The organism is Streptomyces sp. RLA131 (assembly GCF_056270125.1).
Map to the genome: position 1 here is coordinate 901,206 of NZ_JBWDOQ010000002.1, position 54,803 is coordinate 956,008.

A 54,803-nucleotide genomic window follows, 5' to 3' on the forward strand; every position below is an offset into this window, starting at 1 on the left:
TTCCCGGTACGCCGCTGGGGGCGCCAGCGCGACGCCCTCGCGGACGCCTTCGCGGCCGAGGCCGACTACGCGCGCCGGCTCCGGCACGACCCGGTCGCGTCCTTCGACCCGGAACCGCTGATGACGGCCCGCAGCGCGGCCACCGTCACCCCCCGCCAGGCCCGCCGCCGCCCGCCGGGGCTGGCCGGCAAGCGGGTGCTGGCCGAGCGGATCCGCCCGGTGCTGGCCTCGCTGGCCGACCCCGAGATCGGCGCCGCCGCGGAGGGCCCCGAGCGGGACCGGGCCCGGGAGCTGCTCGGCGCGGCCGCCGCCGTGCTGGACGCGGTGGCCCACGCGGTGCGCAGGGGCGTTCCGGTCCGGGTCCCCGAGCAGGCCCGGGCGGTCCTCATCGACGAGCCTCCCCCGGAGGAGCTGACCGGCGCCGCCCGGCGGGCCGCGGTACGCCTGACCGGGCTGCTCGGCCAGGCCGTGGACTCCGTGGACGATCCGCCCGGCCGTGACACCACCGGCGCCGGGTACCTGCCCCGGCCCACCCTCCCCGCCCTGGTGCCGGTGGCCGTGCGGGCGGCCCGCGGCGAACTGCGGTGGGACTCCGCCGTGTTCCGGCACGCCCTGCGGCTGGCCGTCGTGGCCCCGGTCGGCTACGCCCTGGGCGCGGCGCTGCCGCTCGGCCACGGCTACTGGGTTCCGATGGCCTCGGTCCTGATCATGCGGCCCGACTTCTCACAGACCTTCGCCCGGGGCGTCGCCCGCTTCGGCGGCACCCTGGTGGGCGTCACCGTCGCCACCGGCGTGATGCGGCTGGCCACCCCGGCCGCGTACGCCTGCGGCGCCCTGGCGGTGGCGGCGGCCGGGACGACGTACCTCCTGCTGCGCACCAGCTACGCGATCTCCCAGGCGGGGGTCTCGGCGTACGTGGTCTTCCTGCTCGGCATGGGCGGCTCCCGGTGGCAGCAGACGGTGCCCGAGCGGGTGCTGCTGACCCTGCTTGGCGGGCTGCTGGCGATGCTCGCGTACCTGCTGTTCCCCGCCTGGGAGACACCCCGGCTGCGCGAGCGGCTGGCCCAGCGGATCATGGCCACCGGCCGCTACGCCGCCGCCGCGCTCCAGGCGTACGCCGGGCCCGCACCGGGCTCCGGGTCCGGGTCCGGGCCCTCCGGCTCTTCCGGCTCTTCCGGCTCTTCCGGCTCTTCCGGCTCTTCCGACAAGCAGCGGCGGCGAGCGGTCCGGGAGGCGCTGCTCGACGCCCGGGCGTCCCTGATCGCCTGGAACCAGGCACTCGCCCGTGCCGACGCCGAACCGGTACGCCGGCGCGGGCTCTCCCGGCGGGCGGCGGCCGAGGCGGACTCCGCGCTCGCCGCGCTGGGCCGCGTCCCGATGCTGCTGGAGGCTCACATCCCCGGCCCCGACGCCCAGCCCGTCCCCGACGCCGTCGCCTTCGCCGACGCCCTGCGCGACGCCACGGCGGCTGCGGCCCGCGACGTCCGTGAGCGGCGCCCCCCGGACCTGTCCCCGGTCCGGGACGCGCTCGCCGCGTGGCCGCAGCCCCCTGACGACGCCCAGCGCGCCCGCGTCGCCCGGCGCACCGCCGAACTCCTCAGCGACGCGCTGGACGACCTGGAGTCGGCACTGGGCCGGCGTCGCACCGGCCGCGCCGACCGGCCGGGCTGAATCCCGCGCCGGGCACCGCGCTAGCGGATCGGCAGGCCGGACAGCGTGCGGGCGATGACCAGGCGCTGGATCTCCGCGGTGCCCTCGAATATGGAGTAGATCGCGCTGTCGCGGTGCATCCGCTCGACGGGGTACTCCCGGGTGAAGCCGTTGCCGCCGAGGATCTGCATGGCCTGGGCGGTGACCTTCTTCGCGGTCTCCCCGGCGTACAGCTTGGACATGGAGCCCTCCGCGGCGGTGAAGGGCTTGCCGGCGCTGGCCATCCAGGAGGCGCGCCAGACCAGCAGGCGGGCGGCGTCGATCTGGGTGCGCATATCGGCGAGCTGGAAGGCGATGCCCTGGTTGTCGATGATCGGGCGGCCGAACTGGACGCGGGTCTTGGCGTAGTCCAGGGCCACCTCGTACGCGGCGCGGGCGATGCCGACGGCCTGGGCGCCGACCGCCGGGCGGGAGGCCTCGAAGGTGGCCATGGCGGCGTTCTTGACCCGCTCGCCACCGGCCTTCGCGCGCTCACGGACCCGGGCGAGGCGCTCGTCGAGCTTCTCCTTGCCGCCGAGGAGGCAGGAGCCGGGGATCCGGACGTCCTCCAGGACGACCTCGGCGGTGTGGGAGGCGCGGATGCCGTGCTTCTTGAACTTCTGGCCCTGCGACAGGCCCGGGGTGCCCGGCGGGACGACGAAGGAGGCGTGACCGCGGGCGCCGAGCTCGGCGTCGACGACGGCGACGACGACATGGACGTTGGCGATCCCGCCGTTGGTGGCCCAGGTCTTGGTGCCGTTGAGGACCCACTCGTCCTTGGCCTGGTCGTAGACGGCACGGGTGCGCATCGCGGAGACGTCGGAGCCCGCGTCCGGCTCGGAGGAGCAGAAGGCGGCGACCTTGACGTCGTTGACGTCGCCGTACATCTGGGGGATCCAGGTGCCGATCTGCTCCTCGGTGCCGTTGGCGAGGACGCCGACGGCGGCCAGCGCGGTGCCGACGATGGACAGGCCGATGCCCGCGTCGCCCCAGAACAGCTCCTCCATGGTCATGGGGATGCCGAGGCCGGTGGGGTCGAAGTACTGCTGCGCGTAGAAGTCCAGCGAGTACAGGCCGATCTTGGCGGCCTCCTGGATGACCGGCCAGGGCGTCTCCTCGCGCTCGTCCCACTCGGCGGCGGCCGGGCGCATCACATCGGCGGCGAAGCCGTGGATCCAGTCGCGCACCGACTTCTGGTCGTCGTTGAGATCGAGCGTGAAGTCGCCCATGAGTCCCCTCCGTGTACTTGTGTTACTTGCGGTAACAAGCAGTTTGTTTCCCGCCGGTACCGCTGTCAACTCGGGGCGGGCGCAAGGATTGCCGTCGCCGGAGTGTTACGTTGCGTGTGCTTGAGCAATTCGAACGGGCGGGGAGGCCTTGGTGGACACCAGCCAGCGACAGGGGCAGCGAACAGCCTCCGAGCAGCGGCGCAGGGAGCTTCTGGAGGCCGCCGACCGCGTGGTGCTGCGGGACGGACCCGAGGCGTCCATGAACGCCATCGCAGCGGAGGCGGGCATCACCAAGCCGATCCTCTACCGGCACTTCGGCGACAAGAGCGGCCTGTACCGTGCGCTGGCCGAGCGGCACACCAACGCCCTGCTGGCCACACTGCGCGCGGCCCTGGACAAGCCCAACGACCGCCGGGACCGGGTCGAGGCCACCCTGCACGCGTATCTGACGGCGATCGAGGCGGCACCGCAGGTGTACCGCTTCCTGATGCACCCGGCCGAGGACACCGCCGACGGCGAGAAGGGCTTCGACTTCGGCGGGCACTCGGCGCCACTGCTGCGGCGGATGGGCGAGGAACTGGCCAAGGTGATCGCCGAGCGGCTGGACCTGGGGCCCGACAACGAGACGCTGGCCCGGGTGTGGGGGCACGGCATCGTCGGCATGATGCACGCGGCCGGCGACTGGTGGCTGGCCGAGCGGCCGACCTCGCGTGACGAACTGGTCAGGCATCTGGCCGATCTGCTGTGGGGGCGGCTGGCCGCGGCCGCCGACCGGCCGGGCGGTCCCGGGCTGTGACGGTGCCGGGCCGTGACGGTGCCGGGGACTTCGTAAAGCACTTAACTCCGCTTCCCCGGGTTCGTTAAGCAGCTTCCTTACGAAGACCAGGGCGCCCGGCGGACCGCCCACCGGGCACGGCGGCGGCGCAGCCCCCCGAGGCGGTCTGTATACAGGATCCCGTCCAGGTGGTCGCACTCGTGCTGCAGGCAGCGGGCGAAGAAGCCCCCGCCCTCGACCCGCACCGGCTCGCCGTGCAGGTCGAACCCCTCGACGACGGTCTCGTCATGGCGGGTGGTGGCCGCGTGGACCCCCGGCAGCGACAGACAGCTCTCCGCGCCGGTGACGGTCACGCCCCCGGCGTACGACAGCCGCGGGTTGACGACATGCCCGAGATGCCGGACGTCCTCGTCGTCCGGGCAGTCGTAGACGAAGACCCGCAGCCCGACGCCGATCTGACTGGCGGCCAGACCGACACCGTCGGCGGCGTACATCGTGGCGAACAGGTCCTCGACCAGGGCGGCGAGTCCGTCGTCGAAGGCGGTGACCTCACCGCACGGTGCGTGCAGGGCGGGGTCGCCGAGGAGCCGCAGGGGGCGGACGGTACCGGTGCTGCCGGGGATGGCGCGATGTCGCATGGCGGTCAGCCTAGAGGCCGGCGTAGAGGGCGAGGTGCTCGCGCGGACGCCCCCGGGGGCGTCCGCCGGTCCGGCACCGGGCAGTGTTCCGGGGCATTGCGGGGCGTTGCGGGGCGTCCCGGAGCAGTACGGAGAGGTCCTCGTTACTGGGCGGACGCGGGGAGTCGATAGGCTGATCCGCGACCGACCCGCGGGGCAGGCGCGGGAATCGGACACAAGGAGGTTGTGGAGACGATGGCAGGCAACTCGGAGCCGCTGTCGCCGCGGGCCAAGCTGGCCGTGACGGCGGGCAAGGCCGCTGCGGCGGTGTCGCGTGCGGCGGGGCGGGGCAGCGGATCGGTGATCGGCGGCCGGGTGGCCCTCAAACTCGACCCGGACCTGCTGGCAGCGCTCGCCACCCACCTCGACGTGGTGCTGGTCTCGGCGACCAACGGCAAGACCACCACCACCCGGCTGCTGGCCGAGGCCCTCAGGGCCGCCGGCCCCGTCGTCTCCAACGCGCTCGGCGCCAACATGCCGGCCGGCATCACCTCGGCACTGGCCGGCGGGTCCGAGGCCCGTTTCGGCGTCATCGAGGTCGACGAGAAGTACCTCGCAGGAGTCGCCAGGGACGTCAACCCCAAGGCGATCGCCCTGCTCAACCTGTCGCGCGACCAGCTGGACCGCGCCGCCGAGACCCGGATGCTCGCCGAGAAGTGGCGCGAGGGTCTGGCCGGTACCGAGGCGATCGTGATCGCCAACGCCGACGACCCCCTGATCACCTGGGCGGCTTCCTCCTGCCCGACCGTGGTGTGGGTGGCGGCGGGCCAGGAGTGGAAGGACGACGCCTGGTCCTGCCCGTCCTGCGGCGGCGTCCTGCAGCGCCCCTCGGAGGACTGGTTCTGCGGCGAGTGCGGCTTCCGCCGCCCGGTGCCCACCTGGGCGCTCGCCGGCGACCACGTCATCGACCCCTACGGTGCCGCCTGGCCGATCCAGCTCCAGCTGCCGGGCCGGGCCAACAAGTCCAACGCCGCCGTGTCGGCCGCCGCGGCCGCCGCCTTCGGGGTCGACCCGAAGGTCGCGCTGGAGCGGATGTACGCCGTCCAGGCGGTCGCCGGCCGCTATGACGTGGTCAGCTACCTCGGCCGTGACGTACGGCTGCTGCTGGCCAAGAACCCGGCCGGCTGGCTGGAGACGTTCTCGCTCATCGACGGCCCGCCCGCCCCGGTCGTACTGTCGGTCAACGCCCGCGGCGCCGACGGCACCGACACCTCGTGGCTGTGGGACGTGGACTACACCCGGCTCTCCGGGCACCCGATCTTCGTGATCGGCGACCGCAAACTGGACCTGGCGGTCCGGCTGGAGGTCGCCGGCCTGCAGTTCCGGGTCTGCGCCGACATCGACGAGGCGGTACGGAACGCGCCCGCCGGCCGGATCGAGGCCATCGCCAACTACACCGCCTTCCAGGACCTGCGCCGCCGCGTCGGCAACTGAGGAGATACGCAAGTCATGAGCGATTCCAGCCTGCGCCTGGTGTGGGTCTACCCCGACCTGCTGAGCACCTACGGCGACCAGGGCAACGTCCTGGTGGTCGAGCGCCGCGCCCGGCAGCGCCGGGTGCCCGTCACCCGGATCGACGTACGGTCCGACCAGGCGATCCCGACCTCCGGCGACATCTACCTCATCGGCGGCGGTGAGGACCGGCCGCAGCGGCTGGCCTCCGAGCGGCTGCGCCGGGACGGCGGTCTGACCCGCGCGGTGGAGAACGGCGCCATCGTGTTCTCGGTGTGCGCGGGCTACCAGATCCTGGGCCACGAGTTCGTCAACGACCTCGGCCGCCCCGAGCCGGGACTGGGCCTGCTGGACGTGGTCAGTGTGCGCGGCGAGGGACAGCGCTGCGTGGGCGACGTCCTGGCAGACATCGACCCGGCCCTCGGACTGCCGCCGCTGACGGGCTTCGAGAACCACCAGGGCATCACCCACGTCGGCGCGAGTGCCAAGCCCTTCGCCCGGACCCGTTTCGGCAACGGGAACGGCACCGGGGACGGCACCGAGGGCGCGTACAACGACACTGTCTTCGGCACCTACATGCACGGCCCGGTGATGGCCCGCAATCCGCAGATCGCGGACATGCTGATCAAGCTGGCGCTGGACGTGAAGGCGCTGCCGCCGGCCGACGACCGGTGGTTCGAGGCGCTGCGCGCCGAGCGCATCGCGGCCGCGAGCCAGCCGGCCTGATGTACTGATCACCTGAGCAGGCACCGCGGGGCGGGTCCGGGGTGTCCGCACTGCGGGCGCTTAAGCGATGTCCGAGGGCGGCTCAGTATCGTAAGAAATGCGGCACTGCGCCGCGGGTCCATCCGGACGACGGGGTCCGGCGCCCGGATCGATCTGTCAGGAGTAACGAGCAATGCGTATTGGCGTGCTGACCAGCGGCGGCGACTGCCCCGGACTGAACGCCGTCATCCGGTCGGTGGTCCACCGCGCCGTGGTGGACCACGGTGACGAGGTCATAGGCTTCCACGACGGCTGGAAGGGCCTGCTCGAATGCGACTACCGCAAGCTCGACCTGGACGCCGTCAGCGGCATCCTGGCCCGCGGCGGAACCATCCTGGGCTCCTCCCGGGTCCAGCCCGAGCACCTGCGGGACGGCGTGGAGCGGGCCAGGGGCCATCTCGCCGACCTGGGGCTGGACGCGATCATCCCGATCGGCGGTGAGGGCACCCTCAAGGCGGCCCGGCTGCTGTCCGACAACGGGCTGCCGATCGTGGGTGTGCCCAAGACCATCGACAACGACATCGCCTCGACCGATGTGACCTTCGGCTTCGACACGGCGGTCGGTGTGGCCACCGAGGCGCTGGACCGTCTCAAGACCACCGCCGAGTCCCACCAGCGAGTCATGATCGTCGAGGTCATGGGCCGCCACACCGGCTGGATCGCCCTGCACTCGGGCATGGCGGCCGGCGCGCACGCGATCGTGGTGCCCGAGCGGCCCTTCGACATCGCCGAGCTGACGGCGGTCGTCGGCAAGCGCTTCGAGGCGGGCAAGAAGTTCGCCATCGTGGTGGTCTCCGAGGGCGCCAAGCCGCGCGAGGGCACGATGGACTTCGCCTCCGGGCAGAAGGACATCTACGGTCACGAGCGCTTCTCCGGTGTCGCCAACCGGCTCTCGGTCGAGCTGGAGGAGCGCCTGGGCAAGGAGGCCCGGCCGGTCATCCTGGGTCACGTCCAGCGCGGCGGCACCCCGACCGCGTACGACCGGGTGCTGGCGACCCGCTTCGGCTGGCACGCCGTGGAGGCCGCGCACAACGGTGACTTCGGCAACATGACGGCGCTGCGCGGCACCGACATCACGCTGGTGCCGCTCGCCGAGGCGGTCGACCACCTCAAGACCGTTCCGGCCGAGCGCTACGTCGAGGCGGAGTGCGTGCTTTAGGGCCGCCCTGCCCGGATTCTCCACCGGAGCCGCCCCGCTGCCGTCCAGGCGGCGGGGCGGCTCTAGTCTGTTCCGGGCAGCACGCACGACAGGAGAGTGACTGGGATGGACCACGGCGGACACGGCACGATGACGGACTTGCCGCCGTTCACGCTGGGGCGGGGGCTGGAGTTCAGTGCCGACCCGGTCTTCCTGGTGGGCTCTCTGCTGGCCCTGGGGCTGTACGGCTGGGCCGTGGTGCGGTTGCGCCGGCGCGGCGACCACTGGCCCGTGGGGCGGATCATCGCCTTCGCGGCCGGGGTGCTGTCGGTCGCGCTGGTGATGTGCACGGCGCTGAACGACTACGGCATGGTGATGTTCAGCGTCCACATGGTGCAGCACATGGTGATCAGCATGGTCTCCCCCATCCTGATCCTGCTGGGGGCGCCGGTGACGCTGGCGCTGCGCGCGCTGCCGGCCACCGGACGGGGCGGCCGCAAGGGTCCGCGCGAGCTGCTGGTGGCGTTGCTGCACAGCCGCTACCTGCGGGTGATCACGCATGCGGCGTTCACGATCCCGCTGTTCATCGCGAGCCTGTACGCGCTGTACTTCAGCCCGCTGTTCGACTTCCTGATGGGCAGCAGGCTGGGGCACATCGCGATGATGACGCACTTCCTCGCCGTGGGCCTGGTCTTCTTCTGGCCGATCATGGGAGTGGACCCGGGGCCGAACCGGCCGGGCTATGTGATGCGGATGCTGGAGCTGTTCGCGGGGATGCCGTTCCACGCGTTCTTCGGGATCGCGCTGATGATGGCGAGCGAGCCGATGGTGACCACCTTCCTGCATCCGCCGGCCTCGCTGGGCATCGATCCGCTGGACGACCAGACGGCGGCCGGCGGCATCGCCTGGGCGTTCAGTGAGATCCCCTCGGTGATCGTGCTGGTGGCGCTGCTGTTCCAGTGGTACACCTCCGAACAACGTCAGGCCAAGCGCCAGGACCGGGCCGCGGACCGCGACGGGGACGCCGAGCTGGTGGCCTACAACGCGTACTTGGCATCCTTGGAGGCACGCGGGCGCGGCTGAGCGCGACCGCACACAGCAGGGAGGCCCGCGATGGGCGACCAGGTGCGGACGTCGGGCTCGGCACTGGAGCTGCCCGGCGGGGTGACCGTGCGCTTCATGCGGACGCTGCGGCTGCCGGAGACCGGTACCCACCCCATGCCACCCGGCCTGGGAACCTTCCCGTTGCGCGCGGTCGCCGACCACCCGGACCGGGCGCCCGCCGAGTGGCTGGCGCGCGGCGGTGTGATGCTGCCGGTGTACCGGCGCGAGGCGATGTGGCTGAGCTTCTCGGCGACGGCCCCCGCGGCGCTGCAGGTCGGCGTCGGCCGGCTCTGCGCGGTGTCGGGGCGGCCGTGGAGCGACCGGTTGTCGCCGGATCCGCAGAACTACGTGGTGCTGCCGCGGCAGCCGTGGCTGGACGGCATCACCTCCGGTTCCGGCACGATCCGGCAGTTCGTGGCGGGGCCCCCTGCCGACGGGGCCGACCGGGCCGACGGCAGCACGGACGGCACGGTGGACGGCCGGCTCCCGGACGAGGAGGACTGGGCCGGGGTGCGGCTGCAGGTCTTCGAGCTCGGGGAGAAACCACTGGCGGCCTGGCGGGCCGAGCAGCGCCGGCGCAGTGTGCGGCACCAGAGCCCGTGGGGGGTGGCCGGGGACGAGACGGCGCCGGGCGCGATACCGCTGGCCCCGGCGGCGGTCACGGCACCGCCGGTCCCGGCGCCCCGGCCCGTGCCCGCGACGGGCGTGGCCACCGGCGGCCGGATGCGGCAGGACGTCTACCGGGACGACCGGCCGCCGGGCGACTGGCGGGAGCACGCCTCGGGCCAGGTCTTCGTCCATCTGGCGACCGCCCCGCAGTGGCGGCACATCACCGGCGAGGCGCCGCCCGCGTCCCCGGTGGACCGGGCCGCGTACACGGCGGCGAACCTGCCGTGGCTCGGCTCGTACGACTCCGACGCGGACGACCTGGCGGAGGCCGGGCCGGAACCGGACGCGAACGCGGGTGACGCGTTCGGGGACGGCGGCGGCCGGGGTGCCTACGGCGACCATTGACACCGGCGCGTGCGGGCAGGGGTGTCCGGGCAGTGGCGTCCGGGCGCCGGTGGGGCGACCATGGAGGCCCTGGCCGCCGGTGCGGCCCCCGGGGAGGAGGGCGTCGATGCAGACCTCTGCGAAGGCGATGGCGGTGTGCACCGTCGCATGCCTGGTCGCGGTCACCGCCTACACCGTGGCGCTGGGGGCGAACGGCTGGCTGTGGTTCGCGTGGGTGGTACTGGGGGCCACGACGGCGGGTGTGCTGGCGATCCGCGTACCCCGCTGACCTCCGCGGGGCTCGCGCGGCCCCCGCCTTCGCCACTACCGTGCACGTCAGTGGGGGCGGGGCGCTCCCGTACCGAGACGGGGAGACTCCGGCGATGTTCTACCGCGTACTGAAGTACGTTCTGCTCGGGCCTCTGCTGAGGCTGTTGTTCCGGCCGAGGATCGAGGGGCTGGAGAACATCCCCGCCGAGGGCGCGGCGATCGTCGCCGGCAATCATCTGTCCTTCTCCGACCACTTTCTGATGCCGGCGATACTGCCGCGCCGCATCACCTTCCTCGCCAAACAGGAGTACTTCACCGGGCCGGGCCTCAAGGGACGCCTGGTCGCGGCGTTCTTCCGCAGCGCGGGGCAGATCCCGGTGGACCGGTCGGGCGGCAACGCGGGCGAGTCGGCGCTCCGGGAGGGGCTGGGGGTGCTGGGACGCGGTGAGTTGCTGGGCATCTATCCGGAGGGCACCCGCTCGCACGACGGGCGGCTCTACAAGGGCCGGGTCGGGGTGGCCCGGATGGCGCTCAAGGCGGGGGTCCCGGTGGTGCCGTGCGCCATGGTGGGCACCTTCGAGATCCAGCCGGCGGGCCGGGTACTGCCCCGGATCAGGCGGGTGACGATCCGTTTCGGCGAGCCGCTGGAGTTCTCCCGGTTCGAGGGGATGGACGGCGAGCGTTTCGTGGTGCGTTCGGTCACCGACGAGATCATGTACGCGATCCTCGGCATGTCCGGGCAGGAGTACGTGGACCGCTACGCCACCGAAGCCAAGGCGGAGGCGGCCGAGGCCGCCAAGGCCAAGTCCAAGTCCAAGTCCGGCGTCGAGGCAGGGCCGGAGCCGGAGCCCGGCCCGGGGTCCGAGGGCGGTGGCGTGGTCAGCCGTTGAAGAGCTTGGCGGCCTTCTGGCCCAGCTCGTACAGGCCGTAGGCGAAGGGCAGTCCGACCCAGAGCCAGGCCAGGGCCACCAGGGCGCGGCGGTCGGTGGTGTTCATGCCCGGTCTCCTTCCGGTACGGCGCCGGCCGGCTGTTCCGCCGGGGGCTCGTGGTGGCGGGGGTGGACGGGACGTACGAGTTCGTTGGCGGCGAAGCCGACGACCAGCAGCCCGACCATGATGTAGACGGACGCCGTGTAGAGGGCGGGGCCGGTGCGGCCGGCCGACTTCTGGGCGTCGGCGACGGCGTTGACGATCAGCGGGCCGAGGACGCCCGCGGTGGACCAGGCGGTGAGCAGCCGGCCGTGGATGGCGCCGACCTGATGGGTGCCGAAGAGGTCCTTCAGATAGGCGGGGATGGTGGCGAAGCCGCCTCCGTAGAAGGACAGGATGAGCATGGTGCAGATGACGAACAGCGCCTTGGAGGCGTTTCCGGCCAGCGCGATGACCAGATAGCTCAGGGCGCCCGCGCCGAGGTAGAGGCGGTAGATGTTCTTGCGGCCGATCAGGTCGGAGGTGCTGGACCAGACGAACCGGCCGGCCATGTTGGCGAGCGAGAGCATCGCCACGAAACCGGCCGCGGACGCCGCCCCGACGGGCACCGAGGTGCCGGCGAAGAAGTCCTGGACCATGGGCGCGGCCTTCTCCAGGATGCCGATGCCGGCGGTGACGTTGCAGCACAGCAGCACCCACAGACACCAGAACTGCGGGGTGCGGATCGCGTTGCGGGCCGATACGCCGACGCCGTCGGCGCTGACCAGCGGGCGTACGGTCGTCGGGGCCGGGGGTGTCCGGCCCACGGGTTTCCAGCCGGGCGGCGGTACCCGGACCAGCAGCACGCCCAGTGACATGAAGACGGCGTAGACGAGGCCGTGGACGAGGAAGGCCAGCGCGATGCCCGAGGAGTCCGCGCCGAAGGACTTGAGCATCTGCGCGGACCAGGGCGAGGCGATCAGCGCGCCGCCGCCGAAGCCCATGATGGCGATGCCGGTGGCCATGCCGGGCCGGTCGGGGAACCACTTGATGAGGGTGGACACCGGTGAGATGTAGCCGATGCCCAGGCCTGTGCCGCCGACGAAGCCGTAGCCGAGCACGACCAGCCAGTACTGGCGGGTCGCGGCTCCCAGCGAGGCGATCAGGAAGCCGGAGGAGAAGCAGACCAGGGACACGCACATCGCCCAGCGGGGGCCGTTGCGTTCGACGAGGGTGCCGCCGAACGCGGCGGACAGGCCGAGCATGACGATGCCCAGCTGGAACGGCAGGGCGCTGAGGGTGCCGGACAGTCCGAGCGAGGACTCAAGGGGCGGCTTGAACACGCTCCAGGCGTAGACCTGGCCGATGGCGAGGTGGATGGACAGGGCGGCGGGCGGCACCAGCCAGCGGCTCCAGCCGGGCGGTGCGACGCTGCGGGAGCGTCGCAGGACATCGGGAACGGCCCAACGGGTCATGCGCGCCTCCGACATGGGGGTCCGGCATCCGGAAGCAGTATTCCGGAACAACCATCCGATCGTCGAGTACACGTCAAAGGCCGCTACGCCCGTGGCGGATCCGCGCAGGGCGAACCAGGCTGGTGACGGCCGCACCGGCTCCGTAGCGTCGCACCCATGACGACAACTGCGGGAACAGCGTTCGTGATCGGGGCGGGCGGGCAGATCGGACGGGCCGCGGTGCGCGCGCTGGCCGAGGACGGGTGGCGGGTGCGGGCGGCCTCCCGCGGCGGGGGCGGCGGGGGCGGCGGGGCCACCGACGAGAGCCGGTCCGCGGACGTGACGCCGGTACGGGTGGACCGGGAGGACTCCGCGGCGCTGGCGGCCGCCATCGGGGACGGCTGCGACGTCCTGGTGGACTGCGTGGCCTACGACGCCGGGCACGCCCGGCAGTTGCTCGGCCTCGCGGACCGCGTCGGCTCGGCCGTGGTCGTCTCCAGCGCGGCCGTGTACCAGGACGCGCAGGGCCGCAGCTTCGACACCCAGGGCGAACCGGACGGCTTCCCGGTCTACCCCGACCCGATCCCCGAGACCTGTCCGACGGTGGCACCGGGCGAGGCCACGTACGGTACGAGGAAGGTGGCCCTGGAGCGGGAGTTGCTGGCAGCCGGCGACCGGCTGCCCACCACACTGCTGCGGGCGGGGGCGGTTCACGGACGGCACAGCCCGATGCTGCGCGAGCTGTACTTCGTCAAGCGGGCGCTCGACGGGCGCCCGGTCCGCGTGCTCGCGTACAACGGCCTGAGCCGCTTCAGCCCGGTGCACACCTCCAACATCGCCGAGCTGGTGCGGCTGGCCGCCCGCAGGCCGGGCTCGCGGGTGCTCAACGCGGCCGACCCGCACACCCCCACGGTGGCCGCGATCGGGGAGGCCGTCGACGCGGTGCTCGGGTACACGTGCGAGACCGTGCCGCTGGACGGCGCCCCGACCGCCCAGGGGGTCGGCGTCTCGCCGTGGGCGGTCCCGCTGCCCGCGGTCTTCGACATGGCCGCGGCGGAACGGGAGTTGGGCTACCGGGCCGTGACGACGTACGAGGACTCGCTGCCGGACACCGTCGGCTGGACGGTCGACGCGCTGCGGGAGCGCCACTGGCGTGAGGTGTTCCCGACGCTGGCCCGGATCTACGGCCACCCGGGCCTGGACATCTTCGGCTACGCCGCCGAGGACCGCTGGCTGGCCGGGGCCCCGCGTACCCGCGCGTAGCGCGCGGTCGTCGCCACGCGCGGGTACGGGAGGGGTCAGCCGGTGGTGGGCGGAACGGGGGCGGCGTGCGCGGCGCAGGTCACGTCGTGCCCGTCGAGGGTCCCGTCGACGAGGTAGCCCGTCACCCGGTCGTTGACGCAGGCGTTGACCAGACCGGTGACACCGTGCGACCCGGCGCCCTGCTCGGTGATGAGCTCGGAGCCCTTGAGCCGGTGGTGCAGTTCCACGGCCCCGGCGTAGGGGGTGGCGGCGTCACGGGTGCTCTGGACGATGAGGACCTTGGGCAGGCCCTTGCCGGTCCGGATCTCCAGCGGGTCGCGCTGGGGGACGCCCCAGGTGGCGCAGGGCAGGTTCATCCAGGCGTTGGACCAGGTGAGGAAGGGGTACTTGGCGTTCAGCGCGGTGTTGTCGCGGTCCCACTTACGCCAGCTCGTCGGCCACTTGGCGTCGGTGCACTCGACGGCCGTGTAGACGGCGTTGCCGTTCTCCGAGGCGATGTTGCCCGCGGTGTCGCTCAGGTCCGGGCCGGCCGCGTCGACGAGTGCCTGGGTGTCGCCGGCGACGTACTGGCTCCACACACCGGCCACGGTCGCCCACGACGAGTCGTAGTACGGGGCGCTCTGGAAGAAGCCCAGCAGCTCGGACGGGCCGACGACGCCGCCGATCGGGTCGGCCTTCGCCGTGGCCCGCAGGGTCTCCCACCGTGCCTGGACCTTCGCGGGCGTGTCACCGAGGTGGTAGACGGAGTCGTACTTCGCCACCCACGCCTCCCAGTCGTTCCAGCGGCCCTGGAAGGCCACGTCCTGGTCCAGGTTGTTCTGGTACCAGATCTGCCGGGTCGAGGGGTTGACCACGCTGTCCACGATCATGCGGCGGACATGGGAGGGGAAGAGGGTGGCGTAGACCGCGCCGAGGTAGGTGCCGTACGAGACACCGAGGTAGTTGAGCTTCTTCTCACCGAGAGCGGCCCTGATGACGTCGATGTCGCGAGCCGTGTTCGGCGTCGTCATCTGGGACAGCACGGCGCGGCCGGTGCGCTCGACACAGCCCTGCGCGTACTCCTTGGCGAGCTTGCGCTGCGCGGCCTTGTCGGACTCGCTGTCCGGGACCGGATCGGCCTTGGGCGCCTTGACGAACTCCTGCGGGTCGGCGCAGGAGATGGGCGCGGAGTGGCCGACACCGCGCGGGTCGAAGCCCACGAAGTCGTACGCCTTGGCGGTCGCCGTCCAGATGGCGTTCTTGGTGGTGACCCGGCGCGGGAAACGCATGCCGGAGCCGCCGGGGCCACCGGGGTTGTAGATGAGGGCGCCCCGGCGCTCGGCGGCGGTGCCGGTGTTGCCGATGCGGTCGACGGCGATCCTGATCGTCCTGCCGTTCGGCTTGGCGTAGTCCACCGGGACCGTCACATAGCCGCACTGGATGGGCGACTCGAATCCCCAGTCCGCCGGGCACGCCGCCCAGTCGATGCCGGCCTTCGCGGCGCGGGCGGCGGCGATCCTCACCCCGTACGCCTCGGCCCGGCCGTCGCCGGCCTTCTTTCCCGCCGCCGCCGTGGCCGCGGTGGCGGTCCTGGCGGTGGCTGTCGTCGGTGCGGCTGCTGCGGCGGCACCGGCTATGAGTGCGCCGGTCACGCCGAGTACGGCGATGCGTCTCACGAAGAAGTCTCCCCCTGTTGACTGTTGCCGCTTGTGGCGGCCAGGGGGATCCTTTCGTCCCTCGGGCGTCCGGGAACAGGCCGTGCCCGCGTTTCTTTACCAAGCCGTGAGATTCCCGGGCCTGGACCGGCGCGCGGTTCAGGACCAGCCGTAGCGCTCCTTGAGGCGGTTGACGACGAGGTTGAAGCGGCCCCGGTCCAGCGCGCAGGCCTCGCGGCGCATGCCGTCGGGGTGGACGCGCAGCACCCGGTCGAGATTGACCCAGGAGGGGCGGCCGGTACGGTCCCAGGGGCCGACGCCGATGGGCTGCCACTCCTGGTCCTCGTTGTGCTCCTTGCTGGAGAGCTGCACGGCGAGCAGGGTGCCGGTCCGCTCGCGGGCCACCACCAGGACGGGGCGGTCCTTGCCGCGTCCGTCGTTCTCCTCGAACGGGACCCAGGTCCAGACGATTTCGCCGGGATCGGGGTCGCCGTCGTGAGCCGGGGCGTACTCGGTACGGACGGAGCCGACGCGGTCCGGGTCGGCCTCGGTGGTGGCGGTGGGGCCGTGGCGGCCGGGGGAATCGCTGTTGATCATATTGGTCACGGGGTCACGCTAGCCGACAGCATCCGGCGCAGTCGCAGCCCGTCCGGGGCCACGGCGGTGAGCAGGACGGCCGGACCGGCCAGCGGGGTCAGGACGCCCTCGCCCCCGGCCGGGTCCGCGGACAGGATCCGGGCGGCGGGCGGCTTCTCGGCGTACTCCGGTTCCACGATCAGGAGTTGGCCCGTCGCCCGGTGGCCGTGCAGCACGGCGGGGCCCTGCCAGCCGGGGACACCGGGGCCGAAGGAGAGTTCCTGGTCGAGCAGCGGGCGGCCGGCCAGCCGGACGGTCAGCCGGGTGGTGAGGCGGCCCGGTTCCTCGCCGGTACGGCCGAGGATCTGCTCCTCGCGGAGCACCAGGCGCGCGCCGGGGGCGAGTTCGACGGTGGTGGTGAGCGCCAGGTCGCTGCCGGCGGCGGCGATGAGGGGCTCGGGCAGCCAGTGCAGGACGGCGTCCTCGCCGACGGTCAGGCGTACGTCGTACCACGCCCGCTCGCCGGTGCGGCCCGGGAGGGAGACCGTGGCCGCGGCCGAGGTCATCCGCAGTGCGGCGCCGGGCTCCACGACGGCCTCCAGCGCGAGCCGGTCGCCGCCCAGCGGCGCGCTCATGGCGCCGACGACGGTGACATGGGCCTCCCGGGGGCTCCCCGTGGCCCGGGTACGGCGCAGGGCGAGCGGCCCGTCGCCGGTGAGCAGCGGCAGGGCGGTGCCGCCCCGGCCGTCGGGGGCGGCGGTGACGCGGGCGGTGGCGCGGACTCCGGTCATGCCGGGGCCGCGGTCCAGGCGGTCAGCCGCTCCTGGATCCAGTCGGCGACCGGGCCGACCCCGCCCTCGGCGACCAGCGAGGTGAAGGCGACGGGGAGGTCGCCGCGCTGGGCCTTCGCGTCCACGGCCATCCGCTCCAGGTCGGAGCCGACGTACGGGGCGAGGTCGGTCTTGTTGATGACCAGCAGGTCGGCGGTGGTGACCCCGGGGCCGCCCTTGCGGGGGATGTCGTCGCCGCCTGCGACGTCGATGACGAAGATCTGGGCGTCGACCAGCCCCTTGGAGAAGGTGGCGGTGAGGTTGTCGCCGCCGGACTCCACCAGGATCAGGTCGAGCGGGCCGACGGTCTCCTCCAGGTCCTCGACGGCTTCGAGGTTGGCGGAGATGTCGTCGCGGATCGCGGTGTGCGGGCAGGCGCCGGTCTCGACGGCGCTGATCCGCTCGGGCGGCAGGACGGCGTTGCGCAGCAGGTACTCGGCGTCCTCGCGGGTGTAGATGTCGTTGGTGACCACCGCGATGGACAGCCGGTCGCGCAGGCTCGCGCAGAGCGCGGCGACGGTGGCGGTCTTGCCGGAGCCGACCGGGCCGCCGAGGCCGACGCGCAGGGCGCGGCGTGAGCCGTCGGGGCGGGTGGCCGGTGAGCCGTAGGCGTACCGCTCGGGGTAGGTGTCGTGGTCGTGGTCGAGGTGCATGGTCGGCTCCGGGTGGGGTCGGGTCGTCAGGAGGCGAAGAGGCGGACCGGCCAGGTGGCGTGCTGCTCCGCGTAGATGTCGAGCAGGGGCGCCGACGCGGCGGGCAGGGCGCCGACGCCCTCGTCCAGGGCGCGGCGCGCCGCCCCGGCGGCGCGGGCCGCCACGTCGTCCAGGGCGGGGGTGAGCCGGGCCAGGACCGCCGTGACGGCGAAGGGGTCCAGGCTCAGCAGCCGTACGGCGGCGGTCGCCGGGCCGGTGACGGACTCGTACGCGGCGGCGTGGGCGGCGTCCAGCGGGGTCAGGCCGGCCGCGCGGGCCGCGAGGCCGAGCACGACCGGCTGGTGGGCGCCGCGTGGCCGGGCGGCGGCGAGGGCGCTGAGCTCGGGGGACGGCCAGGCGGCCCGGGCGGCGCGGGTGAGCTGCCGGCCGAGCCTGCGGGCGGTGGCGCGCAGGACGGGTGAGGGGGTGCGGGCGTCGGCCGCCTCGTCCAGGAGCAGCGGGTCGAGCCCGGCGGTCGCGGCGGCGGCCAGTGCCGCCGCGACCAGTCCTGAGGTGGCCAGCCTTCCCCGGCAGAAGGCCTCCAGGGTGGCGGGACCGGTGATCCGGCCCGCCTTGACGGCGGCCTCGGCGCCACCGGAGTGGGCGTGGCCGCCGGCCGGGAAGCGGCCGTCGGCCAGTACCAGCAGCGCGGCGCGGGTGGCTTCCATGATCAGAACAGGAAGTAGCGCTGGGCCATGGGCAGTTCCGTGGCCGGGGCGGGATCGATGACGTCGCCGTCGATACGGACGGTGAAGGTGTCCGGGTCGACCTCGACGCGGGGCAGTGCGTCGTTCTCGCGCATGTCGGCCTTGGTGACGGCCCGGGTGTTGAGGATCGGTACGAACTGCTTGCCGAGCTTGAGCCGCTCGGGCAGGCCGTCGTCCAGGGCGGTCCGCGTGACGAAGTTGACGGAGTTGGAGCCGGGCGCGCGGCCGATGGCGCCGAACATGGGGCGCGGCATGACCGGCTGGGGGGTGGGGATGGAGGCGTTGGCGTCGCCCATCTGGGCGTAGGCGATCTGGCCGCCCTTGATGACGAGTTGGGGCTTGACGCCGAAGAAGGCGGGGTCCCACAGGACGAGGTCGGCGAGTTTGCCGCTCTCGACGGAGCCGACCTCGGCGTCGAGGCCCTGGGCGACGGCGGGGTTGATGGTGTATTTGGCGACATAGCGACGTACACGGAGGTTGTCGGCGCGGCCGTCGCCCGGGAGTGTCCCCCGGCGCTTCTTCATGACGTGGGCGGTCTGCCAGGTGCGGAGGACGACCTCGCCGACCCGGCCCATGGCCTGGGAGTCGGAGGAGATGATCGAGATGGCGCCCATGTCGTGGAGGAAGTCCTCGGCGGCGATGGTGCTGGGCCGGATCCGGGACTCGGCGAAGGCCAGGTCCTCGGGGACGGCCGCGTTGAGGTGGTGGCAGACCATCAGCATGTCGAGGTGTTCGTCGAGCGTGTTGACGGTGTGCGGGCGGGTCGGGTTGGTCGAGGACGGCAGCACGTTGGGCTGCGAGACGACGGTGATGATGTCGGGGGCGTGACCGCCGCCGGCACCCTCGGTGTGGTACGCGTGGATGCCCCGGCCGGCGATGGCGGCGAGGGTGTCCTCGACGAATCCGGCCTCGTTGAGGGTGTCGGTGTGGATGGCGAGCTGGGCGCCGGTGGCCTCGCAGACGTTGAGGCAGGCGTCGATGGCGGCGGGGGTGGAGCCCCAGTCCTCGTGGATCTTGAAGCCGAGGGCGCCGCCACGCAGCTGGGAGTACATCGCCTCGGTGGAGACGGTGTTGCCCTTGCCGAGCAGCCCGAGGTTGACCGGGTAGTGCTCCAGGGCCTCGAACATCCGGGCGAGGTGCCAGGGGCCCGGGGTGACGGTGGTGGCCTTGGTGCCCTCGGCGGGGCCGGTGCCGCCGCCGACGATGGTGGTGATGCCGGCCGACAGGGCCTCGTCGACGATGGTCGGGGAGATGAAGTGGACGTGGGCGTCGATGGCGCCGGCCGTGACGATCTTGCCGTTGCCGGCGATGATCTCGGTCTCGGGGCCGATGACCAGGTCCGGGTGGACGCCGTCCATGGTCTCGGGGTTGCCGGCCTTGCCGATGGCGGCGATCCGGCCGTCGCGGATGCCGATGTCGGCCTTGACGATGCCCCAGTGGTCCAGGATGACGGCACCGGTGATGACGGTGTCCGGGGTGCCCTCCGCACGGGTGGCGCGTGACTGGCCCATGGACTCGCGGATGACCTTGCCGCCGCCGAAGACGACCTCGTCGCCGGAGTTGCCGGGGCCGCCGGACAGGTCCTGCTCGATCTCGATCAGCAGATCGGTGTCGGCGAGCCGTATACGGTCGCCCGCCGTGGGGCCGAAGAGGTCCGCGTACGCGGCACGGGAGAGCTCACGCATCGTCTTCTCCGTTCGCTTCCCTCACGTCGAGGGCTCCTCCGGTCTCGCCACGCAGCCCCGCGACCACGCGTTCGCCGCCGAGCGGCACCAGGTCGACCTCGGCCGGGATGCCGGGCTCGAAGCGCACGGCGGTGCCGGCGGCGATGGCCAGGCGCAGGCCACGGGCGGCGGTGCGGTCGAACTCCAGCCCCGGGTTGGCCTCGGCGAAGTGGTAGTGGGAGCCGACCTGCACGGGGCGGTCGGCGGCGTTGAGGACGGTCAGCCGGGTGACGGGCCGGCCCTCGTTGAGGACGATCGGCTCGTCCGCGTACAGGATCTCTCCGGGGATCACGGGCGCGCTCCTCAGGCGATCGGGTCGTGGACGGTGACGAGCTTGGTGCCGTCCGGGAAGGTCGCCTCGACCTGCACGTCGTGGATCATCTCGGGGATGCCCTCCATGACGTCGGCCCGGGTGAGGACCCTGCGGCCCGACGCCATGAGCTCGGCGACGGTGCGGCCGTCCCGGGCGCCTTCGAGGATGTGCGAGGTGATGAGGGCGATCGCCTCGGGGTGGTTGAGCCTCAGACCCCTGGCCCGCCGCTTCTCCGCCACGTCGGCGGCGACGTGGATGAGCAGGCGTTCCTGCTCGTGGGGGGTCAGTTGCATGGCCACACCTCACAATTGCGGATTCTGGCTTCCGTTATCCGGAAGCCGCAGGTTAGTTCGGCGGCGTTTCGGCGGAGTTAACTCACGTTACGTGCGGTGATCGCGTGAGGCTGCGGCCACGCGCCGACGACCGGGCCGGGCGCGGCGCGGGCGCGGACGCGGGCCGTCCGCGGGCCGGGCATGGGCCAGCCGCGGGCCGGTCGCGGATCAGCCGTGGGTCGTCCCCCGGTGTTCCGCGGCGATGCCGAAGCGGCGCCGTTCGCCCGTGGCGGACGCGGACTGCCGCACCGAGGAGACGGTACTGACCACCCGCTCCTCCTCCGGCAGATCCAGCTGCTGGAGTCGTTCCAGGTCAGCCGCCGATACGAGAGCGACGAGCGGCTTGCCGTGACGGGTCACGACCACGCGTTCACCGCCGTAGACAACGCGGTTGATCAGTTCCGCGAGCTCGGCACGCGCTTGTGTCACCGGGACTTCATGGGCCATGCTCACCATCATAACGGGATGTACGTCCTGTACATTTTTTACTGATGGAGGTGCAGCGATGTCCCATCCGACCGCCCGCTACGTCCTGCCGGAGTTCACCGAGCGCACCAGCAGCGGGGTGCGGACGATGGATCCCTACTCCAAGCTCCTCCAGGAGCGCGTGATCATCCTGGGCACGCAGATCGACGACACGTCCGCCAATGACGTGATGGCGCAGCTGATCCATCTGGAGAGCGCCGCGCCCGAGCAGGACGTGTACCTCTACATCAACTCCCCCGGCGGCTCCTTCACCGCGATGACCGCCATCTACGACACGATGCGGTTCGTCATGTGCGACGTGGCGACCGTGTGCATCGGCCAGGCCTCCTCGGCGGCCGCGGTGCTGCTGGCCGCCGGCGCGCCGGGGAAGCGGCTGGCGACCCCGCGGGCCCGGATCATGATCCATCAGCCGTCGCTGGGCGATGTGATCCAGGGTCAGACCACCGACCTGGAGATCCAGGCCCGGGAGATCGGCAGGATGAGTGAACTGCTGGAGGAGATGCTGGAGCGGCACACCGGCCGGGACGCCGCGCGGATCCGCGCCGACATCCAGCGCGACCACTTCCTGGACGCCGAGGGCGCCCTCGCCTACGGGCTGATCGACCAGATCACCCTCAGCCGCAAGACCGGGTGAGCCCCGGTGGTGCCGGAACTGCCGCCGCTGCCGGCGCTGACCCGGGCCGAGGGCGAGCTGGTCGACGCCTACCTGGCCGTCGCGGACCTGCTCGGCAGGATCAACCCGGCCCGCTCCAGGGACACCTACAGCGGGCTGCGCGCGGCGCAGGCCCTGGTCTCGCGGGCCGCCGAACTGCGGGACGCGCTCACCCTGATGCACACCCGCGGCGAGAGCGAGGTGCACACCGCCACGCTGGACCGTGCCCTGCGGGTGCTCGACGGCGAGCGGCGCACCGCCCTGGTGGCCCTGCCGCCCGATCGGCCACCCCTCGGGGCGGACTGAGGACCATACGGCATCCCCTGAATGAAGTAGTCGTGCGTAGCTGTTGGGTATGAGGCGAGCCGCGCGGTCCGGCTGCTCCGGACCGGTGCGGCGCCGTCGGACCCCTGGTGCGGGGCTCCGCACGGGTGGTCAACCAAACCCCGTTCCACGGAAGTCCACCCGAATAGGCGGGCCGTGAAGAGACTCACAATCGACCGTTTCGGTTAGGAATTGACCGCTTCCGTGAGTGATCATCCCTTCGACGACAAGCCCCGCCATCCCGGCGGGCGGTCCGGGCGGACGCCGAGTCCTGCCGCTGTCCGGATGCCAGGTCGACATATGCATCCGGCAGGAACGGAGGACCCAGGCACGACGGGGTCGCCCGGTGAGAACCGGGTCGTCCCCTTGGGGTGAAGCCGCGTCAGCGGCCGGGCATCTTCGCCTGCCCGAACCCGACAGGTCATCCTTCGCAGGCGGACGACGAAGGGTTGCGCATGACTGCGCGAACTGGCGTTTCCGCACTTCTGTCCAGGGTGGGGGCCGCCTCGGCCCTCACCGCCGCAGCGGTCGCCGGGCCGGCGGTGCTTCCGGGTCTCGCCACACAGGCGGACGCCGCGACACTGGCCGGCAAGGCACTCAAGATCGCCGCGTCGAAGAAGGGATCGCCCTACAAGTACGGAGCCGCCGGCCCCCACCGGTTCGACTGCTCCGGGCTCACCCTCTACTCGTTCAAGAGGGCGGGCAAGAAGCTGCCACGCACCGCGGCCGCTCAGTACAACAAGTCCCACCACATATCCGCCTCCCACCGCAAGCGTGGCGACCTGGTGTTCTTCCATTCCGGGAGCAGCGTCTACCACGTCGGGATCTACGCGGGTCACAGCAAGATCTGGCACTCCCCCAAACCGGGGAAGAAGGTCCGGCTGGAGAAGATCTGGACCCACAGCGTCTGGTACGGGCGGGTGAGCTGACCTGAGCTGACATGACGTGACCGGTGGGTGCGGGGCCGTCCGGACGGCCCCGCACCCACCGGTCACCCCCGGCACCCCGGCACCCCCGGCACACCTGGCACACCTGGCACACCTGGAGGCACCCGTGACCCCGCCGACCCTGCGACGGATCCTGGCCGACGCCGCCAGGGGCCTCTTCCCGCCGGCCGACGGCGGCGTGACCGTCGTGCCCCAGCCCTCGCCGCGCGACGCGGGGATCATCTCCTTCACCGCGCACACCGTGGTGTTCGCCGACGCCGATCCGGGCTGGGTACGCGGCCTGCTGCCGGCCGACGACCTGTCCGCACCGCTGAACCCGCCCTTCCTGACCGCGCTCTGCGCACACCTGGGGCGCCGGGTCAACAACCTCGACCTGCTGACGCTCGCCCCCGCACTGCCGGGCCCTCCCCCGGTCACCGCGGACCTGGCCCTGGAACCCACCGAGGACGGCGGCCATCCGCGGATCACCCGCGCCCTGCTGCACCGCGACGAGGTCCGGGCCTGGACCGTTCCCGGCGGCACCGTGCTGACCGGACGCGGGGTCGCCGGCCGCTGGGAGGTCGCGGTCGAGGTCGAACCGCACGCCCGGGGCCGGGGACTGGGCCGCAGGCTGGCTCTGGCGGCACGGCACCTCGTACCGGAGAGCGCGATGCTCTGGGCCCAGATCGCCCCCGGCAACGCGGCGAGCGTGCGGGCGCTGCTGGCGGCCGGATTCACACCGGTGGGCGCCGAGGCACTGCTGGTCGGCGGGCCGCACGGCTGAGGCCGGTGGGCCCGGCACGGTCACCGCCCTCACCCAGGGCCGTACGGGGCCGGGACGGTGACGCGCCGGTCCTGGCCGTTCCGTCCTCAGGGGCGGCCGCCGCGCGCGGGGCGGCGACACCGGCGTGCCTGACGGCGGCGGGGCCGAGAATCACCCCATGAACGACGAACCGACAGGTGGAACGGACGGCACGGCGGCAGCCGGTGACGTACGGCGCGAGACCGCGCCGGAGCGTGACGACCGGAACTTCTCGGAGCTGCTCCAGGAGCTGCGGGTCACCCAGACCGGGGTGCAGGTACTGTTCGCGTTCCTGCTGACGCTGGCGTTCACCCAGCGCTTCACGACGCTGGACGCCGCGCAACGCGGCACCTACATCACGACGTTGCTGCTGTCGATGCTGGCCGCCGCCCTGTTCACCGCTCCGGCGGCGGTGCACCGCGGGCTGTTCCGCCGCCATGCCAAGCGGCGGATCGTCAGTGTGTCCTCATGGCTGGCCGGCGCCGGACTCGTCGTACTGGCACTGTCCTTCACGGGCGCGGTGATGCTGGTGGTGGATGTGGTCCTGGGCCGGGCCGCGGGCGTCACGGCCGCGGCGGGCACCCTTGCGGTGTGCACGGGCCTGTGGGCCGTGCTGCCGTGGTCGCTCGGCCGGAGGCGCGCCACGGAAGGGTGATCCAGACCGTCTTCCCGCCGTCGTCCGTCGGGGTGACGAGCAGCTTGCCGCCGGACTCCGCCGCCAGGTGACGGACGATCACCATTCCGCGCCCGTTGTCCTGCTGGACGGCGGCCGGGAGCCGCTGCGGCCAGCGGGGGTGGCTGTCGGTGACCCCGATCCGCAGCTGCTCCTCGCGTTCGAGCCGCAGGTCGACGGTGAAGGTGGGGGACTGTCCGAAGGTGTGCAGCACGGCGTTGGTGGCGAGTTCGGAGACGATCAGACGCACGGCGTCCACGGCGGGCGCGGTTCCGGGCATTCCCCATTCCGCCAGGAGCCCGCAGACCCAACGACGTGCCGCCGGGACCGAGCCAGGATCGCTCGGCAGGGTGACGGATGCTTCCTGGTGGTCTGCCATGGCGACATGTCCCTTTCCGGCCGTGCCCGGCACCCCGGCGTGCGGTACGCCCCGAGGACGACCGCTTAGCGCCAGAGTGCCACCATGGTGCCGTTAATCCGGTCCGTCCACCGCGATATGCATATATCTGTCCCCCAAAGCGGTGAACTCTGCTACGCGAGAACGTATTCGCGGGGCAGACTGCGCACGGACACCCGGCACCCGCGCGCGCCGGGCCCAGAAGGAGGGAACCGGATGCAGCACATGCCCGCCGTACGCCGCCGCAAGCTCGGCACCGAGTTGCGCCGCCAGCGCGATCTGGCCGGCCTGACCAGCGGCGAGGCGGCCCGCCTGGTCGGCTGGCACCAGTCGAAGGTGAGCAGGATCGAGACCGGGCGCAGCAGCGTCCGCCCCGAGGACGTGTCCCTGTTGCTGGACGCCTACGGGGTACGCGACGCGGAGTTGCGGCAGTTACTGGACGCCCTGGCCGGCGAGGGCGCGCGGGGCGGCTGGTGGCAGGAGTACCGGGAGGTACTGCCCTCGGCCTACCGGGACTTCATCACCCTGGAGACCGACGCCCGGCGGGCCCGCACCCTGGAGACCACCGTGGTGCCCGGGCTGTTGCAGACCCCCGCGTACGCGCGGGCGCTGACCCGGTCCGTGATGCCGCAGCTGGGGCCGCGTCAGGTGGACGCGCTGGTCGATGTGCGGATCGCGCGGCAGGCGGTGCTGCGGGCCGGCTCGCCCATGGAGCTGTGGGCGGTGCTGGACGAGGCGGTGCTGCGGCGCGGAGTCGGCGGCCCGAGGGTCATGGCGGCGCAATTACGCCATCTTGTCGAAATCGGGTCGTTGCCCCATGTCCGGTTGCAGGTACTGCCCTTCTCGGCTGGCGGTCACATCGGCGTGACCGGTCCTTTCGTAATCTTCTCATTTCCGCGCATTGCTGATCTGGACGTGGTTGTTCTCGACCATTTGACGAGTAGTCTCTATCTGGATCGGAAAGAAGACCTCAAGGCGTACAGCGCCGCGTTCGACCGATTGCGCTCCCACGCCCTGTCGCACCAAGACTCGTTGGCCCATATCTCCGGCATCGCCGGGACCGGCACAGGCGCATAAGGAGGCACGATGCCCCCCGCACCCCCCACACAGCCCCGGTACGTATCGTCCAGTGAGGATCTCGCCGAGGCGACGTGGCACCGCAGCAGCCACAGCACCGCGGCGAACAACTGCGTGGAGACGGCCGCCCTTCGTTCGGGACGGCTTGCCGTACGCGATTCCAAGGATCCGCGAGGACCGGCACTGCTCTTCGGGCCGGCCGCGTGGACCCGCTTTCTCGGCACCGTGGTGACCGGGAGCGGCTGAGACCGACAGCCACCGGCCAACACCGAATGCGCCGAATGCACCGAATGAATTCAGCCATTCGGTGCATTCGGTCATGTTCAGCCACCTTCACCGGATCTTGAATCAGGGAGTCCGGCGCGGCGCCGTGCGCACGATCACATCGACCGCGTCAGCAATATGACGATCCGTCAGGTCAGCACGGGCGGTCAGCCGCAGCCGGGAGATCCCGTCCGGCACCGACGGCGGACGGAAGCAGCCGACCGACAGCCCCTCGCTCCGGCAGTCCGCCGCCCAGCGCACCGCCGCCTCCGGTGAGGGCGCGCGCACCGACACCACGGCGGCGTCGGGCGCGGCCGCCGTCAGCCCCTCGGCGGTCAGCCGCCGGTACAGCTCCCGGGCGACCGCACGGGCCCGCTCGGCACGCTCCGGCTCGCGACGCAGCAGCCGCAGCGCGCCGAGCGCGGCACCGGCGGCGGCCGGGGCCAGGCCCGTGTCGAAGATGAAGGTGCGGGCCGCGTTGACCAGATGCTCGATCACCCGCGCCGGCCCGAGGACCACACCGCCCTGACTGCCCAGCGACTTCGACAGCGTCGCGGTGCACACCAGCCCCGGCGCCCCGGCCAGTCCCACCGCGGCGGCCGCACCCCGGCCGCCGGGGCCGAGCACCCCCAGCCCGTGGGCGTCGTCCACCAGCAGGGCCGCGCCCGCCTCGCCGCACACGGTGGCCAGCGCCGGCAGCGGGGCTGCGTCCCCGTCCACCGAGAAGACCGAGTCGGTGACCACCACAGCGGGGCCGCCGTGGCCCTCCAGGGCCTTGCGCACGGCCTGCGGGTCGGAGTGCGGGACCACGGTGGTCTCCGCGCGGGAGAGCCGGCAGCCGTCGATGAGCGAGGCGTGGTTGCCGCTGTCGGAGACGATCAGAGCGCCCTGGCCGGTGAGCGCGGTGACGGCGGCCAGGTTGGCGGCGTACCCCGAGGCCAGGACGAGGGCCGCCTCGAAACCGCAGAAGGCGGCGAGCTCCGCCTCCAGCTCGGCGTGGAGTTCGGTGCTGCCGGTGACCAGCCGGGAGCCGGTGGCGCCGGCACCCCAGCGCAGGCACGCGTCGGCACCCGAACGGGTGACTTCCGGATGCCGGGTCAGACCCAGGTAGTCGTTGCCCGCCAGGTCCAGCAGCGGCGAGACGGCCGGCCTGGGGCGCAGCGTACGCACCAGTCCGGCGCGGCGGCGCCGGTCGGCGTGGGCGTCGATCCAGTCGAACGGGTCGGGTGTGACGCTGCTCATGGTCGGTCCCTGAGGGTGTGGTCTGGTGTGGTCGGCGGCGGCAACGGGGCTGTTGCCAGCAACGTAGCGCTCGCGGCCCGGTGACTCGGTGTGGTGATGCACACACCTCGCTTTAGCGGTGTTGTGGGTTCCGCCCTTGGCCGGGGACGGTGGCTTGCGTCAGGATCGCGGCTATGGATCTGCTGAAGACGCTGGTGGACAAGGGGCTGCGCCGTGAGCTGCCCACCCGGGACGAGGCCCTGGCGGTGCTCGCCACCTCCGACGACGACCTGCTCGACGTGGTGGCCGCGGCCGGACGGGTGCGCCGTCAGTGGTTCGGCCGCCGGGTGAAGCTCAACTACCTCGTCAACCTCAAGTCGGGGCTGTGCCCCGAGGACTGTTCGTACTGTTCGCAGCGGCTGGGTTCCAAGGCCGAGATCCTCAAGTACACCTGGCTCAAGCCGGACGAGGCCTCGAAGGCGGCCGCCGCCGGGGTCGCGGGCGGCGCCAAGCGGGTGTGTCTGGTGGCCAGCGGCCGGGGCCCGACGGACCGGGACGTGGACCGGGTCTCGCAGACGATCGAGGCGATCAAGGAGCAGAACGAGGACGTCGAGGTGTGCGCCTGCCTCGGGCTGCTCTCGGACGGCCAGGCCGAGCGGCTGCGGGCGGCGGGCGCGGACGCGTACAACCACAACCTCAACACCTCCGAGGGGACGTACGGGGACATCACGACCACCCACACGTACGCCGACCGGGTGGACACCGTCCAGAAGGCGCACGCCGCCGGGCTGTCTGCCTGCTCGGGGCTGATCGCCGGCATGGGCGAGTCCGACGAGGACCTGGTCGACGTGGTGTTCGCGCTGCGGGCGCTGGACCCGGACTCGGTGCCGGTCAACTTCCTGATCCCGTTCGAGGGCACCCCGCTGGCCAAGGAGTGGAACCTCACCCCGCAGCGCGCCCTGCGGATCCTGGCGATGGTCCGCTTCGTCTGCCCCGACGTGGAGGTCCGGCTCGCCGGCGGCCGCGAGGTGCATCTGCGCAGTCTCCAGCCGCTGGCCCTGCAACTGGCCAACTCGATCTTCCTCGGCGACTACCTGACCAGCGAGGGCCAGGCCGGGCAGGCCGACCTGGACATGATCGCCGACGCCGGTTTCGAGGTGGAGGGCGCCGATCAGGTGACCCTGCCCGGTCACCGCGTGGCGGACGAGGGCCCGGAAGCCGGCCACGGCAAGGGCGGCTGCGCGCAGGCGGGCCACGGGGACGGCGGCTGCGGGGAGTCCGGGCACGCCGGGGGCGGCTGCGGGCCGTGCGGCGGCTCCGCCGCGAGCGCGGGCGCCGCTTCCGAGCCCCGTACGGACCTGGTCGCGGTACGCCGCCGGGGCGCCGGGACGGACCTCGCCCCCAATGCCTGAGTTCACCCCGGCCGAGCTGCTCGACCTGGACCGGCGGCACGTGTGGCATCCGTACGGCCCGATGCCCGGCCGTACGGACCCCCTGGTCGTCGAGTCGGCGTCGGGCGTACGGCTGCGGCTCGCGGACGGACGCGAGCTGGTGGACGGGATGTCGTCCTGGTGGTCGGCGATCCACGGCTACAACCACCCGGTGCTCAACGACGCGGCGCGCGATCAGCTGGACCGGATGAGCCATGTGATGTTCGGCGGGCTCACCCACGAGCCCGCCGTGCGGCTCGCCGCGAAGCTGGTCGAGATCACCCCGGAGCCGCTGCGGCACGTCTTCCTGGCCGACTCCGGATCGGTGTCGGTCGAGGTCGCGGTCAAGATGTGCCTGCAGTACTGGCGTTCGCTGGGCCGGGCCGGCAAGCACCGGCTGATGACCTGGCGCGGCGGCTACCACGGCGACACCTGGCAGCCGATGGCGGTGTGCGACCCGGACGGCGGCATGCACGAGCTGTGGTCCGGGGTGCTGCCGCGTCAGGTCTTCGGCGACGCGCCCCCGGCGGAGTACGACGAGGCGTACGCGGAGCACCTGCGGGAGACCGTACGGCGGCACGCGGACGAACTGGCGGCGGTCATCGTCGAACCGGTGGTGCAGGGCGCGGGCGGCATGTCCTTCCACTCCCCCGCGTATCTGCGGGTGCTGCGCGAGGCGTGCGACGCGTACGACGTGCTGCTGGTCCTCGACGAGATCGCCACCGGCTTCGGGCGGACCGGCACGCTGTTCGCCGCGGAGCACGCCGGGGTGGCACCCGATGTGATGTGCGTCGGCAAGGCGCTCACCGGGGGCTATCTGACGATGGCCGCGACCTTGTGCACCTCACGTGTGGCGGAGGGCATCTCGCGCGGCGAGGTGCCGGTGCTGGCGCACGGGCCGACCTTCATGGGCAATCCGCTCGCCGCGGCCGTGGCCTGCGCGTCCATCGATCTGCTGCTGGGCCAGGACTGGGCCCAGGAGGTCAAGCGCATCGAGGCCGGGCTCCTGGAGGGCCTGGCGCCGGCCGCCGGGATCGCCGGGGTACGGGACGTACGGGTGCTGGGCGCGATCGGCGTCGTCCAGCTCGACCACGAGGTGGACATGGCCGCCGCCACGGCCGCGGCGGTGGGGGCGGGTGTGTGGCTGCGGCCGTTCCGTGATCTGGTGTACACGATGCCGCCCTACGTCACCGGTGACGAGGACGTGGCCGGTATCGCCGCCGCCGTGTGCGCGGCGGCGGCCGCGGGCTGAGCCCGCACGCGAACCGAAGTCGAAAGGGCCTGTTCTTCATGGCGATTGTGGTGGTCAGCGGTACGGGGACGGGGATCGGCAAGACGGTGGTGACCGCCGCGCTCGCCGCCGCGTCACTGGGGCAGGGGCTGAGCGTCGCGGTGCTCAAACCGGCCCAGACGGGCGTGGCGGAGGGCGAGCCCGGTGACGCGGCGGAGGTCGCGCGGCTCGCCGGCCCGGTCACGGCGGTGGAACTCGCCCGGTTCCCCGAGCCGTTGGCCCCGGTGACCGCCGCCCGCCGGGCCGGACTCACGGCGGTCGGACCGTCCGACATCGCGGAGGCCGCGGCCAAACTGGCCGCCGTCCACGACGTGGTGCTGGTCGAGGGCGCCGGCGGGCTGCTCGTACGGTACGACGCCGAGGGCGCCACCCTCGCCGACGCCGCCCGGCTGCTGCGGGCCCGGGTCCTGCTGGTGGCCGAGGCCGGGCTGGGCACCCTCAACTCCGTCGCCCTCACCGCGGAGGCGCTCACCGCGCGCGACCTGACCTGCCTCGGCGTCATCATCGGTTCCTGGCCCGACGAGCCGGACCTCGCCGCCCGCTGCAACCTCGCCGACCTGCCGGAGGCCGCCGGGTCGGCCCTGCTCGGCGCGGTCCCGGCAGGTGTCGGTGACTCCCTGCCGCCGGAGGACTTCCGGGCCGCCGCCGGCCGGTGGCTCGCCCCGCAGCTCGGCGGCAGCTGGGACGCGGCGGCCTTCACCGAGCGCTGGGCGGCGCCGAGGCCCTGATCCGGCCGGACGGTGAGCCGCGCGTAGGGGTCCTGGACAAAGGCGTCCGTAACAGGTTGGTCATGAGCGGCATTTGGGCGGTCACGGGGGTGGGTGTGTGGGTACGGTCGGATCGCAGTCTTCGGCCGGATTGAGGGGGTTGCTGTGATACCGGGTGTGGAGATCGCGGTCGGTTATGTGTTCGCCTGGCTGGCACGCAAGGCCAAACGGGTCACGGGGCGGGCGGATGGTGAGGTCGACCGGGGCCTGGACGCCGGGATGGACCGGCTGCACGACCTGGTCAGCCGCAAGCTCGGCCAGGACCCGGCACTGCGGCGGGCGACCGAGGAGGCCGAAGCCGGGCAGGAAGAACCCTCGGACACCACCCGGCAGTGGCTGACGTACTCCCTGGGGGACGCGGCCGAGCGCGACGCCGCCTTCGCCGAGGCGCTGGCGCGGGCGGTGACCGAACTGCAGGCGGCGGGGCCGGTGGACACCGCGGTCGACACCGGTACCGGTCGGGCGACCGATGGCGGCAAGGCGAGCACCGGGGTGGTGCGGCCGAAGGGCGCCGGCAGTGGGTCCGCGACGGCGCGGAATACCGGGGACGCTGTCGCGGACGGGACCGGCAGCAGGGCGAGTACGGGTGTCGACTACAGCTGACCTGCCCGACAACCACTCGGACAGCCCGACGGCTCCCGCCTCAGGCCAACCTGCCGGCAACGTAACCGAGGTGAGCGTGACGGACACCGGTGACGCGCGGGCTGCCGTCGGAGCGGAAGCGGTGAGCGGCCACCGCGGGCCGGTGCCGGGTACCGGCGCCGCCCGTACGGCGCCGGCGCGGGTGACCCGCAGCGGGGATGCGACCGCTACGGGGCCGGGCGCGGTCGCTGTCAGCGGCAACATGACCACGGTGCAGCAGGCGCCGCGCCAGCCCGCGGCCTGGCCGCACCAGGTCGGTGTGATCCCGTCCCGGGCGCACTCCTTTCAGCACCGCGCCGAGGTGGCCCGGATGAGCCAGGCACTGGCGGAAGGCGGGACCACCATCGTCGAGTCGGCGGGCGAAGTCCTGTCGGGCGGGGTGCTGGTGGGGATGGGCGGAGTCGGCAAGACCCAACTGGCCGCCGACTACGCCCGCACCGCCTGGCAGACCGGCGAAGTGGACGTGCTGGTGTGGACCACCGCCAGCAACACCGTGGCGGCCACCTCCGGGTACGCGCAGGCCGGCATAGAGGTGCTGGGCGCCGACCCCGCCGACCCGGACCAGGCGGCGAAGGCCTTTCTGGCCTGGCTGGAGCCCAAACCCGAGAGACGTCCGTGCCGGTGGCTGGTGGTCCTGGACGACGTCACCGACCCCGCCGACCTGCACGGACTGTGGCCGCCGGCCAGCCCGCACGGCCGCACCCTGGTCACCACCCGCCGCAAGGACGCCGCCCTCGCCGGTCACGGGCGCCGCCTGATCAAGGTGGGTCTGTTCACCGAAGCCGAGGCCGTCGCCTACCTGACCGCCACGCTTGCCGTCCACAACCGCGCCGAGCCCGACGACCGGCTCGCCGCTCTCGCCGCCGACCTGGGCCGGCTGCCACTCGCTCTTGCCCAGGCCGCCGCCTACCTCATCGACACCGGCGACGGCGTCGCCGCCTACCGGGCCCAGCTGCTGGCCGACCGCGCCACCACGCTGGCTGATGCCGCCCCCGATGTCCTGCCCGACGACCATGCCTTCCCCCTGGCCGCCGCCTGGTCACTGTCCATCGACCGTGCCGATTCCCTGCGGCCGGCCGGCCTGGCCCGCCCCATGCTCCAGCTGACAGCCCTGCTCGATGCCAACGGCATCCCCCACGACGTCCTGACCAGCGCCCCCGCGCTCACCTACCTCACCGCACACCGCACCCCGACCGGCCCGGACACCACACAGCGGCCGGCCCCGGTCTCCCCCCGGGACGCCTTGCACGCTCTGAGCGCCCTGCACCGGCTCAGCCTCGTCGACCACACCCCGGACACCCCGAACCAGGCCGTCCGCGTCCATCAGCTCGTCCAGCACGCCACCCGCGACACCCTCACTCCCGACCGGCACCGCGAGACCGTAAACGCCGCAGCCGGCGCCCTCGTGGCCGCTTGGCCCGACGTTGAACGCGACACCGCCCTGGCCACCTCCCTGCGCGCCTGCACCACTGCCCTGACGGCCTGCGCCAATGACGCCCTGTTCCAGCCCCGCGCGCATCCGGTGCTGTACCGCACCGGCACCAGCCTCGGCGAAGCCGGCCAGGCAGCCGCGGCCCGCGACCACTTCCAGCAGCTGACCGACACCATCACCCGTCACCTCGGCATCGACCACCCCGACACTTTCACCGCCCGCCACAGCCTCGCCTACTGGCGAGGCCAGGCCGGGGATACGGCCGGCGCCGCCACCCAGTGCAAAGAGCTGTTGGCCGACCAGGTGCGGGTGCTGGGCGAAGATCACCCCGACACCCTGGACACCCGCCACGAGATCGCCCGGTGGCGGGGGCGGGCGGGGGACGCGACCGGCGCGGCGGACGCGCTGGAGCAGCTCTTGGCCGACCGGCTGCGGGTGCTGGGCGAAGACCACCCCGACACCCTGGACACCCGCCACGACATCGCCTTCTGGCGCGGCCAGGCGGGGAACATGTCCAGCGCCGCGGCCGCGCTGGAACAGCTGCTGGCCGACCGGGTACGGGTGCTGGGCCCGGACAACCCCGAGACCCTCATCACCCGCCACAACCTCGCCGGCTGGCGGGGCCAGGCAGGAGACGCGGCCGGCGCCACCACCGAGTTCGAAGCGCTGCTGGCCGACCATGTGCGGGTGCTGGGCGAAGACCACCCCCACACCCTCGCCGCCCGCCACAACCTCGCCTACTGGCAGGGCCAGGTGGGGGACGCCGCCGGCACCGTGGCCGCGCTGGAGCAGCTCTTGGCCGACCGCCTGCGGGTGCTGGGCGAAGACCACCCCGACACCCTCACCGCCCGCCACAGCCTCGCCCACTGGCGGGGCCAGGCGGGAGACGCCGCTCGCGCGGCCACCGCTCTGGAGCAACTCCTGGCCGACCAGGTGCGGGTGCTGAGCGAAGACCACCCCCACACACTCAGTACCCGGTCCAGCCTTGCCTACTGGCGAGTTGCTCATGGCCGGCAACTGGCCGCAGCGGGGCGGAGTCGTCTTTCACAACAGAAAGGACACGCTGACGTGGTACCTGAGGGCGGTGCACCAGCCTCGACATGGTTCGAGCAGGCTCTGGAGAGCTTCCGGGACGCCTTGAAACTGATTGATGCCGAGGAAAACTCCGGGCTGTACGGAATCGTCCTGCACGACATCGCCGACACCCACCGTTCGGCAGGCGACGTTCAGGCCGCCGCCGCGCACTACCGGAAGGCGGTCGAGCACAAACGCCGCGCCGGTGATCCCCTCTCTCTGACCACCACCATGATCGCCTTGGGTGACTGCCTGATCACGACAGGCGAGTACACCGAAGCTCGCACCGCACTCGACCAGACCCGGGACGTACTGAACCAGGATCTCGACGGAGTGGTGCCGGCCAGGCGGGCCGTGCTCCTGCACAACCTGGCCCAGTCGTACCAGCACTTGGCCAAACAGGACGGCCAGGACGACGCCTACGCCGCCGCCCTGGATGCCTACACCGCCACCCTCGACCTCCTGGACACCGAGGCCGACCCCGGCTCCTACGGCACCGTGCTGCGGAACCTCGGCTCTTTGCACCAGTACCGCGGCGACCTCCACGAGGCGCACATCGCCTGGAGCGACGCAGTGGAGTGCCTGCGCCGCAGCGAATCGGCCGAGCAGATCCTGACCACCGCCCTGATCGACCTGGGCAGGCTGCGCCAAAGGATCGGCACCCGCCAGCCCCCTCCTCAGCGCGGAACGCCGGCACGGAGACAGAAGGGGAACGGCCACAGTGAATAACGGATTTACCGCGAAACCGGCCGAATCGCCTGGAGGCCGGAAGGTCAGGCCCGGGAGTCGGTGAGCAGGCGGACGAGTTCGATGCGGGACCGGATGCCCAGCCGGGTGAAGACACCCCGCAGATGGTGGTCGATGGTGCGGTGGCTGAGGACCAGACGGGCGGCGATCTCGCGGTTGGTGGCGCCGTCGGCCGCCATCCGGGCGATGACGAGCTGCTGCGCGGTGAGGCGGGCGGTGATGTCGGCGGGCGGGGCCGCACCCGGCTGCGCGGGTTCACCGGACTCGCCCGACTCGCCGAGGGCGCGCAGTTCGGCGCGGGCCTGGGCGGCGCAGTGCGGGGCGCCGAAGTAGCGGAAGGCCTCCAGGGCGCTGTGCAGGCGGTCGCGGGCCTCGGTACGGCGGCGCAGCCGGCGCAGGGCTGAGCCGTAGAGGAGCTCGGTGCGGGCGCGCTCGAAGTCGCGGGTGCCGGCGGCGTGCAGGTCCAGGGCGGTGCGGTAGTGCTCGTCGGCCTCGGCGCCGGGGGCGAGCAGGGCGCGGCAGCGGGCGGCCAGGGCCAGGTCGGCGGGGCTGCGGACGAGGGTGGCCCAGCGGTCGTAGTCGGCGAGGGCGGCGACAGCTACGCGCGTATCACCGGTGCGTACGGCGGCCTCGACGTAGTGCGGGGTGGCGAGGTGGCGGATGGCGCGGTGGCCGTGGCCGGGGCCGAAGCCGGCCAGGGCTCGCAGCCGGGCGGCGGCCTCGGCGGGGCGGCCGCTGCTCAGGTCGAGGAAGGCCAGCGCCCAGACGGCGAGTGCGGCGGCCAGGCCCAGGCCACGGGGCAGGGCGTGGGCGCGGGCGGCCTGGGCGCGGCTCCGGCAGGTGTCGGTGTCGCCGGTGATGGCGGCGAACATTGCGAGCGCGGCCTGAAGGTGGCAGGCGCCGTTGTCCTGGCCGGTCTCGTGGGCCAGCCGCAGGGCGTCGAGGGCGGCGGCCTCGGCGGCGTGCGGGCGTCCGGTCCAGAACTCGGCGTAGGTACGGAACTCCAGGATCTGCGGCACGGCGGCGGTGTCGCCGCCGGCCCGGGCGGCGGCGACCGCGCGGGCGGTCGCGAAGGCCGCCTGGGTGTGGTCGCCGAGGAGCAGGGCGGCGATGCCGCTGTGCAGGAGGTGGCCGGCGTCCTGGGGGCCTTCGCGGCGGTGCCGGGCGGCGGCGGTGAGCGCGTCGCGGGCCTCGCCGTAACGGCCGTCGACGGCGGCGGCCAGGCCGTCGAGGGTGCCGGGCGGCAGCAGGCCGTGGCCGCGGGCGACGGCGGCGGCCTCGCGGCAGCGGCGCAGGTCGCCGGTGTGGATGGCGGCCTCCACGGCGCGGGCCAGCAGTGCCGTGGCGGCCTCGGGCCGGGTGGGGGCCAGGCCCGCCGCCGCGTCCAGCAGATCGTCGAAGGCGTCGGTGGCGATGCCGCAGCGCAGGGCGAGTACGCCGCACAGGGCGCTGTCGGGGACGGCGGCGACCAGGTGGCGGGCCCGGTCGCCGTCACCGGCCTGCCAGGCGTCGGCGGCGGCGAGTTCGAGCAGCCGGGGTACGGCGACCGGTTCGGGGCACAGCTGGGCGGCGCGCTGCACCAGGGCGCGGGCCAGGGCGGGCCGGTGGTGCCGGCGGGCCTCCTGCGCGGCGGCGAGCAGTTCCGCCGTGAGCCGCCGGCTGGGGCCGAGGGCGGCGGCGCCCCGGTGCCAGGAGCGCAGCCCCGCCTCGGCGGTGCCGCCGAGGACCCGGGCCAGCAGGTGGTGCGCCTCGCGCCGGTCCTCGGCGGAGGCGGCCTCGTAGGCCGCGATCCGTATCCAGGGGTCCCGGAAGGTGATGCCGGCCGCCGTGGCGTGGGCGAGGCCGGCGGCTTCCGCGGGGTCGGCGGCGGCGGTGTCGAGTCCGGCGGCGGCGACGGCCCGCAGAAAGGCGTGGGCGGGTACGGGGTACTGGTCGGCGGCGGCGACGAGCAGCAGGAGGCGGGTGTCCTCGGGCAGCGCGCGGATCCGTCGGCGGTGGCCGTGCAGCAACGCCGGTGCCAGCTCGGCCTGTTCGTAGGGCAGTGGGTCGAGCCCGGAGAGCTGACGTGACGTCAGGGAAGCGGTCAGCTCGGCGACGGCGTGCGAGTCGCCGTACGCGGCGCGCACCAGCCGCACCCGGACACCCTCCGTAAGGGGCAGTGGCGACGGTGGCGACGGCGGTGGCATCCGGTGCGGAGGCCCCGGAGGGTGCGAAGCGTGCGGGGTCTTCACCACAGCAATGACGTTACTGGCGGGTCACCTGGCCGTAAAGACCGGCGATTTCACCGATGGCGGCGCGCGGGATCCGCCTCACACTCCTGCTGACCCCCCACAATCATCCGGAGGCACCATGCAACGCGCCGCCCGCTCCGCCATCGCGGTCATCACCGCGGTGATCGCGTCGCTGCTCCTAGCCCTCACCGCGGCCCCCGCGCACGCCGCGACCCACAACCCCATCGTCTTCGTCCACGGTCTGAGCGGCGACTCCAGCAGCTGGGACGACTGGGTCGCCGACTTCAAGGCCGACGGCTACTCGACGAGCGAGCTGGACGCCTGGTCGTACAGCTGGAGCCAGTCCAACGTCACCACGGCCTCGCAGCTGGCCACCGAGGTGAAGCGGGTGCTGGCCGCGACCGGCGCGTCCAAGGTCGACATCGTCGCCCACTCGATGGGCCCGCTGAGCGCCCGCTACTTCCTCAAGAACCTCGGCGGCACCGCGTACGTGGACGACTTCGTCTCCGTGGCCGGGGTCAACCACGGCACGACCGTGGCGTCCTGGTGCAAGTGGCTCTACACCTCCTGCGCGGAGATGTACACCGGAAGCAGCTTCCTGACCGCCCTGAACTCCACCGACGAGACCCCCGGCAGCGTCACCTACGCCAGTTACTGGTCGAACTGCGACGAGGCCCTCACCCCGGACACCACGGCCATCCTGAGCGGCGCGACCAACGTCGAGGTCGGGTGCGTCTCGCACACCGACATGAACAGCGACTACGGCGTCTACGAGCAGGTGCGCGACTTCGTGGCCTGATCGCGGGGCCGCCCGGCACCGCCCCGGCACCGCCCCGCCTCCGGCCGTTCGTGAGCGGCCGGAGGCGGGACCCCGGCGGAACGACCGGTCATACTGGTGTCATGACCAGCACGGACCGGGACGAGTCACGTCTGACGGTGGACGAACTCGCGGCGCGGGCCGGGACGACCGTCCGCACGGTGCGCTTCTACAACGCCAAGGGGCTGCTGCCGCCCCCGGAGCTCGGATCACGCCGGGTGGGGCTGTACGGCGCCGACCACCTGGCCCGGCTGGCCCTGATCGAGGAACTCCAGCGGCAGGGGCTGACCCTGGCCGCGATCGGCCGCTATCTGGACCAGCTGCCCAAGGACATCACCCCGGCCGACCTGGCACTGCACCGGGCGCTGGTGGCGACCTGGATGCCGGACACCGCGGAGGAGGTCCCCCGGGCCCGGCTGGAGCAGCGGGCGGGCCGCCCCCTGGGCGACCACGACCTGGACCGGCTGGCCGCCATGGGCGTGCTGCACGCCACCGGCGACCCGGAGACGCTGCTGGTCAATCCGGCGATGCTGCATCTGGGCGTACGCCTGCTGGACGTACCCATCCCGCTGGAGACGGTGCTGGCGACCCGGGAGATCGTCCTGAAGCACAGCCGCGCCGTCGCCCACGAGCTGCACCGGCTGTTCCAGCGGGAGGTGTGGCAGCCGTACGTGGCCGGGCAGCCGGCCCCCGAGGACCGGGCCCGGATACGCGCCCTCACCGACGACATCCAGCCGATGGTCGTCCAGGCGCTGGTCACCGCCTTCCAGCGGTCCCTGGCCGAGGAGCTGCGGGCGACGGCTGCCGAGGCGGCCGCGCCCGGGGCCGCCGGGGACGGCTGAGCGCCTGCGGCGAGTCGGCACAACCGCCTTTCCCGGCACGGGACTTCCCTGAGGTCCGAGGGGTTGACGGGACCGATGGAACACGTCGACAGTCTCGGCGAGGAACGAGTTCGGGCGGGCCGGGCGGAAGCGAGGGGCCGGCCCCGGGACCGGCCGGCGGACCAGGAGACCTGACGACCGAGACCTTCGCCTCCCTCGATCCGGCCACCGGTGAGGCGATCGGCGACCACCCGATGGACGACGCCGCGAGCGTGGCCGCGCGCGGGCGGCGTGTCGGTCAATTCGGTGCTGGGCTTCGCGGCGGTGCCGTCGCTGCCGTTCGGCGGCTCCGGGGAGTCGGGCTTCGGCCGGATCCACGGCGACGAGGGCCTGCGCTCCTTCGCGGCCCCGCAGTCCGTCACCGTACGGCGGTTCGCGCCGCCGGTGGAGCTGACCTCGTTCGGCACCCCCCGCGAGTCGGTGCGCCGGGCCGTGGCCCCGGCCCGGGCCCTGCAGGCCCGGCGCTGACGGATCCGCCGGGCCCGGCGACGGGAACAGCGCCGACCTGGACCGCCGCCGGTCCGTGCTCGGCGCGGAGTGGCGCGGGTCCGGTGGTGCGGGTCAGGCGTCGGTGAAGGACTCGCCTCGGGCGGCCTTCTCCTCCAGCAGCCGAGGCGGGGCGAAGCGCTCCCCGTACGCGGCTGTCAGCTCCTGGGCGCGGGCGAGGAATCCGGCGGGGCCTCCGGCGTAGCCGTTGATGTACTGCAGGACGCCGCCGGTCCAGCCGGGAAAGCCGATGCCCAGCAGGGAGCCGATGTTGGCGTCGGCGACCGACGTGAGCACGCCCTCCTCCAGACAGCGCACCGCGTCCAGGGCCTCGATGAACAGCATGCGTTCCTTGAGGTCCGCCAGCGGCGGCGGGATCGCGCCCGGCCGGCCGAAGTGCTCGGCCAGGCCCGGCCACAGGCCGGTGCGCCGGCCGTCGCGGTACTCGTAGAAGCCGGCTCCGCCGCTGCGCCCGGGGCGGCCGAACTCGTCGATCATCCGGTCGATCACGGGGTCGGCGGGGTGCTCCTGCCAGGTGCCGCCGGCCTCCTCGGTCGAACGCCGGGTCTCGTCGCGGATCCGGCGCGGGAGGGTGAGGGTGAGTTCGTCCGTCAGGGAGAGCACCTTGGCCGGGTAGCCGGCCTGGGCGGCGGCCTGTTCGACGGTGGCGGCGGGCACCCCCTCGCCGATCATGGCGATGCCCTCGTTGATGAAGTGCCCGATGACGCGGGAGGTGAAGAAGCCGCGGGAGTCGTTGACCACGATGGGGGTCTTGCTGATCTGCCGGACCAGGTCGAAGGCGCGGGCCAGCGCCTGGTCGCCGGTGCGCCCGCCCTTGATGATCTCCACCAGCGGCATCCGGTCGACCGGGGAGAAGAAGTGCAGCCCGACGAAGTCCTCCGGGCGCCGGACCCCTTCGGCGAGCAGGGTGATGGGCAGCGTGGAGGTGTTGGAGCACAGCAGGGCGTCGGGGGCGAGGACGCCCTCGATCTCCTGGAAGACCTTGTGCTTGAGCGCGGGATCCTCGAAGACCGCCTCGATGACGGCGTCGCAGCCGGCCAGTTCGGCGGGGTCGGCGGCGGGGTGGATGCGGGCCAGCAGGGCGTCGCGCTGCCCGGGGGTGGTACGTCCCTTGGCGACGGCCTTGTCCAGCAGCCCGGCCGAGTAGGCCTTGCCGCGCTCGGCGGCCTCCACCGAGACGTCCTTGAGGACGACCTCGATACCGGCCCTGGCGCAGGCGTAGGCGATGCCGGCGCCCATCATGCCGGCGCCCAGGACGGCGGCCCGGGTCACCGGGCGGGAGGGGATGCCGGCCGGGCGGCCGGCACCGGAGTTGACGGCCTGGAGGTCGAAGAAGAACGCCTGGATCATGTTCTTGGCGGTCTGCCCGGTGACCAGCTCGGTGAAGTAGCGGGCCTCGATGACGAAGGCGGTGTCGATGTCCACCTGGGCGCCCTCGACGGCGGCGGCCAGGATGTTGCGCGGCGCCGGGTAGGGGGCGCCGCCCAGCTGCTTCTTCAGGTTGGCCGGGAAGGCCGGCAGGTTGGCGGCGAAGGCGGGGGTGCCGGGGGTGCCGCCGGGGATGCGGTATCCCTTGACGTCCCACGGCTGCCGGCTCTCCGGGTGGGCGTCGATGAACGCCCTTGCCCTGGCCAGCAGTTCGTCGCGGTCGGCGGCGACCTCGTGGATCAGTCCGGCGTCCCGGGCCCGGACCGGGCTGTACTGGCGGCCCTCCAGCAGCACGGTGAGCAGGGCGTCGGTGATGCCCAGCAGACGTACCGTACGGGTCACTCCCCCGCCGGCGGGCAGCAGGCCGAGGGTGACCTCGGGCAGGCCGATCCGGGTACCGGGTGCGTCGAGCGCGATCCGGTGGTGGCAGGCCAGCGCGATCTCGTAACCCCCGCCCAGCGCGCTGCCGTTGATGGCGGCCACCACGGGCTTGCCGAGGGTTTCCAGCCGGCGCAGGGCCGCCTTGACGCGCTGCCCGGCGGCGAAGGCGCGCCCGGCCTCGGCGGGGCCGACGGCGATCAGGTCGCGCAGGTCGCCGCCGGCGAAGAAGGTCTTCTTGGCGGAGGTGACGATGACGCCCCTGATGCCGTCGGCCGCCGCCTCCAGACGGTCGACGGTGGCGTCCAGGGAGTCCGCGAACGCCTCGTTCATGGTGTTGGCGGACTGGTCGGGGTCGTCCAGGACGAGGGTCACGACGGAGTCGTTGCCGGTGCCGTCGTCGCCGGGCGACTGCTCCCAGCGGATGGTGCGGCTCTCGTTGATGGCCATGGGTGGTGGTCTCCTGAGGGGTGGTCAGAGGCGTTCGACGACGGTGGCGATGCCCATCCCGCCGCCGACGCACAGCGTGGCGAGCCCGTACCGCAGGTCGCGGCGCTCCAGTTCGTCGACGAGGGTGCCCAGGATCATCGCCCCGGTGGCGCCCAGCGGGTGGCCCAGGGCGATGGCGCCGCCGTTGACGTTGACCCGGTCCCGGTCCAGGCCCAGGTCCTTGACGAAGCGCAGTACGACGGCGGCGAAGGCCTCGTTGATCTCGACCAGGTCGATGTCGCCGACGGTCAGGCCGGCCTTGGCGAGGGCCTTGCGGCTGGCGGGCGCCGGGCCGGTGAGCATGATGGTCGGGTCGGATCCGGAGACCGCGGCGGAGACGATCCGGGCGCGCGGGGTCAGTCCGTGGCGCGCGCCCGCCTCGCGGTTGCCGATGGCGACCAGGGCAGCCCCGTCGACGATGCCGGAGGAGTTCCCGGCGTGGTGGACGTGGTCGATCCGCTCGATCCAGTGGTACTTCTGCAGGGCGACGGCGTCGAAGCCGCCTGCCTCGCCGACGGCGGCGAAGGAGGGCTTGAGCGCGGCCAGGCTCTCCGCGGTGGTGCCGGGGCGGAGGTGCTCGTCACGGTCCAGGACGAGCAGGCCGTTGCGGTCCAGGACGGGGACGACGGACCGGTCGAAGCGGCCGTCCTTCCAGGCCTGGGCCGCGCGGGCCTGGGACTCGGCGGCGTAGGAGTCCACGTCGTGGCGGGAGAAGCCCTCGATGGTGGCGATGAGGTCGGCGCCGATGCCCTGCGGGACGAAGCCGGTGGTGAAGTTGGTCATCGGGTCCAGGGCCCACGCGCCGCCGTCGGAGCCCATCGGGACGCGGGACATGGACTCCACGCCGCCGGCCAGCACCAGGTCCTCCCAGCCGGAACGGACCTTGGCGGCGGCCATGTTGACCGCCTCCAGACCGGAGGCGCAGAAGCGGTTCTCCTGGACCCCGGCGACGGTGTCGGGCAGTCCGGCCGCGATGGCGGCGGTCCTGGCGATGTCCGAGCCCTGGTCGCCCACCGGGGTGACCACACCGAGCACGATGTCGTCGATGCCGGCCGGGTCCAGGTCCGGGAAGCGGCGCCGCAGTTCGGCGATGAGTCCGGTGACCAGGTCGACGGGTTTGGTGCCGTGCAGGGAGCCGTTGGCCTTTCCGCGCCCGCGGGGGGTGCGGATGGCCTCGTAGACGTAGGCTTCGGTGCTCAACGTCGGGTGCCTTTCGTGAGGGTGCAGGAGCGGGTCAGCCGAGCAGGGACCGGCCGATGATCTCCTTCATGATTTCGGTGGTGCCGCCGTAGATGGTCCGGATACGGCCGTCGGTGAACGCCCTGGCGATCGGATACTCCGTCATATAGCCGTATCCGCCGTGCAGTTGCAGGCAGCGGTCGGCGACCCGCTTCTCCAGTTCGGTGGCCCACCACTTGGCCATGGAGGCATGGACCGCGTCCAGCCGGCCGGCGACGTGCTCGGTGACACAGCGGTCGACGAAGCTGCGGGTGACCGCGCACTCGGTGGCCATCTCGGCGATCTCGAAGCGCACATGCTGCAACTCGGCGATGGGCCGGCCGAAGGCCTCGCGCTCCTTGACGTAGGCCGTCGTCAGGCCGAGCAGGTGCTCGGCGGTCGCGGCCGCCGCCACCGCGATGGTGAGGCGTTCCTGGGCGAGGTTGGCCATGAGGTGGAAGAAGGCCTCGTTCTCGGCTCCGAGCCGGTTGGCCTTGGGCACCCGTACGTCGGTGAAGAACAACTCGGCGGTGTCCTGGGCCTTCTGGCCGATCTTGTCGAGGTTGCGGCCGCGCTCGAAGCCGGGCATGCCGCGTTCGACGACCAGCAGGCTCAGGACGCGCGCGCCGCCCTCGGGCGTGGTGCGGGCGACCACCACGACCAGGTCGGCGAGGATGCCGTTGGATATGAAGGTCTTGGTGCCGTTGAGCAGATAGCTGTCGCCGTCGTCGGTGGCGGTGGTCCTGATGCCCTGGAGGTCGGAGCCGGCGCCCGGTTCGGTCATGGCGATGGCGGTGATCGTCTCGCCGGCGCAGTAGCCGGGCAGCCAGCGCTGTTTCTGCTCCGCCGTGGCCAGCCCGGTCAGATAGGGGCCGACGATGTCGTTGTGCAGGCCGAGGGCGAGCCCGTGGGCACCCGCGCGGGCGAACTCCTCGCCGATCACGGCCGCGTAGCGGAAGTCGCCGGTGCCGCCGCCCCCGTACTCCTCGGGGACGGTGAGGCCCAGCAGTCCCTGACGGCCGGCCGCCAGCCAGGCCTCGCGGTCGACGATGCCGGCCGTCTCCCACCGCGCGTGGTGCGGAAGGACCTCCTTGGCCAGGAAGGCGCGTACCGACTCGCGGAACGCCTCGTGCTCCGCGGTGAAGATCTCGCGCCGCATGCTGGTCTCCTGGTGGTGTCGGGCGTCGTCACGGCGGCCTGGCGCAGGACCTGCCATCAGGCCCCGGCCCCGGTCTCGGGGAAGCCGGGGTCCGGGAAGCCGGGGTCCGGTACGTCCCAGTCGCGGGCGACCTCGGCGGTATGCGCGCCGGGGGTGGCCGGCGGGCGGCGCAGGCTGCCGGGGGTGACGGAGAAGCGCGGCGCGGGGGCCGGCTGGACGACCCCGCCCGCCTCGGTGAAGGTTCCCCGGGCCACCAGATGCGGGTGGCCGGCCGCCTCGGCCAGCGAGAGCACCGGGGCCACGCAGGCGTCACTGTCGCCGTATGTGAGCGTCCACTCCTGGCGGGTACGGGACTTGAAGCGGGCGGCGATGAGCGAGCGCAGCTCGCCCCACCGGGCGAGGTCCCCGCGGTCCGGCGCGTCCTCGGGCAGGCCCAGCAGACGGACGAACTCGGCGTAGAAGCCCGGCTCCAGCGCGCCGACCGCCATCCAGCCGCCGTCGGCGGTCTCGTAGCAGGCGTAGTAGGGGCAGCCGCCGTCCAGGAGGTTGGTGCCCCGGCGGTCGTGCCAGGCGCCGGCCGCCACCATGCCGCGGATCATGGCCTGCAGATGGGCCGTGCCGTCGACGATCGCGGCGTCCACGACCTGCCCGGTGCCGGTGGCGCGGGCGTGGTGGAGGGCGGCCAGGACACCGGTCACCAGGTACAGGGAGCCTCCGGCGTAGTCGCCGAGCAGGTTCGCCGGGATGGCCGGGGGCCCGTCGGGCGGACCGATCATGCCCAGGGCGCCGGCCACGGCGACATAGCCGATGTCGTGGCCGGCCCGGGGGGCGAGCGGGCCGTCCTGGCCCCAGCCGGTCATCCGTCCGTAGACCAGCCGGGGGTTGCGGGCCAGGCAGGCGTCCGGTCCGACGCCCAGTCGTTCCGCGACGCCGGGTCGGTTGCCCTCCAGCAGCACATCGGCGCGGGCGGCCAGGCGCAGCACCCGCTCCGGGCCGTCGGCGGACTTCAGGTCGATCACGACCGAGCGCTTGTTGCGGTTGGTGACGTCCAGCGCCGGGTCGACGCCGAGCCGTGCCCCGCCGGGCCGGTCGACCCGGACCACGTCGGCTCCGAGGTCGGCCAGGAGCATGGCGGCGAAGGGGGCCGGTCCGATCCCGGCCAGTTCGACCACGCGCACTCCGGCGAGCGGGCCGGGGAGGTCCGCCGCCGCAGTGTCCGTTCGCTCCTGTGTCATCGGACCTCCGCCCATGAGCGTGACAGTAATGGTGTAACACTGGAGATGTTACGAATCCTGGGGGCGGTTGACAAGACTCCGGGCAGGAGAGCGGAACGCGTCGCACCCGGACGGCACTTGAGCTCTGTACCTACTAGTATGTACAGTCGACCCATGGAGAGCACGGAGACCGCCGACCGCCTGATCGAGAGCACCCGGGAACTGCTGTGGGAGCGCGGATACGTGGGCACCAGTCCCAGGGCGATCCAGCAGCGGGCCGGGGTGGGCCAGGGCAGCATGTACCACCACTTCGCCGGCAAACCCGATCTCGCGCTGGCCGCCGTCCGGCGCACCGCCGAGGAGCTGCGGGCCGTGGCCGAAACCCAGTTCGCCGCGCCGGGCACGGCCGTCGAGCGCGTCACCGGCTATCTGCTGCGCGAGCGCGACGTACTGCGCGGCTGCCCGGTCGGCCGGCTGACCCAGGATCCCGACATCGTCGCCAGCCCCGAGCTGCGCCGCCCGGTCGAGGAGACCTTCGACTGGCTGCGGCGGCGCCTGGCGTCCGTACTGGCCGAGGGAGCGGAGCGCGGCGAGCTGGACGCGCGCCTGGACCCGGCCGACACGGCGGCGGCACTCGTCGCCGTCCTTCAGGGCGGCTACGTCCTGGCCCGCGCCGCCGGGTCCGCGGAGCCGTTCGACCGGGCCGTGCGGGGCGCACTCGCCCTGCTGGCCGCGTCCGCCTAGGAGACAGGGGTTCGCACAGATGTACGCCATGCGGTACGGGATCACACTGCCGGCCGACTACGACATGAAGATCATCCGGGAACGGGTGGCGAGCCGGGGGCCGCTGACGGACGACTACGAGGGGCTCGGCTTCAAGGCCTACCTGGTCCGGGAGCGGGGCGTCGACGGCTCACCGGTCAACGAGTACGCGCCCTTCTACCTCTGGGAAGACACCGGCGGCATGAACCGGTTCCTGTGGGGCGGCGGCGGATTCGGCGGCATCGTCGCGGACTTCGGACGCCCGGCGGTCAGCCACTGGACCGGGGTCGCCTTCGGCCACGGCCCGCGCTACGGCACCCGGCCGCGCGGGGCGAGCCGCGTCGTGGAGCCGATCCCCGCCGGGGCGGACCCGGCGGCCGCCGTCGCCGAGGCGGCCGGCGCCTGGGAGGAACGGTCCGAGGCGGCCGGGGTGCACTCCGTCGTCCTGGCCGTCGACCCCCGGCACTGGCAGCTCGTCCGCTTCACCCTCTGGGCCGGCCCGGCGCCGGACGGCGCGGACGGCGCCCACGGCGAGCGCTACGAGGTGCTCCACCTGTCCACCCCGCACCTGGACGAGGTGCCGGTCGGCAGGCAGTGGGCCTGAGACAGCGGCCGCGCGTACCCGGGACCCCGCGCTACAGACACCAGCCCCGCAGTTCGTGCGCGATGTCGTGGACGTCGGCCGTGCCGTCCTTGACCAGCCGGGCGAGGTCACGGACCTGCTCGGGCGAGGTCGCCACCTTCAGGCCGCTGGCCACCAGGTAGGCGTAGGCGACGGCGGAGGCGAACATCACGTTGGAACGTTCGAGCGCGGGGACGTGGACGAGGAGCTGGAGGAGCGCGGCGGCCCGGTCGTGGGGCTGGGGGTAGACCGGCGCGTCGAAGACCTGGGCCTGGTGGCGGGCGACGGCGGCGAGGAGCGCGCCCCAGTCAGTGACCAGGGGGTCGCCGGGAGTGTTGTGCTCGGCGACCATGAGAAGCCAGGCAAGGTCGATGCGCAGGGTCAACGACGGCCTTCGCGGTCGGTGCCGAACTCCTCGGCGAAGACGGCCTCGTACTGCTTCATGAAGTCGGCGGCGGCCTCGACGAACGTCCGGCCGTTCTCGCCGGCGTCCTGGAGGACGAGTTGCTCGATGTATCGGTTGACACTCACGCCCCGCTGCGAGGCCCGTTCACGGGCGGTCGCGGCGGTGCTCTCGTCCACCCGCACGTTCAGCTGGGTCTTGGCCATGGTTCCATGCTAGCGCCATCGCGCTAGTGGCAACAAGGGACGCCGGTCGCACGGACGGCGGACGCGTGGCCGGGCGGCCCGTCCGGCCACGGCGAAATCCGGTGGCCCCTACCGCGCGGGCGGTGCTTGGCTGACCGAATGAGCGATCTGCGAATACGTGCCGCCACCCCCGCCGAGGCCCAGCGCGTGCTGGACTTCTGGACGTACGCGGCGGAGGGCACCAGCATCAGCGACGACGCGGACGGGGTCGCCCGGCTGATCGCCCGCGACCCGGAGGCGCTGCTGCTCGCCGAGCGGGGCGGGCCGGCCGGCCGGACCGGGCCGCTGGTCGGCACGGTGATCGCGGGTTTCGACGGCTGGCGCTGCCATCTGTACCGGCTGGCGGTGCACCCGGACCACCGCAGGCAGGGCGTGGCGACGGCGCTGCTGGAGGCGGCCGAGGAGCGGTTCACCCGGTTGGGCGGCCGGCGCGGCGACGCCATGGTGCTGGAGCGGAACGAGCGCGCGCACCAGGCCTGGAGCGCCGCCGGTTACGCGCCTGAGCAGCAGTGGCGCCGCTGGACGAAGCCGTTCACCGCCTGACGGCCACCGGCGGGGACCGGGCGCGGCCGGGCTCGGCCGGGCTCCTGTCGCCCGGCTCCGTCGCGCGTCCCCCGCCCGGTCGGCCGATCATGGGACAGAGGTGTCCCGATGACCGAAGTCCTTCTCCTGGTCGCCGCGCTGCTGCTCACCCTGGCCTGCGCGGTGTTCGTCGCGGCCGAGTTCTCGCTGACCACCGTCGAGCGGGCCGAGCTGGAGCGGGCCGAGCAGGCCGGTGAGCGGGGCGCGGGCGCCGCGCTCAAAGCCGTACGGAGCCTCACCCTCCAGCTGTCCGGGGCCCAGCTCGGCATCACCGTCACCGGACTGGTGATCGGCATGCTCGCCGAGGGCTCGGTGGGCGCGCTGCTCGGCGGGCCGCTGCGGGCCGCCGGGCTGTCGCCGTCGGCGGCGTCGTCGGTCGCGCTGGTGCTGGCCACGGCGCTGTCGACGCTCGTGCTGATGGTGGTCGGCGAGCTGGTGCCGAAGAACTGGGCGATCTCCCGCCCGCTGCCGGTGGCCAGGGCGGTCGCCGCCCCGCAGCGGGCCTTCACCGCCGCCTTCGGCCCGCTGATCCGGCATCTCAACAACACCGCCAACCGCGTTCTGCGCCGGCTCGGCATGGAGCCCGCCGAGGAGCTGGCCTCCGTCCGCAGCCCCCGGGAACTGGTCGCCATGGCCCGCCACTCCGCCGAGGAGGGCGCACTGGAGGCCGACACCGCCGAGCTGTTCGTCCGTACCCTCAAGCTCGCCGAGCTGACCGCCGAGAACGTGATGACCCCGCGCGTGCAGGTCAAGGCCCTCGACCACCGCGCCACCGCCCGGGACGTGGCCGAGGCGACCCGGACCACCGGGCTGTCCCGCTTCCCGGTGCACCGCGACAGCCTGGACGACGTCATCGGCGTCGTCCACATCAAGAACGTCCTGGCGGTGCCGGACGAGGAGCGCGACCGCACCCCGGTCACCGCCCTGGTCCAGGAGCCGCTGCTCGTCCCCGAGTCGCTGACCGTGGACCGGCTGCTGGACCGGCTGTCGGGCCCGGTGAGCATGGCCGTGGTCATCGACGAGTACGGCGGCACCGCCGGCGTCGTCACCCTGGAGGACATCGTCGAGGAGGTCGTCGGCGAGGTCCGCGACGAACACGACCCCGACGAGGTCCCCGACCTGGCGCTGCTGCGCAGGGACGCCGACGGGCGGCGGGTCTACGACGCCGACGGGGCCGCCCGCACCGACCGGCTGGCGGAGATCGGCCTGCGCACGCCGGAGGGACCGTACGAGACGCTGGCCGGTCTGGTCGCCCACCAGCTGGGCCGGATCCCGGCGACCGGCGACACCGCCGAGTCGGACGGCTGGCTGATCGAGGTCACCGATGACACCGGACACCGCGCGGCCCGGGTCCGGCTGGTGTCACCCAAGCCCCGGCAGGACCCGCGGCAGGACCGCCGGCACGGCCCTCGCGACGACCCCCGGCGCGACCCCCGGGAGAGCGCTCGATGACCGCCCTCCAGCTGTTCGTCGCCGCGCTGACCCTGGTCGTCAACGCCTTCTTCGTCGGCGCCGAGTTCGCCATGATCTCCGTACGCCGCAGCCAGATCGAGCCGCGTGCGCAGGCCGGGGAACGCGGCGCGCGCAACGTGCTGTGGGGGCTGCAGCACCTCTCGCCGCTGCTGGCCGCCGCCCAGCTGGGCATCACCCTGTGCACGCTGGTGCTGGGCGCGGTCGCCGAACCGGCCATCGCCCATCTGCTCGAACCGGTCTTCCACGCCCTGGGGGTGCCGGACGGTCTGATCGATCCGATCGCCTTCGTCATCGCCCTGGCGGTGGCGACCTATCTGCACATGCTGTTCGGCGAGATGGTGCCGAAGAACATCGCGCTGGCGGATCCGGAACGCGCCGCCCTGCTGCTGGGCCCCCCGCTGGTGACCACGGCACGGGCACTGCGGCCGGTCATCATCGCCGTCAACGCCTTCGCCAACACGCTGCTGCGGCTGCTGCGCGTGGAGCCCAAGGACGAGATCACCGCGGCCTTCTCGGACGACGAGCTGTCCCGGATGGTGACCGACGCCGGCCAGGCCGGGCTGCTGGACGAGCGTGCCGCGCTGCGCCTGCATGACGCGCTTGAGCTGGGCCGGCGCCCGGTCGGCGAGGTCGTACGGTCGCCGGAGCATGTCGTACGGGCGCCGTTCGGCATCACGCCCGAGGGCCTGGAACGGCTGGCGGCGTCCTCCGGCTACTCACGCTTCCCGGTGGCCGACGCCGACGGGAAGGTGCTGGGATATCTGCACGTCAAGGACGCCCTGGACACCCAGCCCAGGGACCGGCCCTTCCCCCGCCCGGCGCTGCGCCGGATCACCCGGGTCCGGGCGGCCACCCCGCTGGACGACGTGCTGGCGGCGATGCGGGCCAGCAGCGCCCATCTGGCGGCCGTGGTGGACGAGCAGGGGCGCGGCATCGGCCTGGTGACGATGGAGGACGTGCTCAAGGAGCTCGTCGGCACCCTGTAGAGCACCCGCTGGAACACCCGACGGGGCACCGGCGGACCACCGGCGGACCACTGCCGGACCAACGGGTAACATCGCCTCCGCCATGGAGATGAACACCACGTACACCAGCTTTGTCGCGCTCGGCGACTCCTTCACCGAGGGGATGTCCGACGGACTCCCCGACGGCACCTACCGGGGCTGGGCCGACCTCCTGGCCGCCCGGCTCGCCGCGCGCACCGAGGGTTTCCGCTACGCGAACCTCGCGGTGCGCGGCAAGCTCATCCGCCAGATCGCGGACGAGCAGGTCGAGCCGGCCGCCGCGATGAGCGCGGACCTGGTGACGCTGGTCGGCGGGCTCAACGACACCCTGCGTCCCAAGTGCGACGTGGACGAGGTCTGCGCCCTGCTGGAGCGCTCCGTGGAGCGGCTGGCGCCGAGCTGCAAGCAGCTGGTGCTGATGCGCAGCCCGATCCGGCGCGGACCGGTCGCCGCCCGCTTCCTGCCGCGCATGACGCAGCTGTTCTCCTTCATCGACGAGCTGGCCGAACGGCACGGGGCCCTGGTGGTCGACCTGTACGGCGCGCAGACCCTCGGCGACCGGCGGATGTGGGACGAGGACCGGCTGCACCTCAACGCCGAGGGCCACCGCCGGGTCGCCGAGGCGGTCTGGCAGACCCTCGGCCACGCCGCAGAGTCCGACTGGACCGGGGTGCTGCCCGGCGCCGTGCCACCCGCCTGGCTCGCCCGCCGGGCCGCCGATCTGCGCTTCACCCGGCAGCACCTGGTGCCCTGGATAGGCCGCCGCCTCACCGGCCGCTCCTCGGGCGACGGGATGGCGCCCAAGCGCGGCGAGCTGCTGCCGTACGAGGGCTGAGGCACCGCCCCCGGCCTTGCTACCCGCGTAGACCTGGGCCGTGGGCTGACCTGCGCCGATGGACAGTAGACTCTCGATACGTGACGAAGCCCCGCATCCCCAATGTCCTGGCCGGCCGCTACGCCTCCACGGAGCTGGCCACCCTGTGGTCCCCCGAGCAGAAGGTGGTTTTGGAGCGCCGCCTCTGGCTCGCCGTACTGCGGGCCCAGAAGGACCTGGGCATCGAGGTCCCGGACCAGGCGATCGCCGACTACGAGCGGGTGCTGGAGCAGGTCGACCTCGGCTCCATCGCCGAGCGCGAGAAGGTCACCCGGCACGACGTCAAGGCCCGCATCGAGGAGTTCAACGCCCTCGCCGGCCATGAGCACGTCCACAAGGGCATGACCTCGCGCGACCTCACCGAGAACGTCGAGCAGCTGCAGATCCGGCTCTCCCTGGAGCATGTCCGCGACCGCACGGTGGCCGTCCTCACCCGGCTCGGCAAGCTCTCCGCCGAGTACGCCGAGCTGGTCATGGCCGGTCGCTCGCACAACGTCGCCGCCCAGACCACCACCTTGGGCAAGCGCTTCGCGACCACGGCCGACGAGCTGCTGGTGGCCTTCGAGCGGATCGAGGACCTGCTCGGCCGCTACCCGTTGCGCGGCATCAAGGGCCCGGTCGGCACCGCCCAGGACATGCTGGACCTGCTGGGCGGCGACACCGCGAAGCTGGCGGAGCTGGAGCGGCGGATCGCCGCCCACCTCGGCTTCTCCCGCACCTTCATCTCGGTGGGCCAGGTCTACCCGCGCTCCCTGGACTACGACGCCGTCACCGCGCTGGTGCAACTGGCCGCCGCGCCCTCGTCGCTGGCCAAGACGATCCGGCTGATGGCCGGACACGAGCTGGTCACCGAGGGCTTCAAGCCCGGCCAGGTCGGCTCGTCGGCGATGCCGCACAAGATGAACACCCGGTCCTGCGAGCGGGTCAACGGCCTCGCCGTCATCCTGCGCGGCTACGCCTCCATGGTCGGCGAGCTCGCCGGCGACCAGTGGAACGAGGGCGACGTCTCCTGCTCCGTGGTCCGCCGGGTCGCCCTTCCCGACGCCTTCTTCGCCTTCGACGGCCTCCTGGAGACCTTCCTCACGGTGCTGGACGAGTTCGGCGCCTTCCCCGCCGTCGTCGCCCGCGAACTCGACCGCTACCTGCCCTTCCTGGCCACCACCAAGGTCCTGATGGGCGCGGTCCGGGCCGGCGTCGGCCGCGAGCTCGCCCACGAGGTCATCAAGGAGCACGCCGTCGCGTCCGCGCTGGCCATGCGCGAGAAGGGCGCCGAGCGCAACGAGCTCCTCGACCGCCTCGCCGAGGACGAGCGCATCCCCCTGGACCGCGCACAGCTCGACGCCCTCATGGCCGACCGGCTGTCCTTCACCGGCGCCGCCGCCGACCAGGTGGCCGAGGTCGTCCGCCGCATCGGCGCCGTCGCCGAGCGGCACCCGCAGGCCGCCTCCTACGTCCCGGGGGCGATCCTCTGACCTCGTTCACCAAGGAGCAGCTGCTCGCCGCCCGCGACCGCACCATCGACGATGTCGTCGCGGGCGGCCTGCGGGTGCTCTTCTGCGGTATCAACCCCGGCCTGATGTCCGCCGCCACCGGCCATCACTTCGCCCGGCCCGGCAACCGCTTCTGGCCGGTGCTCCACGCCTCCGGCTTCACCCCCCGTCTCCTGCGGCCGGCGGAGCAGGCCGAACTGCTGTCGTACCGGCTCGGCATCACCAATGTCGCCGCCCGGGCCACGGCCCGGGCGGACGAACTGGGCGACGAGGAGCTGCGCGAGGGCGGACGCCTCCTCGTCGCCACCGTCGAGCGGTACCGGCCGGCCTGGCTGGCGGTGGTCGGGGTCACCGCCTACCGCGTCGCCTTCGGCGACCGCAAGGCCGCGATCGGGCGGCAGGAGCGGACCATCGGCACCACCCGGGTATGGGCGCTGCCCAACCCCAGCGGTCTCAACGCCCACTGGACCACCGCCACCATGGCCGAGGAGTACGCCCGCCTGCGCGTGGCCGCCGACGCGGCCCAGCCAGGCCCTGTCTGACGCTGCGTTCACCGGGTTGCGCGGCCTTCGGCGGCGCCGCTCCTCAATCGCCGGAAGGTCTGGAAACCACCCCGGTCACCGCTATCAGGCGGCCCGCGGCGTCCGGGGTGTGCGGCTGTATGCCCAGGGCTGTCCAGCGGCCCCCGGCGTGCCAGCCGTACAGCTCGTCCACGGATGGACAGAGCGGGTCGAAGTCGGGCAACGCGGCGGGGTCGAGGGTGTGCGGCTCGCCCCACCGCCGGGCGAGGAGCTCGATCAGGGCCTGGCACAGCGCTTCGAGGCCGTCCTGCACCTCGGGGACCAGGCCCGGGTCGGCGTCCCAGGGGTCCTCGGCGGTGTGGAGCGTGACGAGCCGGGGGCCGGGACGGGCACGCAGCGCCTCCATGGCGGCGAGGTGGGCTGCGAGGTTCATTCCTCCAGTAAAGCCGGGAGGTCTGACAGTTGACGCCAGGTCAGCATCGGAGCCCCGACGGCACTCGCCGGGAGCGGCCCGGACGGGTACGATCCGGCCAAACGCGGGGCGACACATGATCACAGGCTGGGAGGACGTACGTTGGGCCGGCTGACGGGCGGGGATCCTTCCCTGCTCAGGCGGATCAACTCCGCCGTGGTGCTGCACGCGCTGCGCGACGCGCAGACGCCGAGCCTGACCGAGCTGGTGCAGAGCACCGGGCTGTCGCGGCCCACCGTCGAGGGGGTCATCGAGGGCCTGACGGACTCGGGCCTGGTGGTGGAGGCACCGGCGGACCCGGGTGATGTGCGCAAGCAGGGACGGCCGGCCCGCAGGTTCCGCTTCCACGCCGAGGCGGGGCATGTACTGGGCGTCGAGGTCGGGGCGCACCAGGTGCGGGCGGTGCTGTCGGACCTCGGCGGCCTGATGGTGGGGTCGCATGCGCACGACGTGGCCGAAAACGCCCCGGCGGAGGAGCGGTTGGAGCGGATCCGGGGCACGGTCGCGGAACTGCTGCGCAAGGCCGGGGTGGCCCGGAGCACGCTGTGGGCGGTCGGGGTGGGCAGCCCGGGCATCATCCAGGCGGACGGGGTGGTGCGGCTGAGCACCGCGCTGCCGGGCTGGACGGCGCTGCCGCTCGGGGAGCGGCTGGGGCGTTCGTTCCGCTGCCCGGTGCTGGTGGAGAACGACGCGAACCTGGCGGCCGTGGCCGAGCACTGGAAGGGCGCCGCCACCGGCACCGACGACGTGGTGTTCGTCCTGGCGGGGCTGAGCCCGGGCGCCGGGGCGCTGATCGGCGGGCGTCTGCACCGGGGGTTCATGGGGGCGGCCGGTGAGATCGGCGCCCTGCATCTGCTGGGCCGGGAGGCCACTCCCGAGCATCTGCTGTCGACCACCGGGGAACCGCTGCATCCGCTCGACGAACCGGCGGTGGCCCGGGTCTTCGCCCGTGCCAAGGACGGTGACGCGCAGGCCCGCGAGGCCCTGGACCGTTTTCTGCGCAGACTGGTGCACGACGTGGCGGCGCTGGTGCTGGCGATCGACCCGGAGCTGGTCGTGGTGGGCGGCTGGGCGGCGGGGCTCGACGACGTCCTGGAGCCGCTGCGCGAGCAGTTGGCCCGCTACTGCCTGCTGCCGCCGAAGGTGACGCTGTCGGCGCTGGGGCAGGAGGCGGTCGCGACGGGGGCGCTGCGGCTGGCACTGGACCATGTCGAGGAGCAGCTGTTCGCGGTGGCACGGCCGGGCTTCCCGCTGCGCTGACCCACTCCCCCGCACACACCCGCCCGCACCCGCCCGCTCCGG

The 54,803-nt window shown here is 72.9% G+C and carries 56 protein-coding genes, 1 pseudogene and 1 riboswitch (1 of these 58 only partly in view); of the genes and pseudogenes, 34 read left to right on the forward strand and 23 right to left on the reverse strand.

The genetic code is table 11. The features are described 5' to 3' along the window. Positions 1-1,671, forward strand: the 3' portion of a protein-coding gene (locus RWE79_RS04910; RefSeq protein ID WP_475938770.1) for an FUSC family protein. 495 nt of this gene lie to the left of the window's left edge; only the last 1,671 of its 2,166 coding nucleotides appear in the window; the start codon falls outside the window, past its left edge; its stop codon occupies positions 1,669-1,671. Between the two features lie 20 nt (positions 1,672-1,691). Here RWE79_RS04910 and RWE79_RS04915 read toward each other — a convergent pair whose 3' ends face one another. Continuing rightward, entirely contained in the window at positions 1,692-2,918 is a 1,227-nt protein-coding gene (locus RWE79_RS04915) for an acyl-CoA dehydrogenase family protein (protein WP_475938771.1), read from the reverse strand. Positions 2,919-3,069: 151 nt separating this feature from the next. Between RWE79_RS04915 and RWE79_RS04920 the strand changes: the two genes are divergently transcribed. After that, positions 3,070-3,714 carry a TetR/AcrR family transcriptional regulator gene (locus RWE79_RS04920; protein WP_475938772.1) on the forward strand — a complete coding sequence of 215 codons (645 nt, stop codon included), beginning with the start codon at positions 3,070-3,072 and terminating at the stop codon, positions 3,712-3,714. A 77-nt stretch (positions 3,715-3,791) separates the two neighbouring features. Here the strand turns inward: RWE79_RS04920 and def are convergent, their stop codons facing one another. Further along, entirely contained in the window at positions 3,792-4,331 is a 540-nt protein-coding gene (gene def / locus RWE79_RS04925) for a peptide deformylase (RefSeq protein ID WP_475938773.1), read from the reverse strand. A 234-nt stretch (positions 4,332-4,565) separates the two neighbouring features. Between def and RWE79_RS04930 the strand changes: the two genes are divergently transcribed. From RWE79_RS04930 to RWE79_RS04960, 7 genes are all read left to right on the forward strand, one after another. Beyond that, on the forward strand, positions 4,566-5,804 hold the full coding sequence (locus RWE79_RS04930) for a MurT ligase domain-containing protein (RefSeq protein WP_475938774.1): 1,239 nt from the start codon (positions 4,566-4,568) through the stop codon (positions 5,802-5,804). 15 nt (positions 5,805-5,819) lie between these two features. After that, positions 5,820-6,548, forward strand: coding sequence for a type 1 glutamine amidotransferase (locus RWE79_RS04935; RefSeq protein ID WP_475938775.1), 729 nt, complete (start codon positions 5,820-5,822; stop codon positions 6,546-6,548). Between the two features lie 172 nt (positions 6,549-6,720). Continuing rightward, on the forward strand, positions 6,721-7,746 hold the full coding sequence (locus RWE79_RS04940) for a 6-phosphofructokinase (RefSeq protein ID WP_475938776.1): 1,026 nt from the start codon (positions 6,721-6,723) through the stop codon (positions 7,744-7,746). Positions 7,747-7,851: 105 nt separating this feature from the next. After that, positions 7,852-8,808 carry a cytochrome c oxidase assembly protein gene (locus tag RWE79_RS04945; protein ID WP_475938777.1) on the forward strand — a complete coding sequence of 319 codons (957 nt, stop codon included), beginning with the start codon at positions 7,852-7,854 and terminating at the stop codon, positions 8,806-8,808. Positions 8,809-8,838: 30 nt separating this feature from the next. Then, positions 8,839-9,843 carry a hypothetical protein gene (locus RWE79_RS04950; protein WP_475938778.1) on the forward strand — a complete coding sequence of 335 codons (1,005 nt, stop codon included), beginning with the start codon at positions 8,839-8,841 and terminating at the stop codon, positions 9,841-9,843. A 106-nt stretch (positions 9,844-9,949) separates the two neighbouring features. Beyond that, positions 9,950-10,111 (forward strand): hypothetical protein, encoded by a 162-nt coding sequence (locus RWE79_RS04955; protein WP_475938779.1) that lies wholly within the window; start codon positions 9,950-9,952, stop codon positions 10,109-10,111. Between the two features lie 94 nt (positions 10,112-10,205). Beyond that, positions 10,206-10,982: a lysophospholipid acyltransferase family protein gene (locus RWE79_RS04960; protein ID WP_475938780.1), complete on the forward strand. Its 777-nt coding sequence runs from the start codon at positions 10,206-10,208 to the stop codon at positions 10,980-10,982. Here the strand turns inward: RWE79_RS04960 and RWE79_RS04965 are convergent. Continuing rightward, the gene (locus RWE79_RS04965; RefSeq protein ID WP_475938781.1) at positions 10,972-11,088 is read right to left on the reverse strand and encodes an MFS transporter small subunit; all 117 of its coding nucleotides are present in this window, start codon (positions 11,086-11,088) and stop codon (positions 10,972-10,974) included. The two genes, RWE79_RS04960 and RWE79_RS04965, sit on opposite strands and share 11 nt — an antisense overlap. Beyond that, complete coding sequence (locus RWE79_RS04970) at positions 11,085-12,476, reverse strand: L-lactate MFS transporter (protein WP_475938782.1); 1,392 nt, start codon at positions 12,474-12,476, stop codon at positions 11,085-11,087. Before RWE79_RS04970 ends, RWE79_RS04965 begins: the two co-directional genes overlap by 4 nt. 156 nt (positions 12,477-12,632) lie before the next feature. Here RWE79_RS04970 and RWE79_RS04975 point away from each other — a divergent pair, with 156 nt between their 5' ends. Beyond that, a complete protein-coding gene (locus tag RWE79_RS04975) occupies positions 12,633-13,718 on the forward strand; it encodes an NAD-dependent epimerase/dehydratase family protein (RefSeq protein ID WP_475938783.1) in 1,086 nt (361 codons plus the stop codon). A gap of 35 nt (positions 13,719-13,753) precedes the next feature. On the opposite strand, the gene RWE79_RS04980 is transcribed toward RWE79_RS04975, so the two are convergent. The 9 genes from RWE79_RS04980 to RWE79_RS05020 form a co-directional block, all read right to left on the reverse strand. Continuing rightward, positions 13,754-15,373, reverse strand: a complete 1,620-nt coding sequence (locus RWE79_RS04980; protein WP_475938784.1) for an alpha/beta hydrolase — start codon at positions 15,371-15,373, stop codon at positions 13,754-13,756. A gap of 138 nt (positions 15,374-15,511) precedes the next feature. Then, positions 15,512-15,949: a type II toxin-antitoxin system PemK/MazF family toxin gene (locus tag RWE79_RS04985; RefSeq protein ID WP_475945606.1), complete on the reverse strand. Its 438-nt coding sequence runs from the start codon at positions 15,947-15,949 to the stop codon at positions 15,512-15,514. Positions 15,950-15,954: 5 nt separating this feature from the next. Then, positions 15,955-16,719 carry an urease accessory protein UreD gene (locus RWE79_RS04990; RefSeq protein WP_475938785.1) on the reverse strand — a complete coding sequence of 255 codons (765 nt, stop codon included), beginning with the start codon at positions 16,717-16,719 and terminating at the stop codon, positions 15,955-15,957. Further along, a complete protein-coding gene (ureG, locus tag RWE79_RS04995) occupies positions 16,716-17,411 on the reverse strand; it encodes an urease accessory protein UreG (protein WP_475938786.1) in 696 nt (231 codons plus the stop codon). The genes RWE79_RS04990 and ureG overlap by 4 nt, the downstream gene beginning before the upstream one ends. Positions 17,412-17,437: 26 nt before the next feature. Beyond that, positions 17,438-18,118, reverse strand: coding sequence for an urease accessory protein UreF (locus tag RWE79_RS05000; protein WP_475938787.1), 681 nt, complete (start codon positions 18,116-18,118; stop codon positions 17,438-17,440). 2 nt (positions 18,119-18,120) lie between these two features. Then, positions 18,121-19,842: an urease subunit alpha gene (locus RWE79_RS05005; protein WP_475938788.1), complete on the reverse strand. Its 1,722-nt coding sequence runs from the start codon at positions 19,840-19,842 to the stop codon at positions 18,121-18,123. After that, on the reverse strand, positions 19,835-20,173 hold the full coding sequence (locus RWE79_RS05010) for an urease subunit beta (RefSeq protein WP_475938789.1): 339 nt from the start codon (positions 20,171-20,173) through the stop codon (positions 19,835-19,837). The genes RWE79_RS05005 and RWE79_RS05010 overlap by 8 nt, the downstream gene beginning before the upstream one ends. A gap of 11 nt (positions 20,174-20,184) precedes the next feature. Beyond that, positions 20,185-20,487 (reverse strand): urease subunit gamma, encoded by a 303-nt coding sequence (locus tag RWE79_RS05015; protein ID WP_475938790.1) that lies wholly within the window; start codon positions 20,485-20,487, stop codon positions 20,185-20,187. A gap of 207 nt (positions 20,488-20,694) precedes the next feature. After that, entirely contained in the window at positions 20,695-20,973 is a 279-nt protein-coding gene (locus RWE79_RS05020; RefSeq protein WP_475938791.1) for a type II toxin-antitoxin system Phd/YefM family antitoxin, read from the reverse strand. Between the two features lie 58 nt (positions 20,974-21,031). On the opposite strand from RWE79_RS05020, the gene RWE79_RS05025 reads away from it, so the two are divergent. The 5 genes from RWE79_RS05025 to RWE79_RS05045 all read left to right on the forward strand — a co-directional run bounded on the left by RWE79_RS05025 (position 21,032) and on the right by RWE79_RS05045 (position 24,371). Then, a complete protein-coding gene (locus RWE79_RS05025; RefSeq protein WP_475938792.1) occupies positions 21,032-21,646 on the forward strand; it encodes an ATP-dependent Clp protease proteolytic subunit in 615 nt (204 codons plus the stop codon). 6 nt (positions 21,647-21,652) lie between these two features. Next, positions 21,653-21,970 carry a hypothetical protein gene (locus tag RWE79_RS05030; RefSeq protein ID WP_475938793.1) on the forward strand — a complete coding sequence of 106 codons (318 nt, stop codon included), beginning with the start codon at positions 21,653-21,655 and terminating at the stop codon, positions 21,968-21,970. Between the two features lie 309 nt (positions 21,971-22,279). Next, a riboswitch (cyclic di-AMP (ydaO/yuaA leader) is annotated at positions 22,280-22,440 on the forward strand. Between the two features lie 3 nt (positions 22,441-22,443). Further along, positions 22,444-22,917: a C40 family peptidase gene (locus RWE79_RS05035; protein WP_475938794.1), complete on the forward strand. Its 474-nt coding sequence runs from the start codon at positions 22,444-22,446 to the stop codon at positions 22,915-22,917. 124 nt (positions 22,918-23,041) lie between these two features. Continuing rightward, entirely contained in the window at positions 23,042-23,698 is a 657-nt protein-coding gene (locus RWE79_RS05040) for an N-acetyltransferase family protein (protein WP_475938795.1), read from the forward strand. A gap of 157 nt (positions 23,699-23,855) precedes the next feature. Next, positions 23,856-24,371 (forward strand): DUF6328 family protein, encoded by a 516-nt coding sequence (locus RWE79_RS05045; RefSeq protein WP_475938796.1) that lies wholly within the window; start codon positions 23,856-23,858, stop codon positions 24,369-24,371. Here the strand turns inward: RWE79_RS05045 and RWE79_RS05050 are convergent. Next, complete coding sequence (locus RWE79_RS05050; protein ID WP_475938797.1) at positions 24,280-24,768, reverse strand: ATP-binding protein; 489 nt, start codon at positions 24,766-24,768, stop codon at positions 24,280-24,282. The two genes, RWE79_RS05045 and RWE79_RS05050, sit on opposite strands and share 92 nt — an antisense overlap. Before the next feature lie 234 nt (positions 24,769-25,002). On the opposite strand from RWE79_RS05050, the gene RWE79_RS05055 reads away from it, so the two are divergent. Both RWE79_RS05055 and RWE79_RS05060 read left to right on the forward strand, forming a co-directional pair. Further along, on the forward strand, positions 25,003-25,863 hold the full coding sequence (locus RWE79_RS05055) for a helix-turn-helix domain-containing protein (RefSeq protein WP_475938798.1): 861 nt from the start codon (positions 25,003-25,005) through the stop codon (positions 25,861-25,863). Between the two features lie 9 nt (positions 25,864-25,872). Then, complete coding sequence (locus RWE79_RS05060; protein ID WP_475938799.1) at positions 25,873-26,109, forward strand: DUF397 domain-containing protein; 237 nt, start codon at positions 25,873-25,875, stop codon at positions 26,107-26,109. A gap of 102 nt (positions 26,110-26,211) precedes the next feature. Here the strand turns inward: RWE79_RS05060 and RWE79_RS05065 are convergent, their stop codons facing one another. Beyond that, a complete protein-coding gene (locus RWE79_RS05065) occupies positions 26,212-27,369 on the reverse strand; it encodes an 8-amino-7-oxononanoate synthase (RefSeq protein ID WP_475938800.1) in 1,158 nt (385 codons plus the stop codon). A 173-nt stretch (positions 27,370-27,542) separates the two neighbouring features. Here RWE79_RS05065 and bioB point away from each other — a divergent pair, with 173 nt between their 5' ends. The 5 genes from bioB (at position 27,543) to RWE79_RS05090 (ending at position 34,713) form a co-directional block, all read left to right on the forward strand. Continuing rightward, a complete protein-coding gene (bioB, locus tag RWE79_RS05070) occupies positions 27,543-28,760 on the forward strand; it encodes a biotin synthase BioB (RefSeq protein WP_475938801.1) in 1,218 nt (405 codons plus the stop codon). Beyond that, positions 28,753-30,030 (forward strand): adenosylmethionine--8-amino-7-oxononanoate transaminase, encoded by a 1,278-nt coding sequence (locus RWE79_RS05075; RefSeq protein ID WP_475938802.1) that lies wholly within the window; start codon positions 28,753-28,755, stop codon positions 30,028-30,030. Before bioB ends, RWE79_RS05075 begins: the two co-directional genes overlap by 8 nt. A 38-nt stretch (positions 30,031-30,068) precedes the next feature. Continuing rightward, positions 30,069-30,797, forward strand: coding sequence for a dethiobiotin synthase (bioD, locus tag RWE79_RS05080; protein ID WP_475938803.1), 729 nt, complete (start codon positions 30,069-30,071; stop codon positions 30,795-30,797). 156 nt (positions 30,798-30,953) lie between these two features. Continuing rightward, the gene (locus RWE79_RS05085; RefSeq protein ID WP_475938804.1) at positions 30,954-31,439 is read left to right on the forward strand and encodes a hypothetical protein; all 486 of its coding nucleotides are present in this window, start codon (positions 30,954-30,956) and stop codon (positions 31,437-31,439) included. Positions 31,440-31,509: 70 nt separating this feature from the next. Continuing rightward, positions 31,510-34,713: a tetratricopeptide repeat protein gene (locus RWE79_RS05090; protein WP_475938805.1), complete on the forward strand. Its 3,204-nt coding sequence runs from the start codon at positions 31,510-31,512 to the stop codon at positions 34,711-34,713. A 44-nt stretch (positions 34,714-34,757) separates the two neighbouring features. On the opposite strand, the gene RWE79_RS05095 is transcribed toward RWE79_RS05090, so the two are convergent. After that, positions 34,758-36,917, reverse strand: coding sequence for a helix-turn-helix transcriptional regulator (locus RWE79_RS05095; RefSeq protein ID WP_475945608.1), 2,160 nt, complete (start codon positions 36,915-36,917; stop codon positions 34,758-34,760). Positions 36,918-37,080: 163 nt separating this feature from the next. On the opposite strand from RWE79_RS05095, the gene RWE79_RS05100 reads away from it, so the two are divergent. The 3 genes and pseudogenes from RWE79_RS05100 to RWE79_RS05110 form a co-directional block, all read left to right on the forward strand. Beyond that, positions 37,081-37,761, forward strand: coding sequence for an esterase/lipase family protein (locus RWE79_RS05100; RefSeq protein ID WP_475938806.1), 681 nt, complete (start codon positions 37,081-37,083; stop codon positions 37,759-37,761). 101 nt (positions 37,762-37,862) lie between these two features. Then, positions 37,863-38,621 (forward strand): MerR family transcriptional regulator, encoded by a 759-nt coding sequence (locus RWE79_RS05105; protein WP_475938807.1) that lies wholly within the window; start codon positions 37,863-37,865, stop codon positions 38,619-38,621. 258 nt (positions 38,622-38,879) lie between these two features. Then, a pseudogene (locus RWE79_RS05110) lies at positions 38,880-39,128 on the forward strand (aldehyde dehydrogenase family protein); the annotation flags it as partial. A gap of 93 nt (positions 39,129-39,221) precedes the next feature. Here RWE79_RS05110 and RWE79_RS05115 read toward each other — a convergent pair. From RWE79_RS05115 to RWE79_RS05130, 4 genes are read right to left on the reverse strand one after another with little or no spacing between them, the layout of a single operon-like run. After that, entirely contained in the window at positions 39,222-41,423 is a 2,202-nt protein-coding gene (locus tag RWE79_RS05115) for a 3-hydroxyacyl-CoA dehydrogenase NAD-binding domain-containing protein (RefSeq protein WP_475938808.1), read from the reverse strand. Between the two features lie 24 nt (positions 41,424-41,447). Next, positions 41,448-42,662 carry an acetyl-CoA C-acetyltransferase gene (locus tag RWE79_RS05120; protein WP_475938809.1) on the reverse strand — a complete coding sequence of 405 codons (1,215 nt, stop codon included), beginning with the start codon at positions 42,660-42,662 and terminating at the stop codon, positions 41,448-41,450. Positions 42,663-42,696: 34 nt separating this feature from the next. Then, positions 42,697-43,839: an acyl-CoA dehydrogenase family protein gene (locus tag RWE79_RS05125; RefSeq protein WP_475938810.1), complete on the reverse strand. Its 1,143-nt coding sequence runs from the start codon at positions 43,837-43,839 to the stop codon at positions 42,697-42,699. 56 nt (positions 43,840-43,895) lie between these two features. Continuing rightward, positions 43,896-45,074, reverse strand: coding sequence for a CaiB/BaiF CoA transferase family protein (locus RWE79_RS05130; protein ID WP_475938811.1), 1,179 nt, complete (start codon positions 45,072-45,074; stop codon positions 43,896-43,898). Positions 45,075-45,227: 153 nt separating this feature from the next. Here RWE79_RS05130 and RWE79_RS05135 point away from each other — a divergent pair, with 153 nt between their 5' ends. Together RWE79_RS05135 and RWE79_RS05140 are read left to right on the forward strand one after the other, a co-directional pair. After that, positions 45,228-45,797: a TetR/AcrR family transcriptional regulator gene (locus RWE79_RS05135; protein ID WP_475938812.1), complete on the forward strand. Its 570-nt coding sequence runs from the start codon at positions 45,228-45,230 to the stop codon at positions 45,795-45,797. Between the two features lie 19 nt (positions 45,798-45,816). Beyond that, positions 45,817-46,419, forward strand: coding sequence for a DUF4865 family protein (locus RWE79_RS05140; RefSeq protein WP_475938813.1), 603 nt, complete (start codon positions 45,817-45,819; stop codon positions 46,417-46,419). A 31-nt stretch (positions 46,420-46,450) separates the two neighbouring features. Here the strand turns inward: RWE79_RS05140 and RWE79_RS05145 are convergent, their stop codons facing one another. Both RWE79_RS05145 and RWE79_RS05150 read right to left on the reverse strand, forming a co-directional pair. Then, complete coding sequence (locus tag RWE79_RS05145) at positions 46,451-46,822, reverse strand: fic family toxin-antitoxin system, toxin component (protein WP_475938814.1); 372 nt, start codon at positions 46,820-46,822, stop codon at positions 46,451-46,453. Beyond that, a complete protein-coding gene (locus RWE79_RS05150) occupies positions 46,819-47,046 on the reverse strand; it encodes a toxin-antitoxin system HicB family antitoxin (protein ID WP_475938815.1) in 228 nt (75 codons plus the stop codon). Before RWE79_RS05150 ends, RWE79_RS05145 begins: the two co-directional genes overlap by 4 nt. Positions 47,047-47,184: 138 nt before the next feature. On the opposite strand from RWE79_RS05150, the gene RWE79_RS05155 reads away from it, so the two are divergent. The 6 genes from RWE79_RS05155 (at position 47,185) to mug (ending at position 53,050) form a co-directional block, all read left to right on the forward strand. Then, a complete protein-coding gene (locus RWE79_RS05155) occupies positions 47,185-47,628 on the forward strand; it encodes a GNAT family N-acetyltransferase (protein ID WP_475938816.1) in 444 nt (147 codons plus the stop codon). A 108-nt stretch (positions 47,629-47,736) separates the two neighbouring features. Further along, complete coding sequence (locus RWE79_RS05160) at positions 47,737-49,119, forward strand: hemolysin family protein (RefSeq protein WP_475938817.1); 1,383 nt, start codon at positions 47,737-47,739, stop codon at positions 49,117-49,119. Continuing rightward, a complete protein-coding gene (locus tag RWE79_RS05165; protein WP_475938818.1) occupies positions 49,116-50,126 on the forward strand; it encodes a hemolysin family protein in 1,011 nt (336 codons plus the stop codon). The genes RWE79_RS05160 and RWE79_RS05165 overlap by 4 nt, the downstream gene beginning before the upstream one ends. An 82-nt stretch (positions 50,127-50,208) precedes the next feature. Further along, entirely contained in the window at positions 50,209-50,979 is a 771-nt protein-coding gene (locus tag RWE79_RS05170) for an SGNH/GDSL hydrolase family protein (RefSeq protein ID WP_475938819.1), read from the forward strand. Between the two features lie 80 nt (positions 50,980-51,059). Next, a complete protein-coding gene (gene purB, locus RWE79_RS05175) occupies positions 51,060-52,490 on the forward strand; it encodes an adenylosuccinate lyase (protein ID WP_475938820.1) in 1,431 nt (476 codons plus the stop codon). After that, a complete protein-coding gene (gene mug, locus RWE79_RS05180) occupies positions 52,487-53,050 on the forward strand; it encodes a G/U mismatch-specific DNA glycosylase (protein WP_475945610.1) in 564 nt (187 codons plus the stop codon). The genes purB and mug overlap by 4 nt, the downstream gene beginning before the upstream one ends. Positions 53,051-53,093: 43 nt before the next feature. Here the strand turns inward: mug and RWE79_RS05185 are convergent, their stop codons facing one another. Next, positions 53,094-53,462 carry a hypothetical protein gene (locus RWE79_RS05185; RefSeq protein ID WP_475938821.1) on the reverse strand — a complete coding sequence of 123 codons (369 nt, stop codon included), beginning with the start codon at positions 53,460-53,462 and terminating at the stop codon, positions 53,094-53,096. 141 nt (positions 53,463-53,603) lie between these two features. Here RWE79_RS05185 and RWE79_RS05190 point away from each other — a divergent pair, with 141 nt between their 5' ends. Further along, positions 53,604-54,761, forward strand: a complete 1,158-nt coding sequence (locus RWE79_RS05190) for an ROK family transcriptional regulator (protein ID WP_475938822.1) — start codon at positions 53,604-53,606, stop codon at positions 54,759-54,761. Positions 54,762-54,803 lie beyond the last annotated feature (42 nt).

Excerpts from the sequence above, each read along its gene's own strand:
- RWE79_RS04915 (WP_475938771.1), bottom strand. The coding sequence starts at position 2,918 with ATGGGCGACTTCACGCTCGATCTCAACGACGACCAGAAGTCGGTGCGC.
- def (WP_475938773.1), bottom strand. The coding sequence starts at position 4,331 with ATGCGACATCGCGCCATCCCCGGCAGCACCGGTACCGTCCGCCCCCTG.
- RWE79_RS04930 (WP_475938774.1), top strand. The coding sequence starts at position 4,566 with ATGGCAGGCAACTCGGAGCCGCTGTCGCCGCGGGCCAAGCTGGCCGTG.
- RWE79_RS04935 (WP_475938775.1), top strand. The coding sequence starts at position 5,820 with ATGAGCGATTCCAGCCTGCGCCTGGTGTGGGTCTACCCCGACCTGCTG.
- RWE79_RS04940 (WP_475938776.1), top strand. The coding sequence starts at position 6,721 with ATGCGTATTGGCGTGCTGACCAGCGGCGGCGACTGCCCCGGACTGAAC.
- RWE79_RS04945 (WP_475938777.1), top strand. The coding sequence starts at position 7,852 with ATGGACCACGGCGGACACGGCACGATGACGGACTTGCCGCCGTTCACG.
- RWE79_RS04950 (WP_475938778.1), top strand. The coding sequence starts at position 8,839 with ATGGGCGACCAGGTGCGGACGTCGGGCTCGGCACTGGAGCTGCCCGGC.
- RWE79_RS04955 (WP_475938779.1), top strand. The coding sequence starts at position 9,950 with ATGCAGACCTCTGCGAAGGCGATGGCGGTGTGCACCGTCGCATGCCTG.
- RWE79_RS04960 (WP_475938780.1), top strand. The coding sequence starts at position 10,206 with ATGTTCTACCGCGTACTGAAGTACGTTCTGCTCGGGCCTCTGCTGAGG.
- RWE79_RS04965 (WP_475938781.1), bottom strand. The coding sequence starts at position 11,088 with ATGAACACCACCGACCGCCGCGCCCTGGTGGCCCTGGCCTGGCTCTGG.
- RWE79_RS04970 (WP_475938782.1), bottom strand. The coding sequence starts at position 12,476 with ATGACCCGTTGGGCCGTTCCCGATGTCCTGCGACGCTCCCGCAGCGTC.
- RWE79_RS04975 (WP_475938783.1), top strand. The coding sequence starts at position 12,633 with ATGACGACAACTGCGGGAACAGCGTTCGTGATCGGGGCGGGCGGGCAG.
- RWE79_RS04985 (WP_475945606.1), bottom strand. The coding sequence starts at position 15,949 with ATGATCAACAGCGATTCCCCCGGCCGCCACGGCCCCACCGCCACCACC.
- RWE79_RS04990 (WP_475938785.1), bottom strand. The coding sequence starts at position 16,719 with ATGACCGGAGTCCGCGCCACCGCCCGCGTCACCGCCGCCCCCGACGGC.
- ureG (WP_475938786.1), bottom strand. The coding sequence starts at position 17,411 with ATGCACCTCGACCACGACCACGACACCTACCCCGAGCGGTACGCCTAC.
- RWE79_RS05000 (WP_475938787.1), bottom strand. The coding sequence starts at position 18,118 with ATGGAAGCCACCCGCGCCGCGCTGCTGGTACTGGCCGACGGCCGCTTC.
- RWE79_RS05005 (WP_475938788.1), bottom strand. The coding sequence starts at position 19,842 with ATGCGTGAGCTCTCCCGTGCCGCGTACGCGGACCTCTTCGGCCCCACG.
- RWE79_RS05015 (WP_475938790.1), bottom strand. The coding sequence starts at position 20,487 with ATGCAACTGACCCCCCACGAGCAGGAACGCCTGCTCATCCACGTCGCC.
- RWE79_RS05020 (WP_475938791.1), bottom strand. The coding sequence starts at position 20,973 with ATGGCCCATGAAGTCCCGGTGACACAAGCGCGTGCCGAGCTCGCGGAA.
- RWE79_RS05025 (WP_475938792.1), top strand. The coding sequence starts at position 21,032 with ATGTCCCATCCGACCGCCCGCTACGTCCTGCCGGAGTTCACCGAGCGC.
- RWE79_RS05035 (WP_475938794.1), top strand. The coding sequence starts at position 22,444 with ATGACTGCGCGAACTGGCGTTTCCGCACTTCTGTCCAGGGTGGGGGCC.
- RWE79_RS05045 (WP_475938796.1), top strand. The coding sequence starts at position 23,856 with ATGAACGACGAACCGACAGGTGGAACGGACGGCACGGCGGCAGCCGGT.
- RWE79_RS05050 (WP_475938797.1), bottom strand. The coding sequence starts at position 24,768 with ATGGCAGACCACCAGGAAGCATCCGTCACCCTGCCGAGCGATCCTGGC.
- RWE79_RS05055 (WP_475938798.1), top strand. The coding sequence starts at position 25,003 with ATGCAGCACATGCCCGCCGTACGCCGCCGCAAGCTCGGCACCGAGTTG.
- RWE79_RS05060 (WP_475938799.1), top strand. The coding sequence starts at position 25,873 with ATGCCCCCCGCACCCCCCACACAGCCCCGGTACGTATCGTCCAGTGAG.
- RWE79_RS05065 (WP_475938800.1), bottom strand. The coding sequence starts at position 27,369 with ATGAGCAGCGTCACACCCGACCCGTTCGACTGGATCGACGCCCACGCC.
- bioB (WP_475938801.1), top strand. The coding sequence starts at position 27,543 with ATGGATCTGCTGAAGACGCTGGTGGACAAGGGGCTGCGCCGTGAGCTG.
- RWE79_RS05075 (WP_475938802.1), top strand. The coding sequence starts at position 28,753 with ATGCCTGAGTTCACCCCGGCCGAGCTGCTCGACCTGGACCGGCGGCAC.
- bioD (WP_475938803.1), top strand. The coding sequence starts at position 30,069 with ATGGCGATTGTGGTGGTCAGCGGTACGGGGACGGGGATCGGCAAGACG.
- RWE79_RS05095 (WP_475945608.1), bottom strand. The coding sequence starts at position 36,917 with ATGCCACCGCCGTCGCCACCGTCGCCACTGCCCCTTACGGAGGGTGTC.
- RWE79_RS05100 (WP_475938806.1), top strand. The coding sequence starts at position 37,081 with ATGCAACGCGCCGCCCGCTCCGCCATCGCGGTCATCACCGCGGTGATC.
- RWE79_RS05105 (WP_475938807.1), top strand. The coding sequence starts at position 37,863 with ATGACCAGCACGGACCGGGACGAGTCACGTCTGACGGTGGACGAACTC.
- RWE79_RS05115 (WP_475938808.1), bottom strand. The coding sequence starts at position 41,423 with ATGGCCATCAACGAGAGCCGCACCATCCGCTGGGAGCAGTCGCCCGGC.
- RWE79_RS05125 (WP_475938810.1), bottom strand. The coding sequence starts at position 43,839 with ATGCGGCGCGAGATCTTCACCGCGGAGCACGAGGCGTTCCGCGAGTCG.
- RWE79_RS05130 (WP_475938811.1), bottom strand. The coding sequence starts at position 45,074 with ATGACACAGGAGCGAACGGACACTGCGGCGGCGGACCTCCCCGGCCCG.
- RWE79_RS05135 (WP_475938812.1), top strand. The coding sequence starts at position 45,228 with ATGGAGAGCACGGAGACCGCCGACCGCCTGATCGAGAGCACCCGGGAA.
- RWE79_RS05140 (WP_475938813.1), top strand. The coding sequence starts at position 45,817 with ATGTACGCCATGCGGTACGGGATCACACTGCCGGCCGACTACGACATG.
- RWE79_RS05150 (WP_475938815.1), bottom strand. The coding sequence starts at position 47,046 with ATGGCCAAGACCCAGCTGAACGTGCGGGTGGACGAGAGCACCGCCGCG.
- RWE79_RS05155 (WP_475938816.1), top strand. The coding sequence starts at position 47,185 with ATGAGCGATCTGCGAATACGTGCCGCCACCCCCGCCGAGGCCCAGCGC.
- RWE79_RS05160 (WP_475938817.1), top strand. The coding sequence starts at position 47,737 with ATGACCGAAGTCCTTCTCCTGGTCGCCGCGCTGCTGCTCACCCTGGCC.
- RWE79_RS05165 (WP_475938818.1), top strand. The coding sequence starts at position 49,116 with ATGACCGCCCTCCAGCTGTTCGTCGCCGCGCTGACCCTGGTCGTCAAC.
- RWE79_RS05170 (WP_475938819.1), top strand. The coding sequence starts at position 50,209 with ATGGAGATGAACACCACGTACACCAGCTTTGTCGCGCTCGGCGACTCC.
- RWE79_RS05185 (WP_475938821.1), bottom strand. The coding sequence starts at position 53,462 with ATGAACCTCGCAGCCCACCTCGCCGCCATGGAGGCGCTGCGTGCCCGT.